This is a genomic window from Pseudomonas sp. PS1(2021) (assembly GCF_020405165.1).
GTDB lineage: Bacteria > Pseudomonadota > Gammaproteobacteria > Pseudomonadales > Pseudomonadaceae > Pseudomonas > Pseudomonas aeruginosa.
Genome location: NZ_CP084484.1, coordinates 6,677,948 through 6,732,112, shown reverse-complemented (window position 1 = coordinate 6,732,112; position 54,165 = coordinate 6,677,948). Strand labels below are relative to the sequence as shown.

At 67.5% G+C, this 54,165-nt stretch carries 55 protein-coding genes and 3 pseudogenes (2 of these 58 only partly in view); 24 read left to right on the top strand and 34 right to left on the bottom strand.

The window, feature by feature from the left end:
- From LE197_RS31885 to epd, 4 genes are all read right to left on the bottom strand, one after another.
- A protein-coding gene (locus LE197_RS31885; RefSeq protein WP_003113229.1) for an MliC family protein crosses the window boundary here: on the bottom strand, window positions 1-251 show its 5' portion. 91 nt of this gene lie to the left of the window's left edge; the window shows 251 of its 342 coding nt (coding positions 1-251); it begins with the start codon at window positions 249-251; its stop codon lies beyond the left edge, outside the window.
- Window positions 252-410: 159 nt separating this feature from the next.
- Complete coding sequence (locus LE197_RS31880; RefSeq protein WP_003084961.1) at window positions 411-611, bottom strand: hypothetical protein; 201 nt, start codon at window positions 609-611, stop codon at window positions 411-413.
- A gap of 72 nt (window positions 612-683) precedes the next feature.
- Window positions 684-1,847: a phosphoglycerate kinase gene (locus tag LE197_RS31875; protein ID WP_003101603.1), complete on the bottom strand. Its 1,164-nt coding sequence runs from the start codon at window positions 1,845-1,847 to the stop codon at window positions 684-686.
- Window positions 1,848-1,852: 5 nt separating this feature from the next.
- On the bottom strand, window positions 1,853-2,914 hold the full coding sequence (gene epd, locus LE197_RS31870) for an erythrose-4-phosphate dehydrogenase (protein WP_003084958.1): 1,062 nt from the start codon (window positions 2,912-2,914) through the stop codon (window positions 1,853-1,855).
- Window positions 2,915-3,128: 214 nt separating this feature from the next.
- Here epd and otnI point away from each other — a divergent pair.
- Window positions 3,129-3,927 (top strand): annotated as a pseudogene (otnI, locus tag LE197_RS31865) (2-oxo-tetronate isomerase).
- Here the strand turns inward: otnI and LE197_RS31860 are convergent.
- Together LE197_RS31860 and tkt are read right to left on the bottom strand one after the other, a co-directional pair.
- A complete protein-coding gene (locus LE197_RS31860) occupies window positions 3,908-4,972 on the bottom strand; it encodes a hypothetical protein (protein WP_003101600.1) in 1,065 nt (354 codons plus the stop codon). The pseudogene otnI and the gene LE197_RS31860 sit on opposite strands and share 20 nt — an antisense overlap.
- Window positions 4,972-6,969 (bottom strand): transketolase, encoded by a 1,998-nt coding sequence (tkt, locus tag LE197_RS31855; protein ID WP_033981675.1) that lies wholly within the window; start codon window positions 6,967-6,969, stop codon window positions 4,972-4,974. Before tkt ends, LE197_RS31860 begins: the two co-directional genes overlap by 1 nt.
- A gap of 246 nt (window positions 6,970-7,215) precedes the next feature.
- Between tkt and LE197_RS31850 the strand changes: the two genes are divergently transcribed.
- Complete coding sequence (locus LE197_RS31850) at window positions 7,216-8,217, top strand: ArsR/SmtB family transcription factor (protein WP_003113231.1); 1,002 nt, start codon at window positions 7,216-7,218, stop codon at window positions 8,215-8,217.
- A 15-nt stretch (window positions 8,218-8,232) separates the two neighbouring features.
- Complete coding sequence (metK, locus tag LE197_RS31845; RefSeq protein ID WP_003084948.1) at window positions 8,233-9,423, top strand: methionine adenosyltransferase; 1,191 nt, start codon at window positions 8,233-8,235, stop codon at window positions 9,421-9,423.
- A 55-nt stretch (window positions 9,424-9,478) separates the two neighbouring features.
- Here the strand turns inward: metK and LE197_RS31840 are convergent, their stop codons facing one another.
- Entirely contained in the window at window positions 9,479-10,783 is a 1,305-nt protein-coding gene (locus LE197_RS31840; RefSeq protein WP_003101595.1) for a ferric reductase-like transmembrane domain-containing protein, read from the bottom strand.
- 204 nt (window positions 10,784-10,987) lie between these two features.
- Here LE197_RS31840 and LE197_RS31835 point away from each other — a divergent pair, with 204 nt between their 5' ends.
- Window positions 10,988-11,731, top strand: a complete 744-nt coding sequence (locus LE197_RS31835) for a metallophosphoesterase (protein ID WP_003101593.1) — start codon at window positions 10,988-10,990, stop codon at window positions 11,729-11,731.
- A gap of 3 nt (window positions 11,732-11,734) precedes the next feature.
- Here LE197_RS31835 and LE197_RS31830 read toward each other — a convergent pair whose 3' ends face one another.
- Window positions 11,735-12,703: an alpha/beta hydrolase family esterase gene (locus tag LE197_RS31830; protein ID WP_003101591.1), complete on the bottom strand. Its 969-nt coding sequence runs from the start codon at window positions 12,701-12,703 to the stop codon at window positions 11,735-11,737.
- Between the two features lie 249 nt (window positions 12,704-12,952).
- Between LE197_RS31830 and LE197_RS31825 the strand changes: the two genes are divergently transcribed.
- The gene (locus tag LE197_RS31825) at window positions 12,953-13,372 is read left to right on the top strand and encodes a DUF1090 domain-containing protein (protein ID WP_003101589.1); all 420 of its coding nucleotides are present in this window, start codon (window positions 12,953-12,955) and stop codon (window positions 13,370-13,372) included.
- Window positions 13,373-13,563: 191 nt separating this feature from the next.
- Here LE197_RS31825 and LE197_RS31820 read toward each other — a convergent pair whose 3' ends face one another.
- The 3 genes from LE197_RS31820 to LE197_RS31810 all read right to left on the bottom strand — a co-directional run bounded on the left by LE197_RS31820 (window position 13,564) and on the right by LE197_RS31810 (window position 15,421).
- Window positions 13,564-14,022 (bottom strand): c-type cytochrome, encoded by a 459-nt coding sequence (locus LE197_RS31820; RefSeq protein WP_003110213.1) that lies wholly within the window; start codon window positions 14,020-14,022, stop codon window positions 13,564-13,566.
- Window positions 14,023-14,134: 112 nt separating this feature from the next.
- Complete coding sequence (locus LE197_RS31815) at window positions 14,135-14,521, bottom strand: MAPEG family protein (RefSeq protein WP_003101585.1); 387 nt, start codon at window positions 14,519-14,521, stop codon at window positions 14,135-14,137.
- Between the two features lie 69 nt (window positions 14,522-14,590).
- Window positions 14,591-15,421, bottom strand: coding sequence for a DMT family transporter (locus tag LE197_RS31810; RefSeq protein WP_003101583.1), 831 nt, complete (start codon window positions 15,419-15,421; stop codon window positions 14,591-14,593).
- 227 nt (window positions 15,422-15,648) lie between these two features.
- On the opposite strand from LE197_RS31810, the gene LE197_RS31805 reads away from it, so the two are divergent.
- The 3 genes from LE197_RS31805 to LE197_RS31795 all read left to right on the top strand — a co-directional run bounded on the left by LE197_RS31805 (window position 15,649) and on the right by LE197_RS31795 (window position 17,883).
- A complete protein-coding gene (locus LE197_RS31805) occupies window positions 15,649-16,158 on the top strand; it encodes a disulfide bond formation protein B (protein ID WP_003101580.1) in 510 nt (169 codons plus the stop codon).
- 87 nt (window positions 16,159-16,245) lie between these two features.
- Entirely contained in the window at window positions 16,246-16,854 is a 609-nt protein-coding gene (locus LE197_RS31800) for a LemA family protein (protein WP_003084923.1), read from the top strand.
- Window positions 16,855-16,857: 3 nt separating this feature from the next.
- Complete coding sequence (locus LE197_RS31795) at window positions 16,858-17,883, top strand: TPM domain-containing protein (protein WP_009315137.1); 1,026 nt, start codon at window positions 16,858-16,860, stop codon at window positions 17,881-17,883.
- A 110-nt stretch (window positions 17,884-17,993) separates the two neighbouring features.
- Here LE197_RS31795 and LE197_RS31790 read toward each other — a convergent pair whose 3' ends face one another.
- The 3 genes from LE197_RS31790 to LE197_RS31780 form a co-directional block, all read right to left on the bottom strand.
- A complete protein-coding gene (locus tag LE197_RS31790) occupies window positions 17,994-18,548 on the bottom strand; it encodes a helix-turn-helix domain-containing protein (RefSeq protein WP_003084911.1) in 555 nt (184 codons plus the stop codon).
- Window positions 18,549-18,565: 17 nt separating this feature from the next.
- Window positions 18,566-19,855 (bottom strand): NAD(P)/FAD-dependent oxidoreductase, encoded by a 1,290-nt coding sequence (locus LE197_RS31785; RefSeq protein WP_021263080.1) that lies wholly within the window; start codon window positions 19,853-19,855, stop codon window positions 18,566-18,568.
- Between the two features lie 337 nt (window positions 19,856-20,192).
- Entirely contained in the window at window positions 20,193-21,683 is a 1,491-nt protein-coding gene (locus LE197_RS31780) for a helix-turn-helix transcriptional regulator (protein WP_003084906.1), read from the bottom strand.
- Between the two features lie 285 nt (window positions 21,684-21,968).
- Between LE197_RS31780 and LE197_RS31775 the strand changes: the two genes are divergently transcribed.
- Window positions 21,969-22,232, top strand: a complete 264-nt coding sequence (locus LE197_RS31775) for a hypothetical protein (protein WP_003084903.1) — start codon at window positions 21,969-21,971, stop codon at window positions 22,230-22,232.
- A gap of 74 nt (window positions 22,233-22,306) precedes the next feature.
- Here the strand turns inward: LE197_RS31775 and LE197_RS31770 are convergent, their stop codons facing one another.
- Genes LE197_RS31770 through LE197_RS31755 form a run of 4 tightly spaced genes read right to left on the bottom strand, consistent with a single transcriptional unit; the run spans window position 22,307 to window position 25,131 of the window.
- Window positions 22,307-23,023 carry a type 1 glutamine amidotransferase gene (locus LE197_RS31770; RefSeq protein ID WP_003084901.1) on the bottom strand — a complete coding sequence of 239 codons (717 nt, stop codon included), beginning with the start codon at window positions 23,021-23,023 and terminating at the stop codon, window positions 22,307-22,309.
- Window positions 23,023-24,204 carry an aspartate aminotransferase family protein gene (locus tag LE197_RS31765; protein ID WP_003084899.1) on the bottom strand — a complete coding sequence of 394 codons (1,182 nt, stop codon included), beginning with the start codon at window positions 24,202-24,204 and terminating at the stop codon, window positions 23,023-23,025. The genes LE197_RS31770 and LE197_RS31765 overlap by 1 nt, the downstream gene beginning before the upstream one ends.
- Entirely contained in the window at window positions 24,197-24,433 is a 237-nt protein-coding gene (locus LE197_RS31760) for a hypothetical protein (protein WP_003113233.1), read from the bottom strand. The genes LE197_RS31765 and LE197_RS31760 overlap by 8 nt, the downstream gene beginning before the upstream one ends.
- Window positions 24,430-25,131, bottom strand: coding sequence for an MOSC domain-containing protein (locus tag LE197_RS31755; protein WP_003129147.1), 702 nt, complete (start codon window positions 25,129-25,131; stop codon window positions 24,430-24,432). The genes LE197_RS31760 and LE197_RS31755 overlap by 4 nt, the downstream gene beginning before the upstream one ends.
- A gap of 101 nt (window positions 25,132-25,232) precedes the next feature.
- Between LE197_RS31755 and LE197_RS31750 the strand changes: the two genes are divergently transcribed.
- The 3 genes from LE197_RS31750 to LE197_RS31740 all read left to right on the top strand — a co-directional run bounded on the left by LE197_RS31750 (window position 25,233) and on the right by LE197_RS31740 (window position 27,426).
- Window positions 25,233-26,111: a LysR family transcriptional regulator gene (locus tag LE197_RS31750; protein WP_003084893.1), complete on the top strand. Its 879-nt coding sequence runs from the start codon at window positions 25,233-25,235 to the stop codon at window positions 26,109-26,111.
- A 353-nt stretch (window positions 26,112-26,464) separates the two neighbouring features.
- Window positions 26,465-27,148: a transcriptional regulator Dnr gene (gene dnr / locus LE197_RS31745; protein ID WP_003113234.1), complete on the top strand. Its 684-nt coding sequence runs from the start codon at window positions 26,465-26,467 to the stop codon at window positions 27,146-27,148.
- Between the two features lie 83 nt (window positions 27,149-27,231).
- A complete protein-coding gene (locus LE197_RS31740) occupies window positions 27,232-27,426 on the top strand; it encodes a hypothetical protein (RefSeq protein ID WP_003113235.1) in 195 nt (64 codons plus the stop codon).
- A gap of 6 nt (window positions 27,427-27,432) precedes the next feature.
- Here the strand turns inward: LE197_RS31740 and LE197_RS31735 are convergent, their stop codons facing one another.
- The 6 genes from LE197_RS31735 to nirQ form a co-directional block, all read right to left on the bottom strand.
- Window positions 27,433-29,271: a nitric oxide reductase activation protein NorD gene (locus tag LE197_RS31735; protein WP_042929848.1), complete on the bottom strand. Its 1,839-nt coding sequence runs from the start codon at window positions 29,269-29,271 to the stop codon at window positions 27,433-27,435.
- Window position 29,272: 1 nt separating this feature from the next.
- Entirely contained in the window at window positions 29,273-30,670 is a 1,398-nt protein-coding gene (gene norB / locus LE197_RS31730; RefSeq protein WP_003084883.1) for a nitric-oxide reductase subunit NorB, read from the bottom strand.
- The gene (gene norC / locus LE197_RS31725) at window positions 30,670-31,110 is read right to left on the bottom strand and encodes a nitric oxide reductase subunit NorC (RefSeq protein ID WP_003084881.1); all 441 of its coding nucleotides are present in this window, start codon (window positions 31,108-31,110) and stop codon (window positions 30,670-30,672) included. Before norC ends, norB begins: the two co-directional genes overlap by 1 nt.
- Window positions 31,111-31,199: 89 nt before the next feature.
- Entirely contained in the window at window positions 31,200-31,457 is a 258-nt protein-coding gene (locus tag LE197_RS31720) for a cytochrome C oxidase subunit IV family protein (protein WP_003084879.1), read from the bottom strand.
- Window positions 31,458-31,464: 7 nt separating this feature from the next.
- Complete coding sequence (locus LE197_RS31715) at window positions 31,465-31,992, bottom strand: cytochrome c oxidase subunit 3 (protein WP_079281408.1); 528 nt, start codon at window positions 31,990-31,992, stop codon at window positions 31,465-31,467.
- A 34-nt stretch (window positions 31,993-32,026) separates the two neighbouring features.
- Complete coding sequence (gene nirQ, locus LE197_RS31710) at window positions 32,027-32,809, bottom strand: transcriptional regulator NirQ (protein ID WP_003084875.1); 783 nt, start codon at window positions 32,807-32,809, stop codon at window positions 32,027-32,029.
- Window positions 32,810-33,024: 215 nt separating this feature from the next.
- Here nirQ and nirS (LE197_RS31705) point away from each other — a divergent pair.
- Window positions 33,025-33,669, top strand: a pseudogene (gene nirS, locus LE197_RS31705) (nitrite reductase); the annotation flags it as partial.
- 156 nt (window positions 33,670-33,825) lie between these two features.
- Here the strand turns inward: nirS (LE197_RS31705) and LE197_RS31700 are convergent.
- A complete protein-coding gene (locus LE197_RS31700) occupies window positions 33,826-35,256 on the bottom strand; it encodes an IS1182-like element ISPmo1 family transposase (RefSeq protein WP_003291638.1) in 1,431 nt (476 codons plus the stop codon).
- Window positions 35,257-35,325: 69 nt separating this feature from the next.
- Between LE197_RS31700 and nirS (LE197_RS31695) the strand changes: the two are divergent.
- The 11 genes and pseudogenes from nirS (LE197_RS31695) to nirN all read left to right on the top strand — a co-directional run.
- A pseudogene (gene nirS, locus LE197_RS31695) lies at window positions 35,326-36,390 on the top strand (nitrite reductase); the annotation flags it as partial.
- A gap of 50 nt (window positions 36,391-36,440) precedes the next feature.
- Window positions 36,441-36,755 (top strand): cytochrome C-551, encoded by a 315-nt coding sequence (gene nirM, locus LE197_RS31690; protein ID WP_003084872.1) that lies wholly within the window; start codon window positions 36,441-36,443, stop codon window positions 36,753-36,755.
- Complete coding sequence (nirC, locus tag LE197_RS31685) at window positions 36,752-37,111, top strand: cytochrome c55X (RefSeq protein ID WP_003084870.1); 360 nt, start codon at window positions 36,752-36,754, stop codon at window positions 37,109-37,111. The genes nirM and nirC overlap by 4 nt, the downstream gene beginning before the upstream one ends.
- Window positions 37,108-38,286: a heme d1 biosynthesis protein NirF gene (gene nirF, locus LE197_RS31680; RefSeq protein ID WP_003084866.1), complete on the top strand. Its 1,179-nt coding sequence runs from the start codon at window positions 37,108-37,110 to the stop codon at window positions 38,284-38,286. Before nirC ends, nirF begins: the two co-directional genes overlap by 4 nt.
- Window positions 38,287-38,294: 8 nt before the next feature.
- Entirely contained in the window at window positions 38,295-38,747 is a 453-nt protein-coding gene (locus LE197_RS31675; protein WP_003084864.1) for an AsnC family transcriptional regulator, read from the top strand.
- Entirely contained in the window at window positions 38,744-39,268 is a 525-nt protein-coding gene (locus LE197_RS31670) for an Lrp/AsnC family transcriptional regulator (RefSeq protein WP_023109588.1), read from the top strand. The genes LE197_RS31675 and LE197_RS31670 overlap by 4 nt, the downstream gene beginning before the upstream one ends.
- Window positions 39,261-39,704, top strand: a complete 444-nt coding sequence (locus LE197_RS31665; protein ID WP_034039437.1) for an Lrp/AsnC family transcriptional regulator — start codon at window positions 39,261-39,263, stop codon at window positions 39,702-39,704. Before LE197_RS31670 ends, LE197_RS31665 begins: the two co-directional genes overlap by 8 nt.
- Window positions 39,679-40,194 (top strand): Lrp/AsnC family transcriptional regulator, encoded by a 516-nt coding sequence (locus LE197_RS31660; RefSeq protein ID WP_003084858.1) that lies wholly within the window; start codon window positions 39,679-39,681, stop codon window positions 40,192-40,194. Before LE197_RS31665 ends, LE197_RS31660 begins: the two co-directional genes overlap by 26 nt.
- A complete protein-coding gene (nirJ, locus tag LE197_RS31655; RefSeq protein ID WP_003106109.1) occupies window positions 40,188-41,351 on the top strand; it encodes a heme d1 biosynthesis radical SAM protein NirJ in 1,164 nt (387 codons plus the stop codon). The genes LE197_RS31660 and nirJ overlap by 7 nt, the downstream gene beginning before the upstream one ends.
- 10 nt (window positions 41,352-41,361) lie before the next feature.
- Window positions 41,362-42,201, top strand: a complete 840-nt coding sequence (gene cobA / locus LE197_RS31650; RefSeq protein ID WP_003113243.1) for a uroporphyrinogen-III C-methyltransferase — start codon at window positions 41,362-41,364, stop codon at window positions 42,199-42,201.
- Window positions 42,192-43,673 (top strand): dihydro-heme d1 dehydrogenase, encoded by a 1,482-nt coding sequence (gene nirN / locus LE197_RS31645; protein WP_003113244.1) that lies wholly within the window; start codon window positions 42,192-42,194, stop codon window positions 43,671-43,673. Before cobA ends, nirN begins: the two co-directional genes overlap by 10 nt.
- Before the next feature lie 330 nt (window positions 43,674-44,003).
- Here nirN and LE197_RS31640 read toward each other — a convergent pair whose 3' ends face one another.
- The 9 genes from LE197_RS31640 to bioB form a co-directional block, all read right to left on the bottom strand.
- Window positions 44,004-45,782, bottom strand: a complete 1,779-nt coding sequence (locus tag LE197_RS31640; RefSeq protein WP_025270838.1) for an acyl-CoA dehydrogenase C-terminal domain-containing protein — start codon at window positions 45,780-45,782, stop codon at window positions 44,004-44,006.
- 272 nt (window positions 45,783-46,054) lie between these two features.
- Window positions 46,055-47,851: an acyl-CoA dehydrogenase C-terminal domain-containing protein gene (locus tag LE197_RS31635; protein WP_003103343.1), complete on the bottom strand. Its 1,797-nt coding sequence runs from the start codon at window positions 47,849-47,851 to the stop codon at window positions 46,055-46,057.
- Between the two features lie 212 nt (window positions 47,852-48,063).
- Window positions 48,064-49,869, bottom strand: coding sequence for a phenylacyl-CoA dehydrogenase (locus tag LE197_RS31630; protein WP_003103341.1), 1,806 nt, complete (start codon window positions 49,867-49,869; stop codon window positions 48,064-48,066).
- A gap of 339 nt (window positions 49,870-50,208) precedes the next feature.
- Window positions 50,209-50,439: a hypothetical protein gene (locus LE197_RS31625; protein WP_003113246.1), complete on the bottom strand. Its 231-nt coding sequence runs from the start codon at window positions 50,437-50,439 to the stop codon at window positions 50,209-50,211.
- Between the two features lie 108 nt (window positions 50,440-50,547).
- On the bottom strand, window positions 50,548-51,234 hold the full coding sequence (gene bioD / locus LE197_RS31620) for a dethiobiotin synthase (RefSeq protein WP_003103336.1): 687 nt from the start codon (window positions 51,232-51,234) through the stop codon (window positions 50,548-50,550).
- Between the two features lie 3 nt (window positions 51,235-51,237).
- Window positions 51,238-52,062: a malonyl-ACP O-methyltransferase BioC gene (bioC, locus tag LE197_RS31615; protein ID WP_025270837.1), complete on the bottom strand. Its 825-nt coding sequence runs from the start codon at window positions 52,060-52,062 to the stop codon at window positions 51,238-51,240.
- Complete coding sequence (locus tag LE197_RS31610) at window positions 52,055-52,777, bottom strand: alpha/beta fold hydrolase (RefSeq protein WP_003103332.1); 723 nt, start codon at window positions 52,775-52,777, stop codon at window positions 52,055-52,057. The genes bioC and LE197_RS31610 overlap by 8 nt, the downstream gene beginning before the upstream one ends.
- On the bottom strand, window positions 52,770-53,975 hold the full coding sequence (gene bioF / locus LE197_RS31605; protein WP_196752336.1) for an 8-amino-7-oxononanoate synthase: 1,206 nt from the start codon (window positions 53,973-53,975) through the stop codon (window positions 52,770-52,772). The genes LE197_RS31610 and bioF overlap by 8 nt, the downstream gene beginning before the upstream one ends.
- A 105-nt stretch (window positions 53,976-54,080) precedes the next feature.
- Window positions 54,081-54,165, bottom strand: partial view of a biotin synthase BioB gene (gene bioB, locus LE197_RS31600; RefSeq protein ID WP_004346507.1) — the final stretch only. It continues 974 nt past the right edge of the window; the window shows 85 of its 1,059 coding nt (coding positions 975-1,059); the start codon falls outside the window, past its right edge — the gene reads right to left on this strand; it ends in the stop codon at window positions 54,081-54,083.

Sequence of the window (54,165 nt, the reverse complement as noted above, 5' to 3'; positions counted from 1 at the left end):
CCGTCGCTATAGAAAGCGCCGACGGCCGCAGGTTCCTGCTCCAAGTGGTGGACCACGTCGTCCTCGTCCTTCAGGCGCAGGTCGACGATGTTCTTGCTGCCGTCGATATAGCGCCATTCGATCACCGCCTTGCTGTCGCAGGTCCAGCGGGTCCAGTCCTTGCCGCCCGGCTTGCCGGAGGAAGCGGAGCAGCCGGCCAGCAGCGCCGCGGCGGCGAAGCCGCCGAACAGGGCGATACGCGAGTAGTTCATGTCCATCCTCCATCCGTGCGGAACGCTCCGCCGCACCTCGCCGGGCCGCAAGCGGCCCGCGCGGCGGCCGGCTGGCCTTGCCTGTCACAGGAAAGGCGCAATGCTACTGCGTACGCTGGCGAATCCCCAGCCCTTTCCGTAGAAACTGGCAGAAAAGCACTACGGGCATTCCACCGGCTTTTGTCCGGCGGTCGGATCGCCGCTGCTCTGCTGCTCGACCCGCTGGCGGTTCTGCTCGGTCGGCACCATCACGTCCGGCGGACTGATCACCTCGCAGGTGCTCGGGCGTCGACCGCCATCGCCGCTACAGGCGGCCAGGCCCAGGCAGAACATCAGGAGTGGCAAGGTTACGGAACGCATGGGGCACCTCCTTTTTTCGTCGTCCTCAAAGGTGTGACCCCCGAGGACGGCGAATGGTTTGCCCCGTCTGCGTCAGCCCTTGGCGCGCTGCTCCAGGATTTCCACGGCCGGCAGGACCTTGCCCTCGACGAACTCGAGGAACGCGCCGCCACCGGTGGAAATATAGGAGATCCGCTCGGCGATGCCGTACTTGTCGATCGCCGCCAGGGTATCGCCGCCGCCGGCGATGGAGAACGCCGCGCTATCGGCGATGGCATTGGCCAGGGTACGGGTGCCCTCGCCGAACTGGTCGAACTCGAACACCCCGACCGGACCGTTCCACAGGATGGTCTTCGAGGTCTTCAGCAGCTCGGCGAACTGCGCGGCGGTCTGCGGGCCGATGTCGAGGATCATGTCGTCGTCGGCGACCTCGGCGATGGCCTTGACGGTCGCCACGGCGCTCTCGGCGAATTCCTTGGCCACCACCACGTCCACCGGCAGCGGCACCTTGACCTTGGCGGCGATGGCCTTGGCGGTCTCGACCAGGTCGGCCTCGTACAGCGACTTGCCGACCTTGTGTCCGGCCGCGGCGAGGAAGGTGTTGGCGATGCCGCCGCCGACGATCAGCTGGTCGCAGATGCCGGCCAGGCTGTTCAGCACGTCGAGCTTGGTGGAAACCTTGGAGCCGGCGACGATCGCCGCCATCGGCCGCGCCGGGTTGTCCAGCGCCTTGCCCAGCGCGTCCAGTTCGGCGGCCAGCAGCGGGCCGGCGGCGGCGACCTTGGCGAACCTGGCCACGCCGTGGGTCGACCCCTCGGCGCGGTGGGCGGTACCGAAGGCATCCATCACGAACACGTCGCACAGCGCGGCGTACTTCTGCGCCAGCTCGTCGGCGTTCTTCTTCTCGCCCTTGTTGAAGCGCACGTTCTCGAACAGCACCAGGTCGCCCGCCTTGACCTCGACGCCGTCGAGGTAGTCGGCCAGCAGCGGCACTTCGCGGCCCAGGGCCTTGGACAGGTACTCGGCCACCGGCTTCAGGCTGTTCTCGGCGGAGAACTCGCCCTCGGTCGGTCGGCCCAGGTGCGAGCAGACCATCACCGCCGCGCCCTTCTCCAGGGCCAGCTTGAGGGTCGGCAGGGCGGCCTTGATCCGTGCATCGCTCTGCACCTGGCCGTCCTTCACGGGCACGTTGAGGTCCTCGCGGATCAGCACGCGCTTACCTTTGAGGTCGAGGTCAGTCATCTTCAACACGGTCATGACAATCAGTCCTTGGGTACTTGTTGATCAGGCACGGCGGCGCGCAGGTAGTGTCCGGCGACGTCGAGCATACGGTTGGCGAATCCCCATTCGTTGTCGAACCAGGCCAGCAAGTTGACCAGGCGAGGCCCGGAAACGCGGGTCTGGCTGCCATCGACGATGGCCGAATGGGGGTCGTGGTTGAAATCGCAACTGGCGTGCGGCAGCTCGGTATAAGCCAGCAGTCCGCGCAGCGGGCCGCTTTCGGCAGCCTCGCGAAGCACCCGGTTGATCTCGGCGGCGGAGGTGTCGCGGGAAGTCTGCAGGGTGATGTCCAGCGCCGAGACGTTCACCGTGGGCACGCGTATGGCTTTGGCCTGGATGCGCCCGGCAAGTTCCGGCAACAGGCGTTCGATGCCGCGCGCCAGACCGGTGGACACCGGGATCACCGACTGGAACGCCGAACGGGTACGGCGCAGGTCCTCATGGTGGTAGGCGTCGATCACCGGCTGGTCGTTCATCGCCGAGTGGATGGTGGTGATCGACACGTATTCCAGGCCGATCGCCTCGTTCAGCAGCTTGAGCAGCGGCACCCCGCAATTGGTCGTGCAGGAGGCGTTGGAGACCAGCGTTTCGCGGCCGCTGAGGTCCTGCTGGTTGACCCCATAGACGATGGTGGCGTCGATGTCCGCCTCGCTCGCCATCGGCTGCGAGAACAGCACCCGCGGCGCGCCGGCGCGGAGGAAACGCTCGGCCTGGGCGCGGTTGGTGTACTGGCCGGAGCACTCCAGCACCAGGTCGACCCGCAGCGCCTGCCAGTCGATGGCCTCCGGAGTCGGGCTGCGCAGCACCTTCACGCAATCGCCGTTGATGTGCAGGCAGTCGCCGTCGACCTTCACTTCGCCGGGAAAGCGGCCATGGGTGGAGTCGAAGCGGGTCAGGTACTCGACGCTGGCCTGGTCGGCCAGGTCGTTCAGCGCGACGATCTCGAAGCCCAGTTGCTCCGGGCGCTCGTGCAGCGCGCGCAGGACGCAGCGGCCGATACGGCCATAGCCATTGAGCGCGACGCGAAAAGGCGGGGTGGACATCGGCAGGGATAGCTCCGGCAAGGGGCCAGTGAAAGGCGCCAATTATGCGGGGGATGGGCCCGCCTGGGAACCGTCCGCGACCCGCGCGGCGCGGCGTGCGCCGCGGCAACGGCTCGCGTGCAGGCGCTGAAACGATTCATGCGACACCTGGCTGGCGCGACCGCGTTCCGTTGTGCAAGGCTCGCCCGCATTCACCGACCGCCAGGAGCGCCAGATGCCCCGCTTCGCCGCCAACCTCAGCATGCTCTACCCCCGCCACGACTTCCTCGAACGCTTCGCCGCCGCCGCCGCGGACGGCTTCGAGGGCGTGGAGTACCTGTTCCCCTATGCCCTACCCTGCGGCCGAACTGAAGGCCCGGCTGGACGACCACGGCCTGCGCCAGGTGCTGTTCAATGCCGCACCCGGCGACTGGGACAAGGGCGAGCGCGGCCTGGCCAGCCTGCCGGGGCGCGAGGCCGAATTCCGCCGCGCCATCGCCCAGGCCATCGACTATGCCCAGGTCCTCGGCAACCGCCACATCCATGTCATGGCCGGACTGCTGCCGGCCGGCGCCGACCGCATCCGCCACCGCGAGACCTACCTCGACAACCTCGCCCATGCCGCCCGCGAAGCCGCCGGCGCCGGGCTGACGGTGCTCATAGAGCCGATCAACAACCGCGACATGCCGGGCTTCTTCCTCACCCGCCAGGACGACGCCCAGGCCATCTGCCGCGAGGTCGGCGCGGACAACCTGCAGGTACAGTTCGACTGCTACCACTGCCAGATCGTCGAGGGCGACCTGGCCACCACCCTGCGTCGCGACATCGGCAATATCGGCCACGTCCAGATCGCCGGGGTACCCGACCGCCACGAGCCGGATGACGACAACGAAGTGAACTACCCCTACCTGTTCGAGCTACTCGACCGGCTCGGCTACCAGGGCTGGATCGGCTGCGAGTACCGTCCGCGCGGCGACACCTCGGCAGGCCTGGAATGGCTGCGGCGCTGGCGCGCTACTCGACGCGACGGATGATCGGCTCCAGCGCGTCCAGACGCTCGCGGGCGGCCAGCCAGTCGCGCACTTCCGCGCACCACTGTTCTTCCTTCAGCACCGCGCGGGCACGGGTCAGCACTCGCGGCCAGGGACGGTCGTCGAACAGGCGCAGCAGCACCTGGTTGAGCTGTTCGCTATCCAGCGGCCGGCGTCCACGGCGCACCGGCGCGTCGACCCGCTGCGCCAGCGATTGCAGCACCCGTTCGCGCTGCGCCGTATCCACCGGCATCGGCTGCTCGTCGTAGGCACAGAGCACCAGGATCTCCGGCGCGACGTTCTCCAGCAGGCCGGCGCGCAGCCGGCAGTGGCCATCGAGGATCACGCAGGCATCCAGGCAGTTCAGGCGCAGCGCCAGCACCGGCGGCAGCTCGCCTTCGCGGGCCTTCTTGCGCCACCACTTGACCCGCCCCTCGTCATCCTCGACCCGGCGCAGGGCGATCAGGGCGTCGTTGTCGCGCCCCCACCAGTCGAGCCACTGCACCCAGTCGTCGTCGAGGACCTTCTCCAGGCTGTAGAAGCGCCAGTCCGGCAACAGTGCGTCGCGCCCGACGCTGCGGTAGCGCCAGCGTTCCAGCACCCGTTCGCGCGGATCGTGGCTCTGCGGTGGCTGCCAGGCGGGCACCTGCTCGGCGAGCGACAGGCGCAGCAACCAGCGCCCGGCCTCCAGGCAACTGCCCGGGCTGGTACGCAGGGTCTCGACGAAATAGCGGCTCCAGGCCTTGTAGCGGGCCTCGCCGCGCAGGCCGCGCAACGCTTCCAGGGTCGGCGAGTCGATGGGCGGCACGCTGGCCTGCGCCGGGCTCGCCGCGACCAGGCTCTTCACCAGCCAGATGCCATCGTGGTACGGCAACTGGGTGGCCCAGAGCAGCGGCTGATCGCCACGCATCAGGCGAATGCGGGCCTGGCCGCCGGATTGCAGATGAAGGAAAGAGGGCGCCCGATGGGCGCCCTCCACCTGGACCGCGAGGCCCAGCCATTCGCCATTGGCGGGGCTTTCGAGGTCCCGCCAGTAGAGCGTGTGCATCAGTCTTCCAGCAGCTCCTCGGCCACCGCCAGGACGTTGTCCAGGGTGAAGCCGAAGTGCTCGAACAGCGCCGGGGCCGGCGCCGACTCGCCGAAGCTGGTCATGCCGATGATGCGCCCGTCGAGACCGACGTACTTGTACCAGTAGTCGGCATGGGCGGCCTCGATGGCGATGCGCGCGCCGACTTCCACCGGCAGCACGGACTGCTTGTAGGACTCGTCCTGCTGCTCGTAGACGCTGGTGCATGGCATCGATACCACGCGGACCTTGCGGCCCTGCTCGCTGAGCTTGTCGTAGGCCTGCACGGCCAGGCCGACTTCCGAACCGGTGGCGATCAGGATCAGTTCCGGCTCGCCTTCGCAGTCCTTCAGCACGTAGCCGCCGCGGGCGATGTCGGCCACCTGGGCGACGTCGCGCGCCTGGTGCGGCAGGTTCTGGCGGGAGAAGATCAGCGCGGACGGACCGTCGGCGCGCTCGATGGCATGCTTCCAGGCCACCGCCGACTCGACCGCGTCGGCCGGGCGCCAGGTGTCCAGGTTCGGGGTCAGGCGCAGGCTGGCCAGTTGTTCGATCGGCTGGTGGGTCGGGCCGTCCTCGCCGAGGCCGATGGAGTCGTGGGTGAACACGTAGAGCACGCGCTGCTTCATCAGTGCGGACATGCGCACGGCGTTGCGCGCGTATTCCATGAAGATCAGGAAGGTCGCACCGTAGGGAATGAAACCGCCGTGCAGGGCGACGCCATTCATGATCGCGCTCATGCCGAATTCGCGCACGCCGTAGAACACGTAGTTGCCGGCGGCGTCGTCGGCGCTGACGCCCTTGCAGCCCTTCCACAGGGTCAGGTTGGAGCCGGCCAGGTCGGCGGAACCGCCGAGCAGCTCCGGCAGCAACGGGCCGAAGGCGTTCAGCGCGTTCTGGCTGGCCTTGCGGCTGGCGATGGTCTCACCCTTGTTGGCAACATCGGCGACGTAGGCCGCGACCTTCTCGGCGAAGTCGGCCGGCAGCTCGCCCTTCAGGCGGCGCAGCAATTCGGCGGCCAGTTCCGGATGGGCAGCCTGGTAGGCGGCGAAACGCTTGTTCCACTCGGCTTCCTGGGCGGCGCCGGATTCCTTGGCGTCCCACTCGGCGTAGATCTGCGCCGGGATCTCGAACGGAGCGTGCTCCCAGCCCAGCGCGGCGCGGGTCGCGGCGATCTCGTCGGCGCCCAGCGGCGCGCCGTGGCACTCTTCCTTGCCCTGCTTGTTCGGCGAGCCGAAACCGATCACGGTCTTGCAGCAGATCAGGGTCGGCTGGTCGCTCTTGCGCGCGGTATCGATGGCGGTCTTGATCTCGTCGGCGTCATGCCCGTCGACGTTGCGGATCACTTGCCAGCCATAGGCCTCGAAGCGCTTCGGGGTGTCGTCGGTGAACCAGCCGTGGACCTCGCCGTCGATGGAAATGCCGTTGTCGTCGTAGAAGGCGATCAGCTTGTTCAGGCGCAGGGTGCCGGCCAGCGAGGCGACCTCATGGGAAATGCCTTCCATCATGCAGCCGTCGCCGAGGAAGGCGTAGGTGTAGTGGTCGACCACCGCGTGGCCGTCGCGGTTGAACTGGGCGGCCAGGACCTTCTCCGCCAGCGCCATGCCCACCGCATTGGCGATGCCCTGGCCGAGCGGACCGGTGGTGGTCTCGACGCCGGCGGTGTAGCCGTACTCCGGGTGGCCCGGGGTGCGCGAGTTGAGCTGGCGGAAGTTCTTCAGGTCCTCGATGCCGAGGTCGTACCCGGTGAGGTGCAGCAGGGAGTAGATCAGCATCGAGCCGTGGCCGTTGGACAGCACGAAGCGGTCGCGGTTGGCCCACTGCGGGTTGCTCGGGTTGTGCTGCATGTAGTCGCGCCAGAGGACCTCGGCGATATCGGCCATGCCCATCGGGGCGCCCGGGTGGCCGCTGTTGGCTTTCTGCACGGCATCCATGCTCAGTGCACGGATGGCATTGGCTCGCTCACGACGGCTGGGCATCGCAATTCTCCTACGGGGGTTGCTGGTCGGAAGACCAGGAGTGAAAAAAAGGGCGCCATTTTCGCCCACCGAAGGCCCAAGGGGCAATGACAGATCGGCAGGGGGACAGTATGTCGCTGCCGACCGGTTTTGCCAGAAGCCTGGCGCAGCCGGATTGCAATTGCGCGACGGCCACCCGTCATCAATATCAAAAATTTTTGATACAGGCATTGCCGGGGTTCGGACCCGGTACTAGACTGCGCCTCCATGAGCCTTCGCGTGCCTTCGATACGACCAGACGACTACGACCCGCTCGCCGCGCTGTGCAAGGCGGCTGGCGACTCGCTGCGACTGAATGTGTTGCGCGCCCTGGCCAACGATTCGTTCGGCGTGCTGGAGCTGGCGCAGATCTTCGCCATCGGCCAGTCGGGCATGAGCCACCACCTCAAGGTGCTGGCCCAGGCCGGGCTGGTGGCGACGCGCCGCGAGGGCAACGCGATCTTCTACCGACGTTCGCTGCCCCTGGCCGAACGCACCGGCGGCGCGCTGCACGCGGCGCTGCTGGAGGAAGTGGACGAACGGGCGCTACCCGACGACGTGCGGGCGCGGATCGATGCCGTGCACGCCCAGCGCGCGGCGGTCAGCCAGGACTTCTTCGCCCGCGCGGCGGACAAGTTCCAGGCCCAGCAGGACCTGATCGCAGGACTGCCGCAATACCGTGAGAGCGTGTTGGCCTTGCTCGACGCACTGGCCTTCGCCCCCGGCGCCACGGCGCTGGAGGTCGGCCCGGGGGACGGCGGATTCCTGCCGGAACTCGCCAGGCGTTTCCGCCAGGTCACGGCGCTGGACAACAGCGCGGCGATGCTGGAACTGGCGCGCCAGCGCTGCAAGGAAGAAGGATTGGGCAACGTCCGCCTGGAATTGGCCGATGCCCTGCAGGACGCCGCCGAACCGGCCGATTGCGTGGTGCTGAACATGGTCCTGCACCACTTCGCCGCGCCGGCGGAGGCGCTGAAACAGTTGGCCCGCCTGGTCCATCCGGGCGGCAGCCTGCTGGTGACGGACTTGTGCCGGCACAACCAGGGCTGGGCCAGGGAGGCCTGCGGCGACCTCTGGTTGGGTTTCGAACAGGAGGACCTGGCCCAGTGGGCCGACGCCGCAGGGCTCACGCCCGGCGAGAGTCTTTACATTGGTTTACGCAATGGCTTCCAGATCCAGGTCCGGCACTTCGCCAGGGATGCATCCGAAAGCCGCCTCACCCACCGGTAATGTAGGAACCGATTGATGAGCGAATATTCCGTTTTCACCTCCGAGTCCGTGTCCGAAGGCCATCCGGACAAGATCGCGGACCAGATCTCCGACGCGGTGCTGGACGCCATCATCGCCAAGGACAAGTACGCTCGCGTGGCATGCGAAACCCTGGTCAAGACCGGCGTGGCGATCATCGCCGGTGAAGTCACCACCTCCGCCTGGGTCGACCTGGAAGAGCTGGTGCGCAAGGTCATCATCGACATCGGCTACGACAGCTCCGACGTCGGCTTCGATGGTGCCACCTGCGGCGTGCTGAACATCATCGGCAAGCAGTCGGTGGACATCAACCAGGGCGTCGACCGGGCCAAGCCGGAAGACCAGGGCGCCGGCGACCAGGGCCTGATGTTCGGCTACGCCAGCAACGAGACCGACGTGCTGATGCCGGCGCCGATCTGCTTCTCCCACCGCCTGGTCGAGCGCCAGGCCGAGGCGCGCAAGTCCGGCCTGCTGCCATGGCTGCGCCCGGACGCCAAGTCCCAGGTGACCTGCCGCTACGAAGGCGGCAAGGTGGTCGGCATCGATGCGGTGGTGCTGTCCACCCAGCACAACCCGGAAGTCTCCTATAACGACCTGCGCGACGGCGTGATGGAGCTGATCATCAAGCAGGTGCTGCCGGCCGAGCTGCTGCACAAGGACACCCAGTTCCACATCAACCCGACCGGCAACTTCGTGATCGGCGGCCCGGTCGGCGACTGCGGCCTGACCGGACGCAAGATCATCGTCGACTCCTACGGCGGCATGGCCCGCCACGGCGGCGGCGCGTTCTCCGGCAAGGACCCGTCCAAGGTCGACCGCTCCGCCGCCTACGCCGGCCGCTACGTGGCGAAGAACATCGTCGCCGCCGGCCTCGCCGAGCGTTGCGAGATCCAGGTTTCCTACGCCATCGGCGTGGCCCAGCCGACCTCGATCTCGATCAACACCTTCGGCACCGGCAAGGTCAGCGACGAGAAGATCGTGCAACTGGTCCGCGAGCACTTCGACCTGCGCCCGTACGCGATCACCAAGATGCTCGACCTGCTCCACCCGATGTACCAGCCGACCGCGGCCTACGGCCACTTCGGTCGTCATCCGTTCGAGCTGACCGTGGACGGCGATACCTTCACCGCGTTCACCTGGGAGAAGACCGACAAGGCCGCTCTCCTGCGCGACGCCGCCGGCCTCTGAGCGACCGCGCGATAAAAAGCCCCGCTTCGGCGGGGCTTTTTCGTTTCCGGCAGGCTCAGCGCATGCGGAAGGCTTCCTGGTGGAACAGCCGCAGCGGCATGCCCTGCCGGCGCAGATCGCGGCGCAGGCTGTCGGCCAGCCCCTGCGGACCGCAGAACCAGACGCTCGGCCAGCGTCCTTCGGCGCTCTTCAGCACGCCCAGTTGCGCCGCCTGCGGCTTGCCCTGCTCGTCGCTATAGCGGATGTGCAGGGTCACGCTGGGCAGGTGTTCGCAAAGCTCGCGCAAGCGCCCGGCGAACAGCGCTTCCTGGGAATTGCGCACGCAATAGTGCAGCTCCACCGATGGCGCGCTTTCCGGCGCGGCCTGCAGCGACTCCAGCCAGGCGATGAACGGCGTCACGCCGATCCCGGCGGCGACCCAGACCTGCCGCCCGGCCAGGCCACGGCGGAAGTCGAAGCAGCCGTATGGCCCCTCCACCTCGACCCTGGCGCCGACCTCCAGGTTGTCCTGCAGGCGCCGGGTGTAGTCGCCCAACGCCTTGATGCTGAAGCGCACCTCGCCGCAGCCGCGGTCGGCGCTGGCGATGGTGAACGGATGGGCACCCTCCAGGCGGTCGCAGGTGAGAAAGGCGAACTGCCCGGCCCTGTGCGACCAGTCGCCCTGCAGCCGGCAGGTCACCTCGAGCAGGCTTTCGCCGTGCCGCTCGACGGCGGTGACCACGCCCGCATGGCGACGCGTGCGACCGATCCGCCCGCTCAGAGACAACAGTGCGCAGGCCGAACCGAGCAGTGCGCAGGCCGCCACCAGCCAACCGGCCGGCTGGCTCCAGTAGCTGGCCGGGGCGAGCACCACGGAATGGAAGGCCAGTACCAGGTAGACCAGGGCCAACGCCTTGTGCACATAACGCCAGAGGTGATACGGGAAGCGCTGCCAGAGAGTGACCAGCAGCATCCCGCCGAGAATCCACGCCGACCATTCACCCAACTCCTTGGCCGAGCCACGGAAGACATCGAGGAAGGTTTCCACCCGCGGGCCTTTCACCGGTTTGCCGACGATACCCGCCAGCCAGGGGCCGGCCAACTCCAGCAGGTAGTGCAACAGGCCGAGGACGATGGCCAGGATGCCCGCCCACTTGTGCAGGCGGTACATGCGGTCGAGCCCGTCCAGCGGCTTCTCCAGCCAGACCGGACGCACCGCCAGCAGCATGATCAACGACATCAGGGCGAAGGACGCTACCCCGGTAAGCAGGATCGCCTGCTTGCGCACCACCCAGATGTCCAGGCTCGCCGGCGGATCGACGGCCAGCGTCAGGCCCCAGGCCGCCAGCGCGGCGGCGAGAACTCCCCATAACAGTTTCATTGGCACCACTCCCCGACAGAACGCGCGAATCGCTGGAATGAACCCTGCGCGTCCAGTCTTAATTGTCCCTTAACTTCATGGGGGAATTAGCGAGGCCAGCGAGGTTTTCCCGCACAGCCATGACCTGCGTCAATCGTTGTCGGCCTTCAACCCCGGGGTGGGCGGAGCTATGCTGGTCCGCCGCGCCTACCGCCGAGCCGTGCCATGAAGATCCGCCTGCTGTCCGACCTCCACCACGAACATTTCGACGGGCGACGCCAACTGCCAGAGGTCGAGGCCGACGTGGTGGTGCTGGCCGGCGATATCCACAGCCACCTGGAAGGCCTGCACTGGGCCCGCGAGACCTTCGCCGACAGCGAGATCGTCTACGTCGCCGGCAACCATGAGTTCTACTCCTCGGAAATGACCGACCTGACCCAGGCGATGCGCAATATCGCCCGGGCGCTGGAGATCCACTTCCTGGAAAACGACGAAGCGCGGATCGGCCCGGCGCGCTTCCTCGGCGCCACCCTGTGGACCGACTTCCAGCTCTATGGCGCGGACGGCTATGCGCCCGCCCATGAGCTGGCCCTGCAATCGATGCCGGACTTCAGCTGCATCGACTGGTTCGGTGGCGACTTCACCCCCGAGCAGAGCATCGCCCTGCACCAGGCCTCGCGCGACTGGCTCGCCGAACAGCTGGCGCGGCCCCACGACGGCCCGACGCTGGTGGTCAGCCACCACGCGCCCAGTGCGCTGTCGATCCCGCCGCAGTTCGTCGGCAACCCGCTGTCGCCAGCCTTCGCTTCCAACCTCGACGAACTGGTGGCGCAGGCCGACTACTGGCTGCACGGTCACGTCCACGATGCCCTCGACTACCGCATCGGCCGGGCACGGGTGCTGGCCAATCCGGGCGGCTATCCCCACGAGAGAGGCGGGTTCCGTCCGGAATTCGTCTTCGAGGTCTGAGCCTCATCGCGGCAACTGGCTGAAGAAGCGCCAGATTTCCACTGGCGCGTCCAGTTCCGGGTCGCTCTTGCCGAGAATCCGCGGGAAGCGATAGTCCGGCTGCGCCAGCACGTGGCCGCCGCCATGCACGCTGAGCAGCTCCACCGGCGGATGGCCGTCTTCCTGCCAGCGCTGGCGCTCGGTCCAGACCGGGCCGGGACGGGTCAGCGGCGCCACGTCCGGCGGCGCTGCGATGCCGTTCAGGCCGGCCCACCAGCGTGCCGAGTCCAGGGTCGAGCGTACCGCGCCCCGGTCGCCGAAGCCGAACAGGCTGACCTTGCCGCCGAGATAGGGATTGATCGGATCGCGCGTGCCGTTGATCAGCAACGCCGCGGTCGGCCGCTCGACCGGCCGACAGGCATCGTTCCCCGTGGTCGGCAGGCTCGCCGCCACCGCTGCGATCGCCGCCGGCAACCCCGGCGCTTCGGCGGCCAGGCGGAAAGCCATCTGGCCGCCATTGGAGTAGCCGGCGACATATACCCGCTGCGAATCGACGCGGTATTCCTGGGCCAGCCGCGCCACCAGCGCGCGGAGGAAAGCCACGTCATCGACGTCACGCAGCCGCGCCGAATAGCTGGCGGCCTTGCGGCAATCGTTCCAGTGGCCCTCGAAGCCGTCCGGGTAGGCCACCAGGAAACCTTCTTGCGCCGCCAGCCGGTCGAAGCCGTAGCCGCTGATGCGGCGCATCTGCGCGCCGTCGCCCCGTGAGCCGTGCAGCACCACCAGCAACGGCGCTCCCTCGGACACGCCCGGCGGCACGTAGAGCAGGTAATGCCGGCGCAGGCCTGCGACCTTCAGACTCGAGTCCTCGCTGTGGCCGGCCAGCGCGGGGGGGCGCAGGGCCTCGTCCTGCAACCACCACCAGGCGCCGGCGAGCAGCGCCAGGACCAGCAGCAGGATAAGCGTGCGAACCAGGCGGATCAGCGTACGCATCGCGGTTCTCCCGTTCTCGGTGTCTTCGGACAACGTTAGGCCGGGTTGTGCCGGAATGCCCGAACCATGGCCCTTCTCCAGAGACCCCGGGGCGGCGTACTTTGCTCCCGGACAACCACAACCGTGCCGTTTGCTGGCACACTTGCGCCTTTGTCACGCCGGCTGCCGCCTGCCTCATCCGCCTGCCAGGACGCTCGGCCGAGCCGTCGTCCGGCAACCGCACCGGCCGTTCGATCAAGGAGCCAACCGATGTCCATTCGTCCTTCACTGCCGCTGGCCGGGCTGCTGCTCGCCGTCGCCCTGCCGCTCTCCGCCGCCCAGCCGGGCGCCGCCAAAGGCGCCCCGCTCAGCGGTTGCGCCGCCAAGCAGGCCGCCATCGAGGCGAAGCTGGAAACGGCCCGCTCGTTCGCCAACGAAGGCCAGGTGGCCGGCTTGGAAAAGGCCCTCTCCGAGGTCAAGGAACACTGCACCGAAGCCGGCCTGCTGAGGGAGAACAAGCAGAAGGTGATCGACAGCGAGCGCGAGGTCAGCGAACGCGAGAAGGATTTGCGCAAGGCCATGGGCAAGGGCGATCCGGAGAAGATCGAGAAACGCAAGGCCAAGCTGGCCGAGGCCCGCGCCGAACTGGAAGAGGCCAAGAAAGGCCTGGAACAGGCCCAGGCGCAGTAGGACACCAGGTACCGCCCTACGCCTCGCGCCTCCCACGCAAGGCGTATGACGCCCATGGTGTTATCCGCCATCCGCGCCGCAGCGGGACACCAGGTGCCGCCCAGCGCTGCCGCAACGGCGAATGAGCGCCAGCGCTCATTCGCCCTACCCCTCGCGCCTTCCAGGCACGGCGTATGACGCCCGGTCCGGCCTCAGAGCGCGCGGAATTTCTTGTGGCAGGCTTCGCAGGCGTCTTCCACCGCGGCGAAGTCCTTGCGTACGCCATCCGGGGTCGGCGTGGCCTGGCGGGTGTTGTCCTGGAGACGGTTCATCGCGTCGATGAAGACCTGGGTGGCGGCCTTGAACTCCTGCTGGCGCTGCCAGACCTCGTCCTTGGCGCGGGTGTCCTCGCCCTCCTCGCCGGCCTTGGGACTGGGGAAGTACTGCCAGGGCTGGTCGGCCAGTTGGTGCAACTTCGCCGATCCGGCACGGAACTTCTCCGCGTCGAAGGGCAGGCGTCCGCGGAGCATCCCGCCCATGTCCTCGCTGGTCCGTAGCATTTCCTTGAAGATCGCCTGGCGCTTGGCCTCGGGCGAATTGGGATCCATACGGTGACAGCCGCTCAGGGCGACGCCGGCCAGCAGCACGACGAGCAGGGACTTCAGCTTCATGGCAAGGCTCTTTTTTCAGGGTCGATCACGGAAGCGGCGGATTATCCGCCGCCACCGCCGATTGATCCAGAGCCGCGCGCCCGCACTGCGGCCATAGGCCGCAGCGGGCTGCTCAGGCGGAAACCACGAAGAACGCGGCGATGAGCAGCATGCCGACGAACCAGACCAGCGAGCGCAACGGCCCCCAGTCGGCGAGGTAGCAGATGACGTAGAGCAGGCGACTGGTGATCCAGGCAATGGCCAGGCTATCCAGGGTCGCCTGCGAAGCGTTGCCGACCAGATGGGCGATGATCACCGCCGCGGCGAATGCTGGGGTCACTTCGAAAGCGTTCAACTGGGCGTTGTTGGCACGCCGGCGAAAGCCTTCGAGCGAACCGAGGAACGCCCGCGGGTCGGCGTTGGCCCGACCGCCGTAGCCCTCCCCGCCGAACTTGGCGATGGAGGTACAGACGTAAGGCAGGAAGATCGCGATCAGCACGCACCAGAAAGCGATGGTCATGGCAGTTCCTTGTAGTTGTGGAACTGCAACTCAAGCTGGCGCCGCTCGTTCTGTAAAGGCACAGCCCCTTCAGAGCTTCATCAGCAGCATTCCGGCCAGCACCAGGCCGCACGCCAGCAGGCGTGGCAGTCCGAACGGCTCGTTGAGGAAGCGCATGCCGAACAGCACCGCCAGCAGCACGCTGGTCTCGCGCAACGCTGCCGCTTCGGCGATCGACCCCAGCTGCATGGCCCACAGCACCAGGCCGTAGCTGGCCAACACGCAGACCCCGACCGCCAGGCCGAGCTTCCACTCCAGCGCCCAGAAGCGGGCGAAGGCGCGGGTTCGCGCGCCAACGGCGATCAGCGGGAACGGCAGGCCGGAGAGCAGCGTCAGCCAGACCAGGTAGTCCAGCGCCAACGGCCAGCGCTTCAGGGCGTTGCCGTCGCTCCAGGTGTAGCCGCCGATGCACAGGCCGATCAGCAGCACCACCGGCAGGGTCCGCCAGGGCAGGCGCGAACCGCCGCCGCCCCAGAGCAGGCAAAGCATGCCGAAGGGGATCAACAGGATGCCGAGGATCTGCCGGCCGCTGAGCTGCTCGCCGCCGAACGCCAGGGTCAGGCCCAGCACCACCAGCGGCGACAGCCCGCGCATCAGCGGATAGACCAGGCCCAGGTCGCCGACCTTGTAGGCCTCGATCAGCAGTACCCGGTAGAGCAGTTGCAGGACGGTGGCGCCGAGCAGCCAGGGCCAGACTTCGGCCGGCGGCAGGCTGACGAAGGGCAACAGCAGGATGGCGCAGAGCACGCCGACCACGTCCATGCAGGCGACGACCAGCAAGCGGTCGCTGCTGAACTTGACCAGGGTGTTCCAGGTGGCGTGGAGAACGGCGGCGCACAGCACCAGGCTGGTGGCTAGCATGACGGTCCTTTTGGTATAGACCAGGATAGTCTATCCCGGCGGAGCCTCCAGATGCTCACCCCGTTGCGGCGTTTTTCCCTGAAAGCTCCTACGAAAGCGGAGAAACATGCAGCAGACATCGTTACGTCAAACGGCTTAATCTTCGGACAATCCTGATGGACTACCATCGGCCAGCGCCGCACAGTGCCGGCCCGGCCTCCCTTATCAACGACACAGGAATCCCTGCCTTGAGCGCTCTCCTCAAGCCCCTCGACAACCGCTTGTTCTGGCCCGCGGTCGCCATCGGCGGCCTGCTGATCCTCGCTTTCGTCCTCTACCTCCAGCATGTGCGCGGCTTCGCGCCCTGCTCGCTGTGCATCTTCATTCGCCTGGACGTGCTCGGCCTGGTGCTCGCCGGGATCGTCGGCAGCCTCGCCCCGCGTTCACGGATCGCCGGCGGCATCGCCGCGCTGGGCATGCTCGCCGCCAGCCTGGGCGGGATCTACCACGCCTGGTCGCTGGTCGCGGAAGAGAAACTGGCTGCCCAGGGCATGGGCAGTTGCAAGATGTTCATGGGCTTCCCCGAATGGATACCGCTGGATACCTGGCTGCCGCAGGTCTTCCAGCCCGAGGGACTGTGCGGCGAAGTGGTCTGGACCCTGCTCGGCCAGTCCATGGCGGTCTGGTCGCTGGCGCTGTTCGTGTTCTGCCTGCTGGCCCTGGCGGCCAAGCTGGCATTCGGCCGCCGCACCGCCTGACAGCGCCGATATCCGTGCCGGCACAAGGAACGTGCTGGCCATTGGCTGGTCTACAATCGAGCTTTCTCAACCCGGATGAGTACCACCATGCCTCGATTCCTCAGAAATGCCCTCCTTCCCGTCCTCGCCCTGCTGCTCAGCGGCTGCGGCTACAACGCCATGCAGGCCGGCGACGAACAGGTGAAAGCCGCCTGGTCGGAAGTGCTCAACCAGTACCAGCGGCGCGCCGACCTGGTGCCCAACCTGGTCAGCACGGTGAAGGGCTATGCCTCCCATGAGGCGTCGGTCCTGACCCAGGTCACCGAGGCCCGGGCCAAGGTCGGCAGCGTGCAGCTGAACGCCGACCAACTGGACGACGAGCAGGCCGTGCAGCGCTTCCAGAAGGCCCAGGGCGAACTGAGCTCGGCGCTTTCGCGCCTGCTGGTAGTCACCGAGAACTACCCGCAACTGAAGGCCGACGGCCTGTTCAAGGACCTGCTGACCCAACTGGAAGGCACCGAGAACCGCATCGCCGTCGCTCGCGGCCGCTACGTCAAGTCGGTACAGGAATACAACGTGCTGCTGCGCCAGTTCCCCGGCGTGATCACCGCCAAGCTGTTCGGCTACAAGCCCAAGGCGAACTTCAGCGTGGAAAACGAAGCGGCCATCTCCACCGCGCCGAAAGTCGATTTCGGCAACCCGCAACCGGCGCAGTAAGCCATGCGCCGGCTGCTACTGGGCGCCGGGCTGCTGCTCGCCAGCCTGGTCGCCTGGGCCGATGTGCCACCGATACCCGCGCTGACGGCGCGGGTCACCGACCTCACCGCGACCCTTTCCGGCGACCAGCGCCAGCACCTGGAGCAACAGCTCGCCGCCCTGGAAGCCAAGAGCGGCGCGCAGCTCGCTGTGCTGCTGGTCCCGACCACCGGCGACGATTCCATCGAGGAGTACGCGGTGCGTACCTTCGAGAAATGGAAGCTGGGCCAGAAGAAGGTCGACGACGGCGTCCTGCTGCTGGTGGCGAAGAACGACCGCACCCTGCGCATCGAGGTCGGCTACGGCCTGGAAGGGGCCATCACCGACGTCCAGGCCGGGCGGATCATCAGCGAGCAGATCACGCCGCAGTTCCGCCAGGGCAATTTCTATGGCGGCATCCAGGCCGGCGTGGACAGCCTGGTGCAACTGATCGATGCCGAGAAGAACCCGGACAGCGCTACCGCCAGCACTCCCGTCGACGCCTTGCCGGCGGTTCCCGAGGCCACGCCGCCGCGGGCCCTGCCGGCACCGGTCGACGAGGGTGAGGTGTATGACAGCGCCCCGCCGGAGCCGAAGAAGAAGAGCGGCTTGAGCGGACAGCTCTGGGGCAATCCGGTCTACCTCGGTGTCTATGTGGCGGTCCTGCTCGCCGTGGCCCTGCTCGGACGCCTGCTGCCGTTGCAGTGGATGCGGCGGCGCAGCATCGGCCGCTTCCTGCTTTGCAGCGCGGCGGTCGCCGGCCTGGCCTGGCTGTTGAGCATGGGCCTGTGGCAGAACGTCGACCGCGCGGCGGACGACAGTCTCGGCGTACTGGCCCCGACCCTGTTCATCTACGCCCTGTTCCTGCTTCCCGGCGAAGTGCTGATGGCCATTCTCAGCGCCATCCTCAATAGTCGCGGCGGCGGTGGGGGAGGCGGCAGCGGCGGTGGCGGCATCTTCCGCGGTGGCGGCGGCTCCAGCGGCGGCGGCGGCGCCTCCGGACGCTGGTGACGAAAAGCCCGAGGCCTGTGTCTCGGGCTTTTTTCATCGGTCGGTGACGGTTCTCGCCGATGCCGGAAGTCTTCGCCGCTATCCGGCAAACGACAGGGTAACGCGCTTCGTCAGGCGTATACCCAGAGCACCCTGACCGGCGCCTGGCTGCGGTTGGCATAGCGGCTGCGCATATGGCTGGGAATCTGGAAACCGTCGCCGGCCTGCAGGCGCAGCTCCTCGTCCTCCAGCCACAGGGTCAGCTCGCCTTCGAGCACGTAGCCGCCCTGCTCCGAGCTGTCCAGCAGGTCGCGCTCGCCGCTGTCGGCACCCGCTTCAAGGCAGGTTTCGAGCATGAAGAAGGCACCGCCAAGACGCGGCGACACCAGGTTGTCGCTGGCGCCACGAGCGTAGGCCAGGGTCCGACGCTCGCCCGGACGGGTCACCCAGGGCGAGGCCTGGGTCTTCGGCGAGCAGAAGAAGTAGGTCGCCGGCACCCCGAGCACCTGGCTGATGGCGACCAGGTCGTCCACCGCCGGCCGCGACAGGCCGCGCTCGACCTGGGAGACGAAGCCCACCGAACGGCGAATGCCGTCGGCCAGCGCCTGCAGGGTGATGCCCTTGCGCTTGCGCAATTCGCGCACCAGGCTGGCGATCTCCGCCAGGTCGTCGGCTACTTCGCTCATCTCGGCTCCGGGCCCTCTCAGAACAGGTCGCGCAAACGGTAATACGCTTTGCCCAGGGCTTCCAGCGGCGCGGCGAAGCGCTGGCCGCCGGGAAACTTCGGATTGCGCAGACGCTGGTAGAGCGCCAGGGTCTCGTCGTCGCCGAGCAGCGCGTCGCTGACCGCCCTGGCCGCCGCCAGACTCGGCAGCACGCCGTGGCCGGAGTAGCCTTGCAGCCAGTAGCGGTTGCCCTGCCGGCCGATGTCCGGGGTGCGCCGCATGCTGCAGTCGATATGCCCGCCCCAGGCGTATTCCAGCGCCACCCCGCGCAACTGCGGGAACACCCGTTCGAGATAGGGTCGGGTGGCGGCGCGGATGTCGCTGGGCATGCCGCCCAGGTAGGTGCAGCCGCCGCCGAACAGCAGGCGGTGGTCCGGGGTCAGGCGGAAGTAGTCGAGGACGAACTGGTTGTCGGTCACGCAGCAGTTGCGCGGCAGCAACGACTTCGCCCGTTCCTCGCCGAGCGGCTCAGTGGCGACCTGATAGGTGCCCACCGGCAGCATCCGTTGCGACAGCTCGCTGTCCAGCCCGTCGATGTAGGCGTTGCAGGCCAGCACCAGCGCCGCGCAGCGGATCTCGCCGTGCTCGGTACGGACCCGGTAGCCGTCGCCCTCCTCGCGATAGTTCAGGGCCCGGGTCCGCTCGTGGATACGCCCGCCGGCGCGCTCGATGGCGGCGGCCAGGCCGAACGCCAGCTTGAGCGGATTCAGGTGTGCGGCGTGGGGATCGTAGAGACCGGCAAGGTAGCGCTCGCTGGCGATCCATTCGGGCAACTCGTCCTTCGCCACGAAGCGTAGCCCCTCGTAGCCCCAGCGACGGTTGGCCTCGGCCTGCCAGTCGTAGAGCAGGCCGACCCGGCGCGGCAGGATCGCCGTCCATAGGTGGCCGACCCGGTAGTCGCAGTCGAAGCCATGTCGCTGCGGCAACTCGCGCATCTCGCCGGCCGCCCAGAGCATGCCGTCCCAGAGACGGCGTGCGCCTTCGTAGCCGAGGTCGGCCTCCAGCGGCGGCAGGTCGCTGGACCAGCCGGGCAGCGCCTGCCCGCCGTTGCGCCCGGAGGCCGCCCAGGCGATCCGGCTGGCTTCGATGACGCATACCTGGCGTCCGCCTTCGACCAGCCGCAGCGCCGTGTGCAAGCCGCTGAAACCGGCGCCGACCACCAGCACCTCGCAGTCGAGGTCGCCCTCCAGGGACTGGCGCGGCTGGATCAGTTCGGGATTGACGGCGGCGTAGTAAGTGCCGACATGCTCGTTGGATTGCAGGAACATCGCGACCTCCGTGAAATTATATTGGTCATTTTTCATGAAAAATAACAATTAAAATTTCACGACACCAGTCCCGAGCATTCGCAAACGGCCGGCAGGATGCCGTCGCGCACCAGCAGAGGCAGAGGGGCAAATATTCGAAAGGAGGCGGGAAGCCCCCCGCCAGAGCGAAACTGGCGAGGGGAACAGACGTGCGGACGGCGCGGCTCGCGCCGCAGAGAAAAGGTGCACGACCACGGGCGGGGGCATGCCGGGCGTGCTGCGCCAGTGTCGGCGCCGACGGGAGCGGGCGACAGGTACGAATGCACCAGCCGCCCTGGTGCATTCGTACCCTCTTCGTTTATTTGCGCCCGTTGCCGTTGCGCGGCTCCGGCGCGAATCCGCGTTCGCGTGCCCAGACGATGGCCTCGCCACGGCTGTGGACATCGAGCTTGGCGTAGATGGTCGCCACGTGGTTGCGCACGGTGTTCGGCGCCAGGCCCAGTTCCTTGGCGATCTCCTTGTCCGCCAGGCCCTGGCAGATGAGGTCGAACACCTCGCGCTCGCGCGCAGTCAGGTCGGCCAGTTCGGCGCCGGTGCCCGGCGCGTTGGCGCGGCGCACGTTGGCGAGCTTTTCGATCAGGGTGCGGCTGAACCAGGAAGCGTCCTGCATCACCGTCTCGATGGCGTGCACCAGCTCCATTTCGGTGCGCCGCCGGTCGCTGATGTCCAGCAAGGCCACCAGCACGCAGTCCTGCTCGTTGAGGCTCACCGCCTCGGCCGAGACCAGGCAGTCCAGGCCGTTGCGATCCTTGTGCTGCAGGCGCAGCTGGACGTTGCGCACGCTGCCGCTCTGCGCCAGCAGCTCGCCCAGGCGCTCGGCGCCGCCGTCCTGCCACAGCCCGCAGGCGACGGTGGACTCGCCGAGCAGTTCCTCGGCCTGGTAGCCGAAGGTTTCGCTGAAGGCCTGGTTGATGTCCAGCGCCTGCAGGTCGTCGCCGTACAGCACCAGGCTCGGCACCGGTGCCATGCGGAAGGCCTTGGCGAAGCGCTCCTCGCTCTTGCGCAGGGCCTCCTCGGCCTTCTTCCGCGGTTCGAGATCGGTGAAGGTGAAGAGCATGCAGGCCTCCTCGCCGACCTCTATCGGTTGCCCGGCGACCACCACGCACTTGCGTCCGCCCTCCGCCACCCGCAGGCTCGCCTCCATCTGCGGGATGGTCTCGCCGGCGCCCAGGCGCTCCACCGCCAGTTCGCGGCGCTCGGCCTGGTCGAGTACGTCCAGCTCGTACACCGAACGGCCGATCACCTGGTCGCGGGCATAGCCGGTCATTTCCAGGAAACCGACATTGACCTTCACGTAGCGGTAGTCGCTGAGCCGGCAGATCACCGCCGGCGCCGGGTTGGCATTGAAGGTCTTCTCGAAGCGCTGCTCGGCGCTGGCCCACTCGGTGGCGTCGTGGAGAATCAGCACCAGGCAGTCGGGCTTGTCCTCGGGGGTGGTCAGCACCAACCCGCGCACGCGGTGCACCCAGCGGGTGTCCTCGTCGGCGGCGGGAAACACTTCCACCACCACGTCGCTGAAGCACTCGCCAGCCACCAGGCGCTCGGCCGGGTACTGGCCCTCCTGCAGCGGATGATTGTTGCGGTAGCGCAGGCGAAAGCGCTCGCGATACTCGCCGGTATCGGCGCCCAGGCCTTCCAGCGAATCGACGCCGTGCATCGCCAGGGCCGCCTCGTTGGCCCAGAGGATGCGCTGGTCCGGCTCGATCAGGATCACCCCTTCGGTAAGACCGGCGATGATCTGCTGCAACTGGCGGCGGTCGGTCTGGGTACGCAGTACCTGGTCGTTCATGCTGTTCCTCTTGGATGGAGCGATTTTCCGGGGGCAGCAAGGATGCCCGCCCGCCCTGACCGCGCACGCGTGACGATTGCACTAGCGGTGCTAGTGCATTTGCATCGCGAAACGATAGCGGAGGCACCCCTACCCTGGCGATACAGGAAGCAATGTCCGGGCGGGAAGCCCAGACGCCGCGCCGGCCGGGAGGCTACGCCGCCCCTCGGTCCCGAGGTCGTCGACGCATCCACCCGACTCGCCCTGCACGAGAAGAAAGCCCCATCCCCTTGCATGAGCGATGCGATGAGCAAGAACAAGCACCCCGATCTCGGCGAGATCCAGCGCAGCCTGAACCAGGCGCTGGAAGGCTACGACTGCCAGTGCCGGATGCACTACGACGGCACCGTCAGTATCAATGTCGCCGCCCGAGAGCACGACGAAACCTTCACCTTCGTCGGCATCCAGCCCGGCGAGCTGGACAACCCCACCCGCCTGCACCTGTTCGCCGAAAGCCTGCGTCGCGACCTGGCACTACTGGAGCCCTGGTTGGGAAAGCACGCAGCCTAGAATAAAAAAAGCGCCCCACAGGACCAAAACGACGTCCGGAGGCGCATGCGAGGACAGAGGAATCTTTCTGGCGATCAGGCCCGGCGTGCGATCTCCGCCGGCCGATGCGCCAGGTAATCGAGCAACAGGAACAGCACCGGCGCCACCTCGCGGCAATGCGCGACACCCTGGCGGATCCTCCCGGCGCTCTGCACCGCCCCTTCCCGTTGCAGGTCCTGCGGGCAGGCATCGAGCAGCGCCTCGATGCTCTCCGCGGTGCTTTCCAGGTGACATTGCAGGCCGATAGCCTGCTCGTTCCAGATGAAGCCCTGGTTGGCGCAGGCAGCCGAACCATAGAGCGGCACGCTGCCGGCTGGCAGGTCGAAGGTCTCGCCGTGCCAGTGGAACGCCATCAGCCGTTCCGGTAGGCGCTCGCCCAGCGGCGAGCCCAGCGCCTGGCTGTACCTGTGCAGCGGCCACCAGCCGATCTCCGCCTGGCGTCCCGGGCGTACCGCAGCCCCCAGCGCCTGGGCCAGCAGCTGCGCGCCGAGGCAGATGCCGAGGACCTTCTTGCCGGCATCCAGCGCCGCGCGGATCAAACGCTTCTCCGCCACCAGCCAGGGATATTGCGCTTCGTCGTGGACGCTCATCGGCCCGCCCATCACCACCAGCAGGTCGAAGCTGTCCAGCGCAGGCAGGTGGGCGTCGGCGTAGAGGTAGCAGACGTGCTCGTGCTCGCAGTGGCGGCCGATCCAGTCGCCGATCCGCGCGCTGCCTTCGAAGGGAACGTGTTGCAATACCAGGGCGCGCATCAGGCCACCTCCTCGTGTCGGTTGGCGACCCGGGCCAGGGCCCGCTCCAGTCGCCGCAGCATTTCGTCGACGTTGGCCCGGCTCACCGTCAGCGCCGGGGAAAAACGCAGGCAATGCGGCTGCGGCGCGTTGATCAGCAGGCCTTCGCCGAACGCCGCGCGAACCACCGCCGGCGCGCGCTGGCCGATCAGCGGCAGCCCCCAGAACAGTCCCTGGCCGCGCAGCGGACCATGCCCATAGCGACGCGCGACACGGGCCAGGCCATCGCGCAGGTGGGTGCCCTGCTCGCGCACCTGCTCCAGGAAACCCGGCTCCAGCACGGTATTCAGTACCGCCAGCCCGGCAGCGGTCATCAACGCGTTGCCGTGGTGGGTGCCAAGCTGGTCGCCCGGTTCGAAGCAGCAGGCGTTGCCACGCGCCAGCAGCGCCGACAGCGGCACCCCGGCGCCGAGGCCCTTGCCGAGGGTAACGATGTCGGCGCGTACCCCGTACAGTTCCTCCGCCAGCAGCGCGCCGCAGCGGCCGATGCCGGTCTGCACCTCGTCGAGGATCAACAGGACGCCACGCTGCCGGCACAGCCGCTCGATGCCACGCAGGTAGTCGAGGGTCGCCGGGATCACCCCGGCATCGCCCTGCACCGGCTCCAGCATCACCGCCACCGTCTCTTCGTCGATGGCCGCGGCCATGGCGTCGAGGTCGTTGAACGGCACCCTGGCGAATCCCTCCAGGCCATGCTGCGCCGGCTTGCCACAAGCCGTCAGGGTGCCCGGGGTGCGTCCATGGATGCTGTTGACGGTGCTGACGATCCGTTGCGCGCCGCCGCGATGCAGGCGGCCCCACTTGCGCGCCAGGGCGATGGCCGCTTCGTTGGCCTCGGCGCCGCTGGTGAGGAAGTAGGCCTGGTCGCTGCCGGTCGCCAGGCACAGGCGCTGCGCCAATGCCAGCACCGGCCGGTTGAGCAGGCCGGGGCCGGCGCTGACCAGTTCCCGCGCCTGCCGGGCCAGGGCCTGGACCAGCACGCTGGGACTGTGGCCGAGGCAGTTCACCGCCAGGCCCTGGGTGAAGTCGAGGAAGGCGCGTCCGTCGCTGTCCCACAGCCACGAGCCCTGGCCACGGACGAACACCTGCGCGGGCCGTTCCTGGGTGCGCATCAGGCGCAGGCTATCCAGCGCATCAGCCATCTTTCAGTTCCTCGGTCATGTACTCCACCGCCAGCAGGCGCACGCCCTGTGGCCCCTGCTCCAGCAGCCGACGCTTTTCCCGGCGCGTTTCGAAGCGCAGTTCGAAGCCGTCGCCGGCGGGGAAGCGCTGGCGCATCAGCTCGCGCACCTCGGCAAAGCGCGCGGCGCTCACCGTCATGCTGGCCAACAGCCGGCCGGACTGGCTCAAGGTGATCAGGTAGTCGCTCAAGAGGCATGCTCCCGGTAATCCGACGGCCCGTGCAGGCGCGGCCCCCAGTCTTCCACCACGCCGCTGGACAGGCGTTTCGCCGCTGTCTTGCGCCAACGCTGGGATAGCGCGTCGCAGGCCATCATCTGGCGCAACCCGAGAGGCTCCAGGGGATCGCCGAAATACCACTGCAACAGGCGGGCGACGGTCAGTTCAGGGTAATGCCGCTGGACCAGCTTCAGCTGGTCCCCGGGAGTCACCATGCCGCTGCGCAGGACCCGATAGAACCAGCCGCAGCGGCCGCCGCTCTGCAATTCGTCGGGCAGCTCGGGAAGATTCCAGCGCTGGCCCTGGCGATAGCAGGGCGAACGCGGCTGGCTGACTTCCAGCAGGGCATCGCCCCAATGGAACTGGTCGCCGATGCAGACCTCGGCTTCGGTGATGCCGTAGGTCGAGATGTTCTCGCCGAACGCCGGCAGTTGCCAGCGGTTCAGCGGGTGGCGCTTGCGCCAGTAGCGGTAGTGCTCGGCGGGATAGTGATGAAGAGCGCGCTCGAGGCCGCCGTGGTGGCGGATGTCGGCCTGTTCGTCGCCGGGCAGGCCATCGTGGCCCAGCCAGAACTCCTGCTCGACCGGCAGCTTGTCGATCGCGCTGACCAATCCGCCCCAGGTTTCTTCGACTTTACCTATGAAAACACCGTTTACGACTATCTGCTCCATTGCTCCGCGACCACCCGATGTACCGCCAATGCAGCTAGACTAGTGCCTCACGCGGGACCCACTCCATTTCGATTTTCCAGTTTTATCGATAAGAACAGCTTATGGATTTTCGCCAACTCCGCTATTTCGTCGCGCTCTACGAGGAAGGCCACGTCGGCCGCGCCGCCGAACGCCTGGCCCTGTCGCAACCGGCCCTCTCGCAGCAGATCCGCCAGTTGGAGCAGAACCTCGACGTCTCGCTGTTCCAGCGCAGCGGCAAGCGCCTGCTGCCGACCGTCGCCGCCCACACCCTGTACAACCATGCGGTACCGCTGCTGGAGGGATTGGAAAGGGCCCGCGAGGCGATGCGCGTATTCCGCGGGCAGACCCCGCGCAGCCTGGCGATCGGCGTACTGCAGACGGTCAACGCCAGCCTGGTGCCGTACATGGTCGAACGCCTGCACGCCGCGCAGCCGCATCTGCGGGTGCAGATCTACGAACTGTCGGGAATCGACATCGAGCGGCGCCTGCTCACCGGCAACCTGGATATCGGCATCGGCTTCCTGCCGCCGCGCCAGCCGGGCTTGCACAGCGTCGAGCTATACGAGGACGAATTGCAGCTGGTGATCCCCGAGGAACACCCGTTGAAGGAGTTCAGAAAGGTGTCCCTGGCCCAGGCCGCGGAGTTGCCGATGCTGCTGCTCGGCGAAGAGTTCCGCGCGCGCCAGATCTGGCAGGAGCAACTCGCCGCGATCGGCCGGCGGCCGCGGGTGCAGGCGGAACTGAACCACATGAGCGGGATTCTCGACAGCCTGCCGCAGACCCGCTTCGCCACCGTTCTACCGGGCAAGGCACGGCAGATGCACTCGAACCAGCGGCTGCTGTGGAAACCGCTCAGCGAACCGCGCATCCCGCTGAAGGTCGGCCTGGTCTACCGCGACGCGCAACGCCAGCACGCCAGCGTCGAGCTGCTGCGCTCGCTGCTGGAAGGCGTGGTCTGAGCGACGCGGTTTTCCTCGGGCAATAAAAAACCCCGCCTTTTGGGCGGGGTTTTGCAGACCTCTATCCTGACATCCGTGCTACGCCACCATCCATGGTGGATTCCCTGAGTTTCCGTATTGTCTTTGGCGCTTCCTGCGCAATGTCCTGACGGTTTGAAGATTACGCATCTCTGCGAGGGGGAAAAAGCAGCCAAAACCACCGCCGTTTGTAAGCCTTGGCTTACACGCTGTAATAGTTCCGCTCGCCGGACCGACGGCAACACCCAGCCGCCGGGAGCTTGCCGTGCGTCAAGATGATCTGCGCCGGGCCCGCTACAGTGGCCAGTCCCCTCATCATCGCGAGCCTTCCCAGCATGGAATTCCAGCGCGTCCACCAGCAGTTGCTGCAAAGCCACCACCTGTTCGAACCGCTTTCTCCCGTCCAGCTCCAGGAACTGCTCGCCAGCAGCGACCTGGTCAACCTCGACAAGGGCGCCTACGTGTTCCGCCAGGGCGAGCCGGCGCACGCCTTCTACTACCTGATTTCCGGCTGCGTGAAGATCTACCGGCTGACCCCGGAAGGCCAGGAGAAGATTCTTGAAGTGACCAACGAACGCAACACCTTCGCCGAGGCGATGATGTTCATGGACACCCCGAACTACGTGGCCACCGCCCAGGCCGTGGTGCCCAGCCAGCTGTTCCGTTTCTCCAACAAGGCCTACCTGCGCCAGTTGCAGGACAACACCCCGTTGGCCCTGGCCCTGCTGGCCAAGCTCAGCACCCGCCTGCACCAGCGCATCGACGAGATCGAGACGCTTTCCCTGAAGAACGCCACCCACCGCGTGGTGCGCTACCTGCTGACCCTCGCCGCCCACGCGCCGGGGGAGAACTGCCGGGTGGAAATCCCGGTGGCCAAGCAACTGGTGGCCGGTCACCTGTCGATCCAGCCGGAAACCTTCTCGCGAATCATGCACCGCCTCGGCGACGAGGGCATCATCCACCTCGACGGCCGCGAAATCAGCATCCTCGACCGCGAACGCCTGGAGTGCTTCGAGTGAACAGCGCCGCCGCTTGATCGCGGTCAAGCGCGCCACGGCCCGTCCGCCGGCAAGCTGGCGGGGTCGAGCCCGCGAGAACGCCCATGCGCCAATGCCTGTATTGCCTCCATGAAACCGAAGGCGCGGAAAGCGCCTGCGAACAGTGCGGCATGCCGCTGCCCAGCGCTTCCCAGCACCAGCTCCAGGGTCGCCGGCAGCGGCGCTTCGCCTGGTTCTGCGTCGGGCTGGCGCTGTTCTGCCTGGGCATGATGCTCTGGTTGCCGCGCGATGCTCCCTGAGGCCTCTCAGCGGCGCAGGCGCCGATAGAGCTGGAGCAGGCGCTCGGGCAACTGCCCGGCGCGCTCGACCAGCGCGAAGCCGTCGGCGCCGAACAGGTAGGGCAGGTAGTCCGCCGCCTCCTTGTCGATGGTGATGCAGAAGGGCACCAGTCCCTGGCTGCGCGCCTCGATCACCGCCTGGCGGGTGTCCTCGATGCCGTAGCGGCCCTCGTAGCGGTCCAGGTCGTTGGGCTTGCCGTCGCTCAACAGCAACAGCAGGCGACGCTTCTGCGGCTGCCCGCCGAGCACCTGGCTGGCCCGGCGGATCGCCGCGCCCATCCGCGTGTAGTAGCCCGGCGAGAGCGCCAGCACGCGACCGCGGACCTCGCCGCCGTAGCCTTCGTCGAAGTCCTTCAGCACCTGCCAGCGCACCTGCTGCCGGCGCACCGAGGAAAACCCGTACAGCGCGAAGGGGTCGCCCAGCGCCTGCAACGCCTCGCCGAACAGCAGCAGGCTGTCGACGATGCTGTCGATCACTCGCCGCTGGTCGTCGAGGTAGGCTTCGGTGGACATCGACAGGTCCGCCAGCAACAGGCAGGCGAGGTCGCGCCGGCGCGGCCGCTGTTCGAGGAACAGGCCTGGCTGGGTGGAACCGCCGCGGCGCCGCTCGACCTGGAAGTCGAGCCAAGCATCGAGGTCGATCTCGTCGCCTTGCGGCTGCTGGCGCAGGCGTTGGCGGCCGTCGCGCAGGCAGGCGAACTGGCGGCGCAGATGCAGCGCGGTCTTCTCCAGGTGCGCAGGCAGGCTGGCGCTGGTCGCGCCGCGCGGCCGCATCGGTTGCAGCAGCACGTGGTCGCTCAGCAGGCGCTGCTGCCGATAGTCCCACTCGGGCAGCTTCAGCCCGGGGCCGAGCGGCAGGTCATCGTAGTCGGCGGCCGGCAGGTCGAGATCCAGGCGCAGGCCGCCGCCCTTCTGCGTGCGCTGGCGCGACAGCGACAGGTAGTCGAGGTCTTCGGCGACGCGCGCGCCGTCCGGGTCGTCCTCGTCGTCGCTACAGCGGTCCAGGGCCAGGTGCTCCGACCAACTGAGCAGGCTTTCCAGGCGGAACAGCAGCAGGTTGCGCTCGCTGTCGCGCTCCTCGACGCGCTCGGCGCGCTTGCGCGCTCCGCTGCGGGCGACCTGGCGCTTGCCGGCGCCGGCGGCCGCTTCCTCGCCGTCCTCCGCGCTGGCGGAAGGCCTCCAGCGCTCGCCGGGATACAGCCACAGCGGCACCGGCCAGGGCGCCCGCTCGACTCGCGGGAAGCGCTCGACGCTGCCCGGCTCGGCAAGCGCGCGGCGCAGGGCGATTTCCAGTTCGGCATCTGCCGCCGGGCAATCGTCCAGCGACGGGCGCTGGCGCAGATGCGCGGCGACCAGCCGGGCGTAGCGCGGGCGCAGCGCCGGATAGGCGTCGAGCAACTGCCGCGCCCAGCGCTGGTTGTCCTGGGCCCAGTGCCGCAGCGGCCCGGCGCTGGCCGCCAGCAGCGCCAGCCAGCGATACAGTTCACGGTTCAGCTCGGCCTGCGGATAGACCGCGAGGGATTCCGGCAGGCGCAGGCTGTCGCCGTTGAACCAGGACACCGGGGCCTGCTCGCAGGTCCCGGCGACCCGCTGCAACCAGGTGCGGCGTAGCAGCAGGCGGCGCGCCGGGGTCGCCTCGAGGGCTACCCCCGGTGCGCCGCCGAGCGCCCGGAAGAGCATGCCGAGCGGACGCCGCATGCTCTCCAGGGTCACCCGCGCCGCCTCGAACTCGCCGCTGGCATGGCGGGTGATGAAGCGGTGCCAGTGGGCGCCGACCCATTCCTCCAGCTCGACGGCGAAGGCCATCTCAGGCGGCCGCCTTGCCGCGCCGGAAGCTCAGCAGGTAGGCGACCAGGCCGATGAGGAACACCACCCCGGCGCCTTCGCGCAGCCAGTAGAAGATCGCCAGCTGGTCCTGGGTGGCCATGAAGGTCATCGCCGCGCCGTCCGCCGGCATCCGTTGCAGCCAGACCTGCAGCACCCCGGCCGCGGAGAGGAACAGGGTGATGAACACCATCGCCACGGTCATCAGCCAGAAGCCCCACATCTCCAGGACCTGCGAGCGGTTGTCCATCGCCTCGCCGATCCCGCGCAGGCGCGGCATGGCGTAGGAGATGATGGTCATCACGATCATCGCGTAGGCGCCATAGAAGGCCATGTGGCCGTGGGCGGCGGTGAGCTGGGTGCCGTGGGTGTAGTAGTTGACCGGCGCCAGGGTATGCATGAAGCCCCACACTCCCGCGCCGAGGAAGGCCATCACTGTGGTGCCCATGGCCCACAGCGCGACCGCGCGGTTCGGATAGTCGCGGCGGCGGCGGTTGATGGTGTTGAAGGCGAACAGCACCATGGCGAAGAACGGCAGCGGCTCCAGCGCCGAGAATACCGAGCCGAGCCACAGCCAGTAGCCGGGCACGCCGATCCAGAAGTAGTGGTGGCCGGTGCCGATGATGCCGCTGATCAGCGCCATGGCGATGATCACGTAGAGCCACTTCTCGATCACCTCGCGGTCGACCCCGGTGATCTTCACCAGCACGAAGGCGAGGATCGCACCCATGATCAGTTCCCACACGCCTTCCACCCACAGGTGCACCACCCACCACCAGTAGAACTTGTCGCGGGTGAGGTTTTCCGGGTTGTAGAAGGAGAACAGGAACAGCAGGGCGAGGCCGATCAGGCCGGTCATCAGGACCATGCTGATGGCGGTCTTGCGCCCGCGCAGCACGGTCATGCCGACGTTGAACAGGAAGCCCAGGGCGACGATCACGATGCCCGCCTTGCTGATGGTCGGCTGTTCGAGGAACTCGCGGCCCATGGTCGGCCACAGTTCGTTGCCGGTGAGCCTGGCCAGGCCGGCGTAGGGCACCAGCAGGTAGCCGAGGATGGTCAGCACGCCGGCGGCGGCGAATACCCAGAACAGGATCCAGGCCAGCTTCGGGCTGTACAGCTCGCAGTCGCTCTCCTCCGGCACCAGGTAGTAGGCAGCGCCCATGAAGCCGAACAGCAGCCAGACGATCAGCAGGTTGGTGTGCACCATGCGCGCGACGTTGAAGGGGATCGCCGGGAACAGGAAGTCGCCGACCACGTACTGCAGGCCCATGATCAGGCCGAACAGGATCTGCCCGACGAAGAGGATCAGGGCGAACACGAAGTAGGGTTTGGCGACCGCCTGCGAGGCGAATTTCAGGGAGCCATTGGGCGACATCATCAACCCTCCTTGTTCGGCGGCCATTGGTTGGTATCGATCTTCGAGCTCCACTTGAGGAACTCGGCCAGGTCGTCGACCTGGCCCTCGCTGAGATGGAACTGCGGCATGGCGCGGCGGCCCGGCACGTTCAGCGGCTGGATCTTCATCCAGGCCTGGAGGAAGGTGTTGAAGCCCTCCTCGCCGCCACGGCGTCCGACCACGTTGCCCAGCTCCGGCGCGAAGTAGGCGCCCTCGCCGAGCAGGGTGTGGCAGCCGACGCAGTTGTTCTGCTCCCAGACCAGCTTGCCGCGCACCACCGCGGCGCTCATCGCGGCCTCGTTGGTGCGCTCGGGCAGGGTCTTCTCGGTGTGGTAGGTCAGGGCCAGGAACAGCAGGATGAAGAACACACTCCCGCCGAAATAGATGTTCCTGGCCATGCCTTTGGTAAAGGTCTCGGACATGCGGCCTCCTGGAATGGGTGGTGCGGCGATTCTAGGAAGCGGCGGCGGCGAACCCGCTTGATGGCAATCAAGATTCCCGAACGATTTACTCAGTTATTCATCCGCGCCAGGTACAGCGCAGCGCCCACCGCCAGGGCCATCAGCAGCGGCCAGGCCAGCAGCAGGCGGCGCCATAGCGCCGGGGCATGGGCCAGCTCCATGAAGCGCTCGCCGATCAGCCAGCCCTTGGCCACCGCGCAGGCCAGCACCGCCGCCAGCAGCCAGGGAGAGTCGCCGGCGCCGCCCAGCAGCACACCGGCCACGGCCAGCGCCAGCAACGCCAGCCAGCAGAGGGTCAGGGTTCGCATCGGCACCTCATTGCAGGACGTAGACCAGCGGGAACAGCAGCACCCAGACCAGGTCGACCATGTGCCAGTAGAGCACTCCCGACTCCAGTCCCGAGCAAGCCTGCGGCGTATAACACCGGCGCCAGCAGGCCCGCGCCAGCCAGCCGAGGATCAGCAGGCCGAGCAGGACGTGGAGGAAATGGAAGCCGGTCAGGCACCAGTAGAGGGTGAAGAAAGTGTCGTGCTCGATGTCCAGGCCGAGATCGGCGAGCCGCCCGTACTCGTGCAGCTTCAGGCTGACGTAGACCAGCGCCAGCAGCAGCGCCGCCAGCAACCAGCCGCTCGCCTGGCGCGGCCGTCCGCGGCGCACCGCATGCACCGCCAGCGCGGCGAGCCAGCCGGAGCTGAGCAGGGCCACGGTCAGCAACAGGCCCCAGCGGCTATCCAGTTGCTCCCGGCCGGCACGGAACAGCTCCGGCTGCCAGGCCTGGGCGCCGGCGAACGCCAGCAGCAGCAGGCTGAACACGCTGAGTTCGGCGAGGATGAAGAACCACATCGCCAGGTCGCCGGGCAGGCGCCGCTCGACGGTATCAGGCGACATGGAGATCGACGATGTCCATCAGCGCCGCCACCGTCGCCGGGTCGTCCGAGAGCGGTTCGGCCAGCGCCACCCGGCACGCCTCGCGCGGGTCCATGCCGTCGCCGATGAGGCGCGCGGCGAAGATCAGCAGGCGGGTCGAGGCGACTTCCTCCAGGTCGTGCTGCTCCAGCCGCCGCAGCGCCTGGCCCAACTGCACCAGGCGCTGCGCCAGGGCCTCGGCACAACCGCTCTCGCCGACCAGGATGCGTGCCTCCTGCTGCGCCGCCGGGTAGTCGAAGCGCAACGCGACGAAACGCTGTCGGGTGCTGGGCTTCAGGCCCTTGAGCAGGTTCTGGTAGCCGGGGTTGTAGGACACCACCAGCATGAACGAAGGCGGCGCCTGCAACGTCTCGCCGGTGCGCTCCAGGTACAGCTCGCGGCGGTCGTCGGCCAGCGGGTGGATGGCGACCGTGGTGTCCTGGCGCGCCTCCACCACTTCGTCCAGGTAGCAGATACCGCCTTCGCGCACCGCGCGGGTCAGCGGGCCGTCCTGCCACCAGGTGCCGTCGGCGCCGATCAGATGGCGGCCGAGCAGGTCGGCGGCGCCCAGGTCGTCGTGGCAGGCGACGCTGTACAGCGGCAGTTCCAGGCGCCGCGCCATGTACTGGACGAAGCGGGTCTTGCCGCAACCGGTGGGGCCCTTGAGCAATACCGGCAGGCCGTGCCGCCAGGCGCGCTCGAAGACTTCGATCTCATGGCCGGTGGCCTCGTAGAAGGGTGTCGCGTCCCGCATGTCCTACTCCTGCGCTAGGGATTAGGACCGCACGCTATTCACAGTTGGAAGGTGCCACAAGCGCAAAGCAACGCAATCTTGATTCCGGTCAAGCAAGGGTAAAGACCCTGCTTTCTATGATCCTTTCGCGCCATGAATTCCCGGGAGTTCCCGACGCAGCCACCCCCAAAACACTGCTAAGGGAGCGCCTCGCAGGGCTCCTGAGGAGATAGACCATGCCATTTGGCAAGCCACTGGTGGGCACCTTGCTCGCCTCGCTGACGCTGCTGGGCCTGGCCACCGCTCACGCCAAGGACGACATGAAAGCCGCCGAGCAATACCAGGGTGCCGCTTCCGCCGTCGATCCCGCTCACGTGGTGCGCACCAACGGTGCCCCCGACATGAGTGAAAGCGAGTTCAACGAGGCCAAGCAGATCTACTTCCAACGCTGCGCCGGTTGCCACGGCGTCCTGCGCAAGGGCGCCACCGGCAAGCCGCTGACCCCGGACATCACCCAGCAACGCGGCCAGCAATACCTGGAAGCGCTGATCACCTACGGCACCCCGCTGGGCATGCCGAACTGGGGCAGCTCCGGCGAGCTGAGCAAGGAACAGATCACCCTGATGGCCAAGTACATCCAGCACACCCCGCCGCAACCGCCGGAGTGGGGCATGCCGGAGATGCGCGAATCGTGGAAGGTGCTGGTGAAGCCGGAGGACCGGCCGAAGAAACAGCTCAACGACCTCGACCTGCCCAACCTGTTCTCGGTGACCCTGCGCGACGCCGGGCAGATCGCCCTGGTCGACGGCGACAGCAAGAAGATCGTCAAGGTCATCGATACCGGCTATGCCGTGCATATCTCGCGGATGTCCGCTTCCGGCCCAGAGTGTGTAAAAACACTTTCTTATCTTGCGTGCTTCAGCCCATTGCTCCTGGGCGTGGCGATTTCCCGATTATTTACCACGATCAGCGCCGGTAACGCTTCAGAGCGCGTATGAAGCGCTTTGGCACCTCTTGGGGCAGTAAAAGCTGGGCTTTTACGCCGCCATCGCCTTCAACAAGCCTTCGGTGCCGATGATTTTCATCACCCGCTTCAAGTTGTAGGCGAGCACATTCAAGCTCATTTCTGCGCTCACCCCATTCAGTTTTCGAGTCAGGAAGTGCGTTGCTCCCATCCATTGTTTGAGCGTCCCGAAGGGATGCTCAACAGTCCGTTTTCGAACCCGCATCATCTCCGGTGCTTGGTTCAGCCGGCGTTGCATTTCCTCCAGCACCGCTTCATGTTCCCAGCGCCTTACTCGACGATTTGTGCTTGGCGTGCACTGGGTTTTCAGCGCGCAACTCTGGCACTTTGAACTCCAGTAACAGTGCATATTCATGCCTTTCTCAACGCTGGAGAATCGCCAAATCAGTGCCTCTCCAGCCGGGCATGTATATTCGTTTTTCGTCGCGTCATAAACGAAGGCATCTTTGTTGAACCGGCCATCAGCCTTGGCGCTTGAAGTCATCGGCTTTGGCACATAAGCGGTGATGTTTGCATCGTGACAGGCGAGGATTTCTTCACCCTTGAAGTAGCCTCGGTCGGCGACTACCGACAATGTTTCTGCGCCAATGGCTTCCCTAGCTTGCTTGGCCATCGAGCTGAGTTGGTCGCGGTCAGAACCTCTGTTGGTGACCTCATGAGCAACAATCAAATGGTGCTGCGTATCGACCGCCGTCTGCACGTTGTAGCCGACGATACCGCTGCCGCGCGTCATCATCGAACGGGCATCCGGGTCGGTCAGCGAAACCTGTTTGTCAGGGGAATCGTTGAGCTGAGTTTCGATCCCTTGAAGCTCTTTCATCTGCGATTTGAGCTTGGCGATTTTATCTTCCAGGCTGGCAATGTCTGGCGCGGAGGCGCTAGGAATCTGTCGATCAGCCGCATCGAGCGCAGCCAAATAACGGCCGATGCTCGCCTCGATTTCTTCCATGCGCCGCTTCAGTTTGGCGCTGGTGAAATTGCGGTCACGGTTGTTCACTGCCTTGAATTTGCTGCCGTCGATGGCAACCAGGTTTTCGTCAAACAACCCCAACTGCTGGCAGAGCAAAACGAACTGGCGGCAGACGCCGCGAATGGCCTTGCTGTTGTCTTTTCGGAAGTTGGCGATGGTCTTGAAATCGGGCATCAAACGCCCGGTTAGCCACATGAGTTCGACGTTGCGCTGGGCTTCTCGCTCCAGACGTCGGCTCGATTGAATTCGGTTTAGGTAACCGTAGATGTAGATCTTCAGCAGGATCGCCGGGTGGTAGGCAGGTCTGCCGGTTTCGGCTGGAATGACGCCATCAAAACCTAGATTGGCCAAATCGAGTTCATCGACGAAAACGTCAACCACCCGAACCGGATTGGTATCGCTGACGTAGTCGTCGAGGCTTTCGGGAAGTAAGGTGCTTTGACCTCGATGTTCACCCTGGATAAACCGTTTCATGGGCGTCCCTTGCGATGAGATTCTCGGAAATCATAGCAAGGGTTTACCGGGATGTTTTTACACACTCTGGGCCGCTACCTGCTGGTGATCGGCCGCGACGCGCGGATCGACATGATCGACCTGTGGGCCAAGGAGCCGACCAAGGTCGCCGAGATCAAGATCGGCATCGAGGCGCGCTCGGTGGAAAGCTCCAAGTTCAAGGGCTACGAGGACCGCTACACCATCGCCGGCGCCTACTGGCCGCCGCAGTTCGCGATCATGGACGGCGAGACCCTGGAGCCGAAGCAGATCGTCTCCACCCGCGGCATGACCGTAGACACCCAGACCTACCACCCGGAACCGCGCGTGGCGGCGATCATCGCCTCCCACGAGCACCCCGAGTTCATCGTCAACGTGAAGGAGACCGGCAAGGTCCTGCTGGTCAACTACAAGGATATCGACAACCTCACCGTCACCAGCATCGGTGCGGCGCCGTTCCTCCACGACGGCGGCTGGGACAGCAGCCACCGCTACTTCATGACCGCCGCCAACAACTCCAACAAGGTTGCCGTGATCGACTCCAAGGACCGTCGCCTGTCGGCCCTGGTCGACGTCGGCAAGACCCCGCACCCGGGGCGGGGCGCCAACTTCGTGCATCCCAAGTACGGCCCGGTGTGGAGCACCAGCCACCTGGGCGACGGCAGCATCTCGCTGATCGGCACCGATCCGAAGAACCATCCGCAGTACGCCTGGAAGAAAGTCGCCGAACTACAGGGCCAGGGCGGCGGCTCGCTGTTCATCAAGACCCATCCGAAGTCCTCGCACCTCTACGTCGACACCACCTTCAACCCCGACGCCAGGATCAGCCAGAGCGTCGCGGTGTTCGACCTGAAGAACCTCGACGCCAAGTACCAGGTGCTGCCGATCGCCGAATGGGCCGATCTCGGCGAAGGCGCCAAGCGGGTGGTGCAGCCCGAGTACAACAAGCGCGGCGATGAAGTCTGGTTCTCGGTGTGGAACGGCAAGAACGACAGCTCCGCGCTGGTGGTGGTGGACGACAAGACCCTGAAGCTCAAGGCCGTGGTCAAGGACCCGCGGCTGATCACCCCGACCGGCAAGTTCAACGTCTACAACACCCAGCACGACGTGTACTGAGACCCGCGTGCGGGGCACGCCCCGCACGCTCCCCCCTACGAGGAACCGTGATGAAACCGTACGCACTGCTTTCGCTGCTCGCCACCGGCACCCTGCTCGCCCAGGGCGCCTGGGCCGAAGACCCCGAAGTGCTGTTCAAGAACAAGGGCTGCGTGGCCTGCCATGCCATCGATACCAAGATGGTCGGCCCGGCCTACAAGGACGTCGCCGCCAAGTTCGCCGGCCAGGCCGGCGCCGAAGCGGAACTCGCGCAGCGGATCAAGAACGGCAGCCAGGGCGTCTGGGGCCCGATCCCGATGCCGCCGAACGCGGTCAGCGACGACGAGGCGCAGACCCTGGCGAAGTGGGTCCTGTCGCAGAAATGAACGCCCCTCCGGACTTCCGGCGCGCCGCCAGCCACGCCTTGTGGCTGGCCCTCGCGCTGACGTTCGCCTGTCCTCTTCCGGGCCTGGCCGACGAGCATCCCGATGCCCGTCGCCAGGCCCAGTTGCGTCACCTGCTGTTGCAGGACTGCGGCTCCTGCCACGGCCTGCGCCTGACCGGCGGCCTCGGCCCGGCGCTGACCCCCGAGGCCCTGCGCGGCAAGCCGCGCGAATCGCTGGTCGCCACCGTGCTCATGGGCCGTCCGCAAACCCCGATGCCCCCCTGGGCCGGCCTGCTCAGCGAAGACGACGCCGGCTGGCTGGTGGACCGCCTGATCGAAGGAGAGATCGCCCCATGAACCTGCGTCCCCTCGCGCCGCTTTTCCTCGCCCTGCTCGCCGGCTGTAGCCAGCAGCCGCCCTTGCGCGGCAGCGGCGACCTCGGCGTGCTGATCGAACGCGCCGACGGCAGCGTGCAGATCCTCGACGGCACGGCGAAGACCTCGCTGGCGCGGGTCGAAGGCCTCGGCGACCTGTCCCACGCCTCCCTGGTGTTCTCCCGCGACCAGCGCTACGCCTACGTATTCGGTCGCGACGGCGGCCTGACCAAGCTCGACCTGCTGGCCCAGCGAATCGACAAGCGCCTGATCCAGGGCGGCAACAGCATCGGCGGAGCGATCAGCCAGGACGGTCGGCTGGTCGCGGTATCCAACTACGAGCCGGGCGGGGTCAAGGTGTTCGACAGCCGCACCCTGGAGCTGGTCGCCGAGATTCCCGCCACCCGCCTCCCCGGCCAGGACAGGAACTCCCGGGTGGTCGGCCTGGTCGACGCGCCCGGGCAGCGCTTCGTGTTCAGCCTGTTCGACAGCGGCGAGATCTGGATCGCCGACTTCAGCCAGGGCGACACGCCGCACCTGACCCGCTTCCGCGATATCGGCAAGCAACCCTACGACGCCCTCATCAGCCCCGACGGGCGCTACTACATGGCCGGGCTGTTCGGCGAGGACGGCATGGCCCAGCTCGACCTCTGGCACCCGGAGCGCGGCGTCAGGCGCGTACTCGGCGACTACGGCCGCGGCCAACGCAAGCTGCCGGTGTACAAGATGCCGCACCTGGAGGGCTGGACCATCGCCAGCGACCAGGCCTTCGTCCCGGCGGTCGGCCATCACCAGGTGCTGGTGCTCGACGCGCGCGACTGGAAGCAGACCGACGCCATCGACGTCGCCGGCCAGCCGGTGTTCGTCATGACTCGACCGGACGACCGGCAGATCTGGGTCAACTTCGCCTACCCGGACAACGACAAGGTGCAGGTCATCGACAGCGAGACCCACGAAGTGATCGAAACCCTGCGCCCTGGCCCCGGCGTACTGCACATGGAATTCAGCGGGCGCGGCGACCAGGTCTGGATCTCGGTGCGCGACGCCGACCAGTTGCAGGTCTGGGACCCGTACCGCCTGAAGCGCATCGGCAGCCTTCCGGCCCGCAGCCCGAGCGGCATCTTCTTCAGCCACCGCGCCCAGCACATCGGACTCTAGGAGGCACCATGGACGACCTCTCCCGCCGCCTCCTCGCCCGCTACCAGAAAGGCCTGCCGATCTGCGCGGAACCCTATCGGCGGATGGCCGAGACCCTGGGTTGCAGCGAAGCCGAGGTGCTCGAACGGCTGCGTCGCCTGGAAGCCGACGGCGCGTTGTCGCGGGTCGGCCCGGTGCTCCGCCACCAACGCGCCGGGGCCAGCACCCTGGCTGCCCTGGCGGTGCCCGAGGAGCGTCTGCAACGGGTCGCCGAGCGCATCAGCCAGTACGCCGAGGTCAACCACAACTACCAGCGCGAACACCGCTACAACCTGTGGTTCGTTCTCACCGCCGGCGACCGCGCGCAACTCGACCGGGTACTGGCGGAGATCGCCGCCGACACCGGCCTGCAACCCCTCGACCTGCCGATGCAGGAAGCCTACTGCATCGACCTCGCGTTTCCCCTGGAGGCCAGCCGATGAACCCCGTCGAACCCCTCGCCGCGCCGCAGCGGCAACACCTGCGCTACCTGCTGGAACAGGGCCTGCCGCTGGCCAGCCGGCCCTACCGGGTGCTCGCCGAACGCATCGGCGCCGGCGAAGACGAAGTGCTGGAACAGGTCCGCCGCTGGGACGAAGACGGCCTGTTCCGCCGCTTCGGGGTGATCCTCCACCACCGCGCCCTGGGCTATACCGCCAACGCCATGCTGGTGCTGGACGTCGCCGACGCGGAGGTCGACGCCGTCGGCCGCGCCCTCGCCCACGAAACGATCGTCTCGCTCTGTTACCGCCGCCCGCGTCGCCTGCCGATGTGGCCATACAACCTGTTCTGCATGATCCACGGCCGCGAGCGCGGCGAAGTGGAACGCCAGATCGAGGCCCTGCTGGAGCGCCACGCCCTGCGCCAGATACCGCACCGCTGGCTGTTCAGCCTGCGCGCCTACAAGCAGTGCGGCGGCCGCTACACCGCGCCGCCGGCCGACCTGGAGCGCCGCCATGGATGAGTTCGACCGGCGCCTGCTGAACCGCCTGCAACACGGCCTGCCACTGGAGCCGCGCCCCTACGCGCTGCTCGCCGACGAGCTGGATTGCCGCGAGGAAGACATCCTGCGCCGCCTCGACGACCTGCTCGACGACGGCACCCTGACCCGCTTCGGTCCGCTGTTCGATATCGAGCCCCTCGGCGGTGCCTTCACCCTGGCCGCCATGAGCGTGCCGGAGGCGCGTTTCGAAGAAATCGCCGCGCTGCTCGCCGGCTGGCCGCAGGTCGCCCACAACTACCGTCGCGAGCACGCCCTGAACATGTGGCTGGTGGTCGCCTGCGACAGCCCGGCGGAGGTCGCCGAGACCCTCGCACGGCTGGAGCGCGAGAGCGGGCTGGCGGTACTCGACCTGCCCAAGGAGGCGACCTACCATGTCGGCCTGCATTTCCCCCTCTGACGCCCTGCTCGCCCGCCGCCTGATCGAACTGACCCAGGCCGGCCTGCCGCTGGTCGCCGACCCTTGGGCGTGGATCGCCGCGCAACTGCGGCTGAGCGAGGCGGAGACTCTGGCGCTGCTGAAGCGCCTGCGCGACGCCGGGGTGATCCGGCGCATCGCCGCGGTGCCCAACCACTATCGCCTTGGCTACCGGCACAACGGCATGACCGTCTGGGACGTCGCCGACGAACGCATCGAACGCCTCGGCCGGCTGGTCGGCGGGCTGTCCTTCGTCAGCCATTGCTACCGGCGCCCGCGCCATCTGCCGCAGTGGCGCTACAACCTGTTCGCCATGGTTCACGGCCGCAGCGAAGCGGAGATCGAAGGCTATCGCCAGCAGATCCGCCTGCTGCTCGGCGAGGACTGTCGCGCCGACGAGATGCTGGTGAGCAGCCGCATCCTGAAGAAGACCGGCCTGCGCCTGGCGCAGAAGGAGGAACGTCCATGCTGAGGATCAGCCATTACCTGCGCAGCCTCGCCGAGGACGCGCCGACGCCGCGCCGCGCCGGCGGCAGGCGCGCCCCGGTGGTGATCTGGAACCTGCTGCGGCGCTGCAACCTGACCTGCAAGCACTGTTACTCCACCTCCGCCGACAGCGACTTCCGTGGCGAGCTGGAGACCGCGGAAATCCTTCGCGGCATCGACGACCTGCGCGCCGCCGGAGTGCGCGTGCTGATCCTCTCCGGCGGCGAGCCGCTGATGCACCCGGACCTCTTCGAGATCGCCGCCCATGCGCGCCAGGCCGGGATGTTCGTGGCGCTGTCGAGCAACGGTACGCTGATCGACGAAGGCAACATCCAGCGCGTCGCCGAGGCCCGCTTCGACTACGTCGGCATCAGCCTCGACGGCCTGCGCGAGACCCACGACCGCTTCCGCCAGAAGCAGGGCAGCTTCGACGCCGCGCTGGCGGCCATGCGCCTGTGCCGCGAGGCGGATATCCGCGTCGGCATGCGCACCACCCTGACCGAGGAGAACGCCGCGCAACTACCGGCACTGCTCGACCTGATGCGCGAACTCGACGTGCAGAAGTTCTACCTCTCGCACCTCAACTACAGTGGCCGCGGCCGCCGCAGCCGCGCCCTCGACGCCCACCACCGGCGCACCCGCGAGGCCCTCGCGCTGCTCTTCGAACGGGCCGACGAGGACATCCGGCAGGGGCGCGACAGCGACTTCGTCACCGGCAACAACGACGCCGACGCGATCCTTCTCCTCGACTGGCTCAAGCGCCGCCGCCCGCAGCAACTGGCGCGTCTCTGCGAGCTGCTGCTGGACTGGGGCGGCAACGCCTCGGGCGAGGGCATCGCCAACATCGACAACACCGGCGAGGTGCATCCGGACAGCTACTGGTGGCACCACAGCGTCGGCAACATCCGCCATCAGCGCTTCGCCGACTTCTGGTTCGAGCGCCCCGACCCGCTGCTCCTGCAACTGCGCCAGCGCCCGCGACCGGTGGTCGGGCGCTGCAGCCAATGCCGCTGGCTGGACATCTGCAACGGCAACACCCGCACCCGCGCCTGGGCCGGCGGAGAACTCTGGGGCGAAGACCCCGGCTGCTACCTCAGCGATCAGGAAATCGGCCTCGAGCGCATCGCGCTGCACGCCGTCTAAGGAAAGCCTCATGAACACTACCGTGATTCCGCCGTCCCTCCTCGATGTCGATTTCCCTGCCGGCAGCGTCGCCCTGGTCGGCGCCGGCCCCGGCGATCCGGGCCTGCTCACCCTGCGCGCCTGGGCCCTGCTGCAACAGGCCGAGGTGGTGGTCTACGACCGCCTGGTCGCCCGCGAGCTGATCGCCCTTCTGCCGGAAAGCTGCCAGCGCATCTACGTCGGCAAGCGCTGCGGCCACCACAGCCTGCCGCAGGAAGAAATCAACGAGCTGCTGGTGCGCCTGGCCCGGCAGCAACGCCGGGTGGTCCGCCTGAAAGGCGGCGACCCGTTCATCTTCGGTCGCGGCGCCGAGGAGCTGGAGCGCCTGCTCGAAGCCGGCGTCGACTGCCAGGTGGTCCCCGGCGTCACCGCCGCCTCCGGTTGCAGTACCTACGCCGGCATCCCGCTGACCCACCGCGACCTCGCCCAGTCCTGCACCTTCGTCACCGGCCACCTGCAGAACGACGGCCGCCTCGACCTCGACTGGGCCGGCCTGGCGCGTGGCAAGCAGACCCTGGTGTTCTACATGGGCCTGGGCAACCTCGCCGAGATCGCCGCGCGCCTGGTCGAGCACGGCCTCGCCAGCGACACCCCGGCGGCGCTGGTCAGCCAGGGCACCCAGGCGGGCCAGCAGGTGACCCGCGGCGCCCTTGCCGAGCTGCCGGCGCTGGCGCGACGCTACCAGTTGAAGCCGCCGACGCTGATCGTCGTCGGCCAGGTGGTCGCGCTCTTCGCCGAGCGCGCGATGGCGCATCCGTCATACCTGGGCGCCGGCTCGCCGGTCAGCCGCGAGGCCGTCGCATGCGCCTGATCGGCCTCGCCCTCGGCCTGCTCCTCGGCGCCCTCGCACAGGCCGGCGAAGCGCCGGGGGAAGCGCTCTACCGCCAGCACTGCCAGGCCTGCCACGGCGCCGGGCGGCTCGGCGGCAGCGGCCCGACCCTGCTCCCGGAAAGCCTTTCGCGGCTGAAGCCGGCGCAGGCCCGCGAGGTGATCCTGCACGGTCGCCCGGCAACCCAGATGGCCGGCTTTGCCGGTCAATTGGACGACGCCGCGGCGGACGCCCTGGTCGCCTATCTCTACCAGGCGCCGCCGCGCGAACCGCAGTGGAGCGCCGAGGACATCCGGGCCAGCCAGGTTCAGCCGCATCCCCTCGCCACCCTGCCGTCCAGGCCCCGCTTCGAGGCCGACCCGCTGAACCTGTTCGTGGTGGTGGAGTCCGGCGACCACCACGTGACCATCCTCGACGGCGATCGCTTCGAGCCCATCGCCCGCTTCCCCTCGCGCTACGCCCTGCACGGAGGTCCGAAGTTCTCCCCGGACGGGCGCCTGGTGTACTTCGCCTCGCGCGACGGCTGGGTAACCCTCTACGACCTGTACAACCTGAAGGTGGTCGCCGAGGTCCGCGCCGGCCTCAACACGCGCAACCTGGCGGTCAGCGACGACGGGCGCTGGGTCCTGGTGGGCAACTACCTGCCCGGCAACCTGGTGCTGCTGGACGCCCGCGACCTGTCCCTGGTGCAGGTCATCCCGGCGGCCGACGCCCAGGGCCAGGCCTCGCGGGTCAGCGCGGTATACACGGCACCGCCGCGGCACAGCTTCGTGGTCGCCCTGAAGGACGTCCACGAGCTGTGGGAGCTGCCCTATGCCAACGGCAAGCCGGTCGCGCCGAAACGGTTGGCGGTGGCCGACTACCTCGACGACTTCTCCTTCAGCCCCGACTACCGCTACCTGCTGGGCAGCTCGCGGCAGGCCAGGGGCGGCGAGGTGATCGAGCTGGACAGCGGCGCGCGGGTCGCCTCGATCCCGCTGTCGGGCATGCCGCACCTCGGCTCGGGCATCTACTGGAAGCGCGACGGGCGCTGGGTATTCGCCACGCCGAACATCAGCCGCGGGGTGATCTCGGTGATCGACCTGCAAAACTGGAAGCCGTTGAAGGAAATCGTCACCGACGGCCCCGGCTTCTTCATGCGCAGCCATGCCGACTCGCCCTACGCCTGGACCGATACCTTCCTTGGCAAGAAACACGACGAGATCCTGCTGATCGACAAGCAGACCCTGGAAATCGCCCATCGCCTGCGCCCCAGCCCGGGCAAGGTCGCCGGCCACGTCGAGTTCACCCGCGACGGCCGCTACGCCCTGCTCAGCGTCTGGGACCGCGACGGCGCGCTGGTGGTCTACGACGCGCACAGCCTGGAGGAAGTGAAGCGACTGCCGATGAACAAGCCGTCGGGCAAGTACAACGTCGGCAACAAGATCGGCTATGCGGAGGGAACCTCGCACTGAGGCGGTCGAGACGCCATCAACGGATATCCCCGTATCCTCCGCGACGGACCGCGACAACCCTGTCCCCTCACGGCGCGAGAAAAACCACGGGAATGGCGGATAACCGCAAGCGGTTATTCGCCCTACCGCCCACCCTGCGCGAGGAGCCGTAGGGCGCATAACGCCAACGGCGTTATCCGCCGCTCACCCTGTCCCATCACGGCCCCGAGAAAACCCTGGGAATGGCGGATAGCCGCAAGCGGATATCCCCCCACCCGTCCCGCGCGCCGAGCCCCCGGCGCCCAGAAAAAAGCCCCGCATCGCGGGGCTTTCCGTCTCAGGCGCCAGGCCTCAGAACTGCTCGGCGTCCAGCAGGTACAGCGACTCGCTGCCGGCGCGCACGGAGGCGCTCAGGGAATGGATGCGCGGCAGCAGGCGGGCGAAGTAGAAGCGCGCGGTACCCAGCTTGCTGGCGTAGAAGTCGTCCTCGCCCTGCTTGGCCAGCGCGGTGCGCGCCATCAATGCCCACATGTAGGCATAGGCGGTGTAGCCGAACACATGCAGGTATTCGACCGACGCCGCGCCGATCTCGTTGGGATTGCCCTTGGCGCGGTCGAGCAGCCAGGCGGTCAGCTCTTCCAGGTTCTCCACGGCGGCCGCCAGCGGCTTGCTGAACTCGCCCAGGGCCTCGTCGGCGGAAGCGACGAAGGCCTTGATCTCGTTGGTGAAGTGACGGGAGAAGGCGCCGCCGCTGCCGATCACCTTGCGCCCCACCAGGTCGAGCGCCTGAATGCCATTGGTGCCTTCGTAGATCTGCGTGATGCGACAGTCGCGCACCAGTTGCTCCTGGCCCCATTCGCGGATGAAGCCGTGGCCGCCGAACACCTGCTGGCCATGGATGGTGGTTTCCAGCCCCATGTCGGTGAGGAATGCCTTGGCCACCGGGGTCAGCAGCGCCACCAGCTCTTCCGCGCGCTTGCGGGTGACCGCCTCTTCGCTGTACTTGGCGGTGTCCAACTGCATCGCGACGTAGCTGGAGAAGGCGCGGCCGCCTTCGTTCAGCGCCTTCATGGTGAGCAGCATGCGACGCACGTCGGGGTGTACGATGATCGGGTCGGCGGCCTTGTCCTTGGCCACCGGGCCGGTCGGCGCGCGGCTCTGGATACGCTCGCGGGCATATTCGATGGCGCTCTGGTAGGAGCGCTCGCCAGTGGCCAGGCCCTGGATGCCGACGCCAAGGCGCTCGTAGTTCATCATGGTGAACATCGCCGCCAGGCCCTTGTTGACCTCGCCCACCAGCCAACCGGTAGCGCCGTCGAAGTTCATCACGCAGGTGGCCGAGGCCTTGATCCCCATCTTGTGCTCGATGGAGCCGCAACCCAGGCTGTTCTTCTCGCCCAGCGAACCGTCGGCGTTGACCAGCACCTTCGGTACCAGGAACAGCGAGATGCCCTTCGGCCCGGCCGGGGCGTCGGGCAGCTTGGCCAGCACCAGGTGGATGATGTTCTCGGTCAGGTCATGCTCGCCGCCGGTGATGAAGATCTTGGTCCCGCTGATCTTGTAGGAGCCGTCGGCCTGCGGCTCGGCCCTGGTGCGGATGATGCCCAGGTCGGTGCCGGCATGCGGCTCGGTCAGGCACATGGAACCGGCCCAAATACCGGCGTACATGTTCGGCAGGTACTTGTCCTTCAGTTCGTCGCTGGCATGGGCATTGAGCGCCAGGCAGGCGCCGGCGGTCAGCATCGGATACAGGCCGAACGACAGGTTGGCCGAGTTGACCAGTTCCTCGACCTGCGCCGAGATCACCTTGGGCATACCCATGCCGCCGTAGGTCGGATCACCGCCGACGCCGACCCAGCCGCCTTCGGCGTAGGTCCGGTAGGCCTCGGGGAAGCCGGCCGGGGTGCTCACCGCGCCAGCGTTCCACTGGCAGCCTTCCTCGTCGCCCGGACGGTTCAGCGGGGCGATGGTACCGGCGGTGACCTTGCCGGCCTCTTCGAGGATCGCCGCGGCGGTCTCGGCGTCGACCACTTCGGCCAGCGCCGGCAGTTGCGCCCAGAGCCGGGAGACCTCGAACACCTCATTGAGGACGAAGCGCATGTCGCGCAGCGGAGCTTTGTAATCAGCCATGTGGGGAATCCTCGATCGTACCGATCGCCGGCCGGGGGCCAGCGGCAACAAAATGGAGGCACGAAAGGCGTGCCGCGGCCGAGTCTACACCACCAACATTTCGGACTTGTAGCGTCACGTCGTGACCGGAAAGTCTATATCGGTCTTCTATGCGACAGGCATGAGAAAGCCCGCTTTTCGCGGGCTCGAGCGAGTTCGCCGGGAGTCCGACGGGCCCGGCGGGTGCGGGAGAAACCGGGGGAAGAAGCGCCGCGCCCCTGCCCCGGCAGCCGCTAGAGCGAAAACTGCTCCGCCGACAGGCTCATCAGGCCCGCCGCGCCGGCCTGGATCGCCGCGGCGTGCGCCGCGGTGCGCGGCAGCAGGCGACTGAAGTAGAAGTCGGCGGTGGCCAGCTTGGCTTCGTAGAACGCGGCCTCGCCGCTGCCGGCATCCAGCTTCTCGCGCGCCACCAGGGCGATGCGCAACCAGAAATAGGCCAGGGTCACGTAGCCGGAGAACATCAGGTAGTCCACCGAGGCGGCGCCCACTTCGTCGGCATTCTTCATCGCCGCCAGGCCCACCTGCTGGGTCAGTTCGCCCCACTGCGCGTTCAGCGCCGCCAGTTGCGCGACCTGTCCCTTCAGTTGCGGATGCTCGGCCTGGGCCTGGCACAACTGGTGGACCAGTTTGGTGAAACCGCGCAACAGCTTGCCCTGGCTGCCCAGTACCTTGCGGCCGAGCAGGTCGAGGGCCTGGATGCCGTTGGTGCCTTCGTAGATCTGTGCGATGCGGCAATCGCGGACCAACTGCTCCATGCCCCACTCGCGGATGTAGCCGTGGCCGCCGTAGACCTGCATGCCGAGGTTGGTCACCTCCTGCCCGGTCTCGGTCATGAAGGCCTTGCAGATCGGCGTCAGGAAGGCCAGCAGGTCGGCGGCCCGCTCGCGCTCGGCGGCGTCCTGCGACAGGTGCTCGGTGTCGAGCAACTGGGCGGTGAAGTAGGCCAGCGCGCGGTTGCCTTCGTTGAACGCCTTCATGGTCAGCAGCATGCGCCGCACGTCGGGGTGCACGATGATCGGGTCGGCCGGCTTGTCCGGCGCCTTCGGCCCGGTCAGCGAGCGCATCTGCAAGCGCTCCCGGGCGTAGCGCACGGCGCCCTGGTAACTGGTCTCGCCAAGGCACAGGCCCTGCATGCCGGTGCCCAGGCGGGCGTGGTTCATCATGGTGAACATGCAGTGCAGGCCCTTGTTCGGCTCGCCGATCAGGTAGCCGGTGGCGCCGTCGAAGTTCATCACACAGGTGGCCGAGGCCTTGATCCCCATCTTGTGCTCGATGGAGCCACAGGAGACCGCATTGCGCGCGCCCACGTTACCTTCGGCGTCGGGTAGGAACTTCGGCACGATGAACAGCGAGATACCCTTGGTCCCGGCCGGCGCATCGGGAAGCTTGGCCAGCACCAGGTGGACGATGTTCTCGCTCAGGTCGTGCTCGCCGGCGGAGATGAAGATCTTCGTCCCGCTGATCGCATGGCTGCCGTCGGCGTTCGGCACCGCGCGGGTCTTGATGATGCCCAGGTCGGTGCCGCAGTGCGGCTCGGTCAGGCACATGGTGCCGGTCCAGGTGCCGGCGGTCATCCGCGCCAGGTAGAGGTCCTTCTGCGCCTGGCTGCCGTGGGCGTGGATCGCCGACATGGCGCCGCGGGTCAGGCCCGGGTACATGCCCCAGGAGACATTGCTGGCGCCGATCATCTCGCTGAGCAGCAGACCCAGCGAGTGCGGCAGGCCCTGGCCGCCGTACGCGGGATCGCTGGCGACACCGTTCCAGCCACCCTCGACGTACTGTGCATAGGCTTCCTTGAAACCCTTGGGCGTGGTCACCACGCCGTTGTCGAAGTGGCAGCCCTCTTCGTCGCCGGAGCGGTTCAGCGGCGCCAGAACCTGTTCGCAGAATTTCGACCCTTCATCGAGGATCGCCGCCACCATGTCCGGGGTCGCGTCGCTGGCGCCGAGCGCCTGGTAGCGCCCATGGAAGTCGAATACCTCATCGATCAGGAAGCGCATGTCGCGCAGCGGAGCCTTGTATTCCGGCATCTCTGTTCTCCTCGGCAGGGGCGCCCCACAGGCGCGAATCCCTCGAAGCTACTGCGCCGGGCGGGCGCCTACAATCACGCTGCGGACGCTGAATGCAACGCCATAACCCCGAGGTCGGAAGGCCAGGATGCAGCGGATCGCAGGCATGAAAAAGCCCGCCGAAGGGCGGGCTCTTTCTCACCTGGGGAACGGGCCGCCAGCGGCCCGTGCCATCAGTAACCGAGGGCGAAATCTTCCTCGGCCATCTCCATCAGGTTGCTGGCGCCGGACAGCATGGCGGCGACGTGGGCGCGGGTACGCGGCAGGATGCGCTGGAAGTAGAAGCGCGCGGTCTGCAGCTTGGCCTTGTAGAAGGCTTCCTCGCCGGTGCCGGCGGCCAGCTTCTCGGCGGCCAGGCGCGCCATGTCGGCCCAGAAGTAGGCCAGGCAGGCGTAGCCGGAGTACATCAGGTAGTCCACCGAAGCGGCGCCGACTTCCTCGCGATCCTTCATGGCGGCCATGCCGACCTTCATGGTCAGGTCGCCCCACTCCTTGTTCAGCTGCGCCAGCGGAGCGACGAATTCCTTGACGGCTTCGTTGGCTTCGTTGGCCTGGCAGAACTTGTGCACGATCTTGGTGAAGCCCTTCAGCGCCTCGCCCTGGGTCATCAGCACCTTGCGACCCAGCAGGTCGAGGGCCTGAACGCCGGTGGTGCCTTCGTACAGCATCGAGATGCGGCTGTCGCGGACGTTCTGCTCCATGCCGTGTTCGGCGATGAAACCGTGGCCACCGAAGATCTGCACGCCGTGGTTGGCGGACTCGAAGCCGACTTCGGTCATGAACGCCTTGGCGATCGGCGTGAGGAAGGCCAGCATCGAGTCGGCGGCTTTCTTCTGCTCTTCGTCCTGGCTGCGCTGGACGATGTCGACCTGCTTGGCGGCGAAGTACAGCATCGCGCGGTTGCCTTCGGCGAAGGCCTTCATGGTCAGCAGCATGCGGCGCACGTCAGGATGCACGATGATCGGGTCGGCGGGCTTCTCGGGCGCCTTCGGACCGGTCAGCGAGCGCATCTGCAGACGCTCGCGAGCATAGGCGATGCCGCCCTGGAAACCGACTTCGGCATGGGCCAGGCCTTGCAGCGCGGTACCCAGGCGAGCGGTGTTCATGAAGGTGAACATGCAGTTCAGGCCCTTGTTCGGCGGGCCGATCAGGAAGCCGGTGGCGGCGTCGAAGTTCATCACGCAGGTGGCGTTGCCGTGGATGCCCATCTTGTGCTCGATGGAACCGCAGGAAACCGCGTTGCGCTCGCCGGCGTTGCCTTCGGCGTTGGGCAGGAACTTCGGCACGATGAACAGCGAGATGCCCTTGGTGCCCTGCGGGGCGTCGGGCAGGCGGGCCAGGACGATATGGACGATGTTGTCGGCCATGTCGTGCTCGCCGGCGGAGATGAAGATCTTGGTGCCGGTGACCTTGTAGCTACCGTCGGCCTGCGGCTCGGCCTTGGTGCGCAGCATGCCCAGGTCGGTGCCGCAGTGCGGCTCGGTCAGGCACATGGTGCCGGTCCACTCGCCGGAGACCAGCTTGGTCAGGTAGGTTGCCTGCTGCTCGGCGGTGCCGTGGGCATGCAGGGTGTTCATGGCGCCGTGGGACAGGCCCGGGTACATGCCCCAGGACCAGTTGGCCTGGCCGACCATCTCGCTGATGGCCAGGCCGAGGGATTCCGGCAGACCCTGGCCGCCGTGCTCGACGTCATGGGCCAGGCTCGGCCAGCCGCCTTCGACGAACTGCTGGTAGGCCTCCTTGAAGCCGGTCGGGGTCTTCACGCCGTCGGCGCTCCAGGTGCAGCCTTCCAGGTCGCCAACGCGGTTCAGCGGAGCGATCACCTGTTCGCAGAACTTCGCACCTTCCTCGAGGATGGCGTTGACCATGTCGGGAGTCGCGTCTTCGGCGCCCGGCAGGCTCTGGTAGTGCGCTTCGTAGCCCAGCAGCTCGTCGCGAACGAAACGGATATCACGCAAGGGGGCCTTGTAATCAGGCATAGCAGTCAACCTCTACGAAGGGTTCTGGTTAATCGGCGACCGGACGGATGTCCAGAGTCTGCGGTCGCAGTGCGGGATCGCTCCCGGTCGCCTTGCCGGACGCACTCATGCGTCCCGACTCTCAAACAGGCGTTTGAAACATACGTTTACGCCAATCCCTTGTCAAGCATCCGAACCGACCGCTCGGTCATGCCCGAAATCACTGGCAACCACGTCCTTCCAAAGCACTTTCGTCTCTCTCAGTAAAGCCCATGGCGAAGCGCCCGGCAGGCTTCAGGGGCCGCCGGGTGACAGTCGGAAAAGGAAGGGTCGGGGCGGCCGCTGCCGGCCGCCAGGAAGTCAGGCGTGGGTATCGATCAGGGTACCGAGGGTCTCGTCGGCTACCTCGATGACCCGGGCGCCGCTCTGCGCCTCGAGCTTGCCGCGGGTCAGTTCGACCATCTGCTCGGCCTGGGCCGAACGGGCCTCCACGGTATTGCGGGCGATCTCGCTGCCGGCCTGGGCGACGCGGGCGCTGCCCGACTGCACCGCGTTGAGGCCACTGACGAAAGCGTTGCCGGAAATTTCCACCCTCTACTCCTGGGGACGCGCATGCGCCACTGCGATAGCAAGTGGCTTCTATTCAAGCAGACTTGGCCGGCGCTGGGTACCGCCCGTTGGTTATGGACGGCCCGCTGTTTATAGCCCGATACCCAGGGGCCGCAGGTCGAGGTGCGCGGCCACGGCCGCGGGAGTGGCTTCCTCCAGGCGCGGTACCCGACCCAGGCAGGGCGCCGGCAGGCGTTCGGCGAGGGTCGCCAGGTTCTCTTCCAGGCGCGAGGTAGCCGGGTCGACGACGTTGGCCACCCAGCCGGCCAGCGCCAGGCCGTCGCCCAGGATCGCCTCGGCGCTGAGCAGCGCATGGTTGATACAGCCCAGGCGCACGCCGACCACCAGCACCACCGGCAGCGCCAGCAGGCGCGCCAGGTCGGACAGGTTCTCGCGGCCCAGCAACGGCACGCGCCATCCGCCGGCGCCCTCCACCAGGGTGAAGTCGGCCTGTAGCGCCAGCACCTCGCGCACCGCCTCGTGCAAGCGTGCGGCGCTCAGTTCGACGCCAGCCTCGCGCGCCGCCAGGTGCGGGGCGATGGCCGGTGCGAAGGCCAGCGGGTTGACCTGCTCGTAGGCCAGCGCCAGCGAGCACTGGCCGAGCAACACCAACGCGTCGCCATTGCGCAGGCCTTGCGCCGTGGGCTCGCAGCCGGAGGCCACCGGCTTCGCCGCGGCGGTGCTCAGCCCGGCACTCCGGGCCGCGTGGAGCAGGCCGGCGGCGATGGTGGTCTTGCCGATCTCGGTGTCGGTACCGGTGACGAAGAACGCCGGCATGGTTCAGGAATCCTTGCGCAGCACGCCGAAGACGACGCGGTAGGTAGCGGGCAGCCCCTCGGGCTGGCGGAAACGCTCGTAGGCGGCGACCAGCGCGCGGATGCGCTGGCGCCCGGTCAGGCCGTCGGGCCGCCCGGGGTTGAGGTTGTGCGCGCCCAGCGCCTTGAGTTCGTGGGTCAGGCTGCGCAGGTCGGGGAAATGCAGGAGCCGGTCCTCGTGGCGCAGGGTCAGCGGCAGCAGGCCGCTGCCGGCCGCGTGTTGCAGGTAGTCGGCGAAGGCGCGGAAGCGATTGACGTGGACGAAGCCGTCCACCACCCGCCAACTGTCGCGCAACTCGCCCAGGGTACCGACGCACAGGCTGCTGAACGCCAGCACGCCGCCCGGCCGCAGGACCCGCCGCGCCTCGGCCAGGACCGCCGGGAGGTCGGCGCACCACTGGATGGCCAGGCTGGAGAACAGCAGGTCGCAACTGCCGTCACGCAACGGCAGCCTCTCGGCGTCGCCGCCGATGAAATGGCTGGCGCCGCCGCGCGCGCAGGCATGCCGCAGCATGCCTTCGGCGATATCCACGGCTAGGCCCTCGGCCGCACCGAAGCGTCGTTCCAGGGCCCGGCTGAAATAACCGGTGCCGCAGCCGAGATCGACCCAGCGGCGCGGCGAGAAGCCTTCCGGCAATGCCGACAGCAGGCTCTCACCGACGCCGCGCTGGAGTTCGGCCACCGCGTCGTAGCTGGCCGCCGCGCGGGAAAACGACGCGGCGACCTGGCGCTTGTCGGGCAGCGCGGCAACGCCATGGGGCGCCAGCAGCGGCGAGGAATCGTCAGGCATCGTCACCCTCGCGAAGGAATCTCAGGATTGCGCCGGCCACCTCGTCCGGGCATTCCAGCGGCAGGCCGTGACTGGCCGCCAGGGTCGAGACCTCGACGTCCGGCAGCCACTCGAGCAGGGCCTCGGCGGCGGCCAGCGGCACCAGCGCATCGGCTTCGGCGAACAGGTGCAATTGCGGCCCGCGGAAGTTTTCCAGGGCGGCCCGGGTATCCAGTTGGCCGAGCAACTGCAGGCCGGCGACCAGCGCCTCGCGCTCCAGCTGCGGCAGCGCCACCTGCAGTTGCCGCGCCAGGGTCCGAGGGTCGCGCGCACCCTGGCTGACCAGCAGGGTGAAACGCTTGCGGGTCAGGTGCGGTTCGAGCAGGAAAGCCTCGAAGAAGTCCTCGAAGGTTTCCGCCGGCATCGCGTTCGGCCAGTCCTCGCGCACGCGGAAGCACGGATTGCTGGCCAGGGTCAGCAGTCCCCGGCAATCGTCGCCGCGGCGCGCCGCCAGTTCGCCGGCGAGCATGCCTCCCAGCGACCAGCCGGCCAGCCAGCTATCGCGCGGCAGGTTATCGTCGAGTTCGTCGAGCCAGTCGGCGGCGTCGTCCAGCGACGGCAGCGGCTCGATCAACACGTTCAGGTGCGGCTCGCGCTCGTGCAGCGCGTCGCGCAGCGGTTCCAGCGGTGCGCTACCCAGGCCCCAGCCCGGCAACAGGATCAAGTGGTCACGCATCGTCTCCCTCCTCGGCTTCGATCTCTGCCAGAAGGCTAGACGACAGCTGTCGCCAGCTTTCGCCGAGGGCTTCGAGCAAGCGGTCGACCTGCGCTTCGCTGTGCGCGGCGGACAGCGTGACGCGCAGCCGCGCGCTGTTGGCCGGCACGGTTGGCGGGCGGATCGCGCCGACCATGATGCCACGGGCTCGAAGCATGCCGGCCAGGGCCACGGCCTGGCGGCTGCCGCCGACCAGGATCGGCTGGATCGGCGTGAAGCTGTCCATCAGGGTCAGGCCAAGCGCCTCGGCGCCATGGCGGAAACGGGCGATCAGCGCCGCCAGGTGTTGCCGCCGCCAGCTTTCGCGGCTCAGCAGCTCCAGGCTCTTCAGGGTGGCGCAGGCCACCGCTGGCGGCTGGCTGGTGGTGTAGATGTAGGGCCGGGCGTACTGGATCAGGGTCTCGATCAGTTCCTCGCTGCTCGCTACGAAGGCGCCGGCGGTACCGAAACCCTTGCCGAGGGTGCCGATCAGCACCGGCACCTGCTCCTGGCCGAGGCCGAAGTGTTCGACGATCCCGCCGCCGCTGGCGCCCAGCGGGCCGAAGCCATGCGCGTCGTCGACCATCAGCCAGGCGCCGCGGGCCTGCGCGACGGCGGCCAGGGCCGGCAGGTCGGCGAGATTGCCGTCCATGCTGAAGACCCCGTCGGTGACCACCAGGGTATTGCCCTCGGCCTTGTCCAGGCGCGCGGCGAGGCTTGCCGGGTCGTTGTGCAGGTAGCGCGAGAAACGCGCGCCGGAGAGCAATCCGGCATCCAGCAGCGAAGCGTGGTTGAGGCGGTCCTCCAGCACCGTGTCGCCCTTGCCGACCAGCGCGGTCACCGCGCCGAGATTGGCCATGTAGCCGGTGGAGAACAGCAGCGCGCGCGGCCGCCCGGTGAATTCGGCGAGGGCCAGCTCCAGTTCGTGGTGCGGGCCGCTGTGGCCGACCACCAGGTGCGAGGCGCCACCGCCCACGCCCCAGCGCTCGGCGCCGGCGCGCAGCGCGGCGATCACCTCGGGATGGTTGGCCAGGCCGAGGTAGTCGTTGGAACAGAAGGCCAGCAGCGGCTGGCCGTCGACCACGACGTCCGGGCCCTGGGCCGACTCCAGCAGCGGCCGCTGGCGGTAGAGGTCTTCCGCGCGCCGGCTGGCGAGGCGGGAAGCGAGATCGAAGGACATGGCAGGTCGCTCGTGTTGCTGGACGGACGCAGGCGCACCCGTCCACGCAGGGCCGACATCAGCGGCTGCAACGAAGGGACGGCGGCACCCTCCCTTCCAGTATGGTCAGGCGGAAGCGGCGTTATAGAACAGCTTCGATTCGCGTTGTTCCACCAACGCCTGCTCGATGGCGGCCTGGTGCACTTCGTCG

Bases quoted from the DNA above. Each gene is read 5' to 3' on its own strand.
- LE197_RS31880 (WP_003084961.1), bottom strand. From the start codon at position 611: ATGCGTTCCGTAACCTTGCCACTCCTGATGTTCTGCCTGGGCCTGGCC.
- LE197_RS31875 (WP_003101603.1), bottom strand. From the start codon at position 1,847: ATGACCGTGTTGAAGATGACTGACCTCGACCTCAAAGGTAAGCGCGTG.
- epd (WP_003084958.1), bottom strand. From the start codon at position 2,914: ATGTCCACCCCGCCTTTTCGCGTCGCGCTCAATGGCTATGGCCGTATC.
- LE197_RS31860 (WP_003101600.1), bottom strand. From the start codon at position 4,972: ATGCACACGCTCTACTGGCGGGACCTCGAAAGCCCCGCCAATGGCGAA.
- tkt (WP_033981675.1), bottom strand. From the start codon at position 6,969: ATGCCCAGCCGTCGTGAGCGAGCCAATGCCATCCGTGCACTGAGCATG.
- LE197_RS31850 (WP_003113231.1), top strand. From the start codon at position 7,216: ATGAGCCTTCGCGTGCCTTCGATACGACCAGACGACTACGACCCGCTC.
- metK (WP_003084948.1), top strand. From the start codon at position 8,233: ATGAGCGAATATTCCGTTTTCACCTCCGAGTCCGTGTCCGAAGGCCAT.
- LE197_RS31840 (WP_003101595.1), bottom strand. From the start codon at position 10,783: ATGAAACTGTTATGGGGAGTTCTCGCCGCCGCGCTGGCGGCCTGGGGC.
- LE197_RS31835 (WP_003101593.1), top strand. From the start codon at position 10,988: ATGAAGATCCGCCTGCTGTCCGACCTCCACCACGAACATTTCGACGGG.
- LE197_RS31830 (WP_003101591.1), bottom strand. From the start codon at position 12,703: ATGCGTACGCTGATCCGCCTGGTTCGCACGCTTATCCTGCTGCTGGTC.
- LE197_RS31825 (WP_003101589.1), top strand. From the start codon at position 12,953: ATGTCCATTCGTCCTTCACTGCCGCTGGCCGGGCTGCTGCTCGCCGTC.
- LE197_RS31820 (WP_003110213.1), bottom strand. From the start codon at position 14,022: ATGAAGCTGAAGTCCCTGCTCGTCGTGCTGCTGGCCGGCGTCGCCCTG.
- LE197_RS31815 (WP_003101585.1), bottom strand. From the start codon at position 14,521: ATGACCATCGCTTTCTGGTGCGTGCTGATCGCGATCTTCCTGCCTTAC.
- LE197_RS31810 (WP_003101583.1), bottom strand. From the start codon at position 15,421: ATGCTAGCCACCAGCCTGGTGCTGTGCGCCGCCGTTCTCCACGCCACC.
- LE197_RS31800 (WP_003084923.1), top strand. From the start codon at position 16,246: ATGCCTCGATTCCTCAGAAATGCCCTCCTTCCCGTCCTCGCCCTGCTG.
- LE197_RS31795 (WP_009315137.1), top strand. From the start codon at position 16,858: ATGCGCCGGCTGCTACTGGGCGCCGGGCTGCTGCTCGCCAGCCTGGTC.
- LE197_RS31790 (WP_003084911.1), bottom strand. From the start codon at position 18,548: ATGAGCGAAGTAGCCGACGACCTGGCGGAGATCGCCAGCCTGGTGCGC.
- LE197_RS31785 (WP_021263080.1), bottom strand. From the start codon at position 19,855: ATGTTCCTGCAATCCAACGAGCATGTCGGCACTTACTACGCCGCCGTC.
- LE197_RS31780 (WP_003084906.1), bottom strand. From the start codon at position 21,683: ATGAACGACCAGGTACTGCGTACCCAGACCGACCGCCGCCAGTTGCAG.
- LE197_RS31775 (WP_003084903.1), top strand. From the start codon at position 21,969: ATGAGCAAGAACAAGCACCCCGATCTCGGCGAGATCCAGCGCAGCCTG.
- LE197_RS31770 (WP_003084901.1), bottom strand. From the start codon at position 23,023: ATGCGCGCCCTGGTATTGCAACACGTTCCCTTCGAAGGCAGCGCGCGG.
- LE197_RS31765 (WP_003084899.1), bottom strand. From the start codon at position 24,204: ATGGCTGATGCGCTGGATAGCCTGCGCCTGATGCGCACCCAGGAACGG.
- LE197_RS31755 (WP_003129147.1), bottom strand. From the start codon at position 25,131: ATGGAGCAGATAGTCGTAAACGGTGTTTTCATAGGTAAAGTCGAAGAA.
- LE197_RS31750 (WP_003084893.1), top strand. From the start codon at position 25,233: ATGGATTTTCGCCAACTCCGCTATTTCGTCGCGCTCTACGAGGAAGGC.
- dnr (WP_003113234.1), top strand. From the start codon at position 26,465: ATGGAATTCCAGCGCGTCCACCAGCAGTTGCTGCAAAGCCACCACCTG.
- LE197_RS31740 (WP_003113235.1), top strand. From the start codon at position 27,232: ATGCGCCAATGCCTGTATTGCCTCCATGAAACCGAAGGCGCGGAAAGC.
- LE197_RS31735 (WP_042929848.1), bottom strand. From the start codon at position 29,271: ATGGCCTTCGCCGTCGAGCTGGAGGAATGGGTCGGCGCCCACTGGCAC.
- norB (WP_003084883.1), bottom strand. From the start codon at position 30,670: ATGATGTCGCCCAATGGCTCCCTGAAATTCGCCTCGCAGGCGGTCGCC.
- norC (WP_003084881.1), bottom strand. From the start codon at position 31,110: ATGTCCGAGACCTTTACCAAAGGCATGGCCAGGAACATCTATTTCGGC.
- LE197_RS31720 (WP_003084879.1), bottom strand. From the start codon at position 31,457: ATGCGAACCCTGACCCTCTGCTGGCTGGCGTTGCTGGCGCTGGCCGTG.
- LE197_RS31715 (WP_079281408.1), bottom strand. From the start codon at position 31,992: ATGTGGTTCTTCATCCTCGCCGAACTCAGCGTGTTCAGCCTGCTGCTG.
- nirQ (WP_003084875.1), bottom strand. From the start codon at position 32,809: ATGCGGGACGCGACACCCTTCTACGAGGCCACCGGCCATGAGATCGAA.
- LE197_RS31700 (WP_003291638.1), bottom strand. From the start codon at position 35,256: ATGAAACGGTTTATCCAGGGTGAACATCGAGGTCAAAGCACCTTACTT.
- nirM (WP_003084872.1), top strand. From the start codon at position 36,441: ATGAAACCGTACGCACTGCTTTCGCTGCTCGCCACCGGCACCCTGCTC.
- nirC (WP_003084870.1), top strand. From the start codon at position 36,752: ATGAACGCCCCTCCGGACTTCCGGCGCGCCGCCAGCCACGCCTTGTGG.
- nirF (WP_003084866.1), top strand. From the start codon at position 37,108: ATGAACCTGCGTCCCCTCGCGCCGCTTTTCCTCGCCCTGCTCGCCGGC.
- LE197_RS31675 (WP_003084864.1), top strand. From the start codon at position 38,295: ATGGACGACCTCTCCCGCCGCCTCCTCGCCCGCTACCAGAAAGGCCTG.
- LE197_RS31670 (WP_023109588.1), top strand. From the start codon at position 38,744: ATGAACCCCGTCGAACCCCTCGCCGCGCCGCAGCGGCAACACCTGCGC.
- LE197_RS31665 (WP_034039437.1), top strand. From the start codon at position 39,261: ATGGATGAGTTCGACCGGCGCCTGCTGAACCGCCTGCAACACGGCCTG.
- LE197_RS31660 (WP_003084858.1), top strand. From the start codon at position 39,679: ATGTCGGCCTGCATTTCCCCCTCTGACGCCCTGCTCGCCCGCCGCCTG.
- nirJ (WP_003106109.1), top strand. From the start codon at position 40,188: ATGCTGAGGATCAGCCATTACCTGCGCAGCCTCGCCGAGGACGCGCCG.
- cobA (WP_003113243.1), top strand. From the start codon at position 41,362: ATGAACACTACCGTGATTCCGCCGTCCCTCCTCGATGTCGATTTCCCT.
- nirN (WP_003113244.1), top strand. From the start codon at position 42,192: ATGCGCCTGATCGGCCTCGCCCTCGGCCTGCTCCTCGGCGCCCTCGCA.
- LE197_RS31640 (WP_025270838.1), bottom strand. From the start codon at position 45,782: ATGGCTGATTACAAAGCTCCGCTGCGCGACATGCGCTTCGTCCTCAAT.
- LE197_RS31635 (WP_003103343.1), bottom strand. From the start codon at position 47,851: ATGCCGGAATACAAGGCTCCGCTGCGCGACATGCGCTTCCTGATCGAT.
- LE197_RS31630 (WP_003103341.1), bottom strand. From the start codon at position 49,869: ATGCCTGATTACAAGGCCCCCTTGCGTGATATCCGTTTCGTTCGCGAC.
- bioD (WP_003103336.1), bottom strand. From the start codon at position 51,234: ATGCCGGCGTTCTTCGTCACCGGTACCGACACCGAGATCGGCAAGACC.
- bioC (WP_025270837.1), bottom strand. From the start codon at position 52,062: ATGCCTGACGATTCCTCGCCGCTGCTGGCGCCCCATGGCGTTGCCGCG.
- LE197_RS31610 (WP_003103332.1), bottom strand. From the start codon at position 52,777: ATGCGTGACCACTTGATCCTGTTGCCGGGCTGGGGCCTGGGTAGCGCA.
- bioF (WP_196752336.1), bottom strand. From the start codon at position 53,975: ATGTCCTTCGATCTCGCTTCCCGCCTCGCCAGCCGGCGCGCGGAAGAC.